The sequence below is a fragment of the Flavobacterium wongokense genome (genome assembly GCF_021608265.1).
GTDB lineage: Bacteria > Bacteroidota > Bacteroidia > Flavobacteriales > Flavobacteriaceae > Flavobacterium > Flavobacterium wongokense.
Map to the genome: position 1 here is coordinate 57,672 of NZ_JAKIHP010000007.1, position 57,671 is coordinate 115,342.

Sequence of the window (57,671 nt, forward strand, 5' to 3'; positions counted from 1 at the left end):
TAAACTACATTTTTCATCATAGGGCTAAATTAAGCTAAACCAAATTAATTTCCATAAATCCCACAAAGATATTTTAACAAAAGATTGGTAACAGATATCAATATTGTTCGTCATATTTGTTCTTCAAAAATCACTAAAGCAATGAGGAATTTACTTTATACTTCACTTTTTTTATTGGCATTTATCACTTCAAATGCCCAAAAGGATTTCCAGGGAATGGCAGTTTATGAATCAAAAACCAGTACTTCGGATATGAAAACCGCATTCAGCGGCAACAAAAACATAACGCCCGAAATGCAGAAAATGATTGAAGAGCGTGTCAAAAAGGCATTGGAAAAAACGTACATCCTCAATTTTGATAAATCGGCTTCAATTTACAAAGAGGAAGAAAAACTCGATGCACCGGGTACCCAAGGTCAGGGCGGAGGAATGCGGATGATGTTTAATTCCTTCACCGGTGGTGGCGGGACTTATTATAAAAACATAAAAGACAAAAACTATGTTTCGGCAAAAGAGTTTATGGGCAAGGAATTCCTAGTTAAGGATTCGCTGCCAAAGCTCAATTGGAAAATGGAATCAGAATCCAAAGTCATAGGCGGTTATACCTGCTACAAAGCCACAGCGGTTAAACCGGTAAACACTTCAGATTTTAGGAATTTCAGGAAAAAGGCCGAAGACAAAAAGGAAGATGCAGCCAAAAATGAGGATAAGGAAAAGACGACCAATTTTATGGAAGGATTTGAAATGCCAAAGGAAATAAACATCACAGCCTGGTATGCACCCGAAATCCCTGTGAGTACCGGACCTGATACTTATTTTGGACTTCCGGGTTTAATCCTTGAAGTCAATGATGGGAAAACGATAATCCTTTGCTCGAAAGTAGTTTTGAATGCCAAAGAAAAAGTCGAAATAAAAGCCCCAACCAACGGTAAGGAAGTAACCCAAAAGGAATACGACGAGACAGTAATCAAGAAAATGAAGGAAATGGAAGAAATGAATCCGGGAAGAGGAGGAATGCAAATCAGAATGGGACATTAACCTTATGAAAAAACTCTATTTTCTTTTCTTCTTAGCCTCTGTTGCATCCTTTTCCCAAAACATCCGGTTTGAGGGAATCGTGCAGGACAGCAATAAGGCGCCACTCGAAATGGCAAATGTCATGGCAATGAATCAAGGCACCAAAGCCATGGATGCTTACGCCATTACCAACGATAAGGGAAAATTTTCACTGAATCTCAAACCCAATTCCATGTATTCCATCAAGCTGAGTTACCTCGGAATGCAGAACAAGGAAATCACCGTTACCACCGAAACACAGAATATTACCCAAAACATTACGATGGAAAGTGGCGGAATTGAACTCGATGGTGTTGAAATCGTTAGGGAAATGCCGGTTTCGATAAAAGGGGATACCATTGTTTACAATGCCGATTCGTTCAAAAGCGGAACGGAACGAAAACTCGAAGATGTGTTGAAAAAATTACCCGGAGTTGAAGTAAACGCTGATGGCGAAGTGGAAGTTGAAGGCAAAAAAGTCTCGAAACTGATGGTCGAAGGCAAGGATTTTTTTGATGGCGATACCAAACTCGGCGTAAAGAACATTCCGGCTGATGCGATAGATAAAGTACAGGTTCTTCGAAATTATAATGAAAATTCCATTTTAAAAGGAGTAGAAAACAACCAGGATAATGTGGCAATGAACATCAAGCTGAAGGAAGGCAAAAAGAACTTCTGGTTTGGCGATGTCACGGCAGGAATTGGCGTCGGGCACGAAGAAAAACGCTATAATGTCAACCCGAAATTGTTTTATTACAATCCAAAATACAGCATCAACCTGATTACGAATTTCAATAATATTGGCGAACTCCCACTGACGTTCCAGGATTACTTCAAATTTACCGGAGGTTTTAAAAACATGATGTCCAAAGGCGGTTCAACGTTCAATGTTTCGTCCAACGATTTGGGGATTTCGCTGTTGCGGAATGACCGGGCCAAGGAAATTGAAACCAATTTTGGCGCGACCAATTTTTCGTACAACCCAACAAAAGCCTGGTCTTTAAGTGGCTTTGCAATCCTATCTTCCTCAACAACCGAATTGGAAACCGCTTCCAAAACCGATTATTTGGTTCCGAATTCATCTGCAGTTGCCACGACAGAAAACCGCACGGATATTTCACAACAAAAGAACAATTTGGGGTTATTCAAACTCAGTTCTTCCTATAAGCCCAATGTCAATTTCCAATTCGATTATGATATCCTGTCCAAGCTTTCCAAGCAGGATGAAATCAGCAATTTGTTTAGGGAAACCATTGACAATACAGGAACGTCCAATGAAAATATCGATACCAACAAAAAACAGACTCCGGTTTCTATAAATCAGAATCTGGGAATGTATTACACGCTGAATGATAAAAATGTTTTTGCCTTTGAAGCCCAGCATCTGTTCCAGGATGAGGATCCGTTTTATAATGCCAACCTGCAATCGCAGCCCTTTAATCTGGTTGGATATGAACCGTTGCAAAACCGCAACGACATTACCCAAAAGCGTTTTGTAAAAACCAATAAGCTCGACGCCAAACTCGATTACTATTATATGTTGACACCAAAAAGCAACATCAATGTTACCCTTGGGAATACACATTCCTTCCAGAGTTTTGATTCGTCTATCTACCAAATTTTGGATAATGGAACCGTTAATAATCTCGATGATGTTACCAACACGAATAATGTAAATTACAATTTCAACGACGCTTTTGTTGGGCTGCATTACAAAATCCTGCACGGGAAATTTACGTTCACTCCGGGCCTAAGTGCGCATTCGTACACAATGGCCAATAATCAGTTGGGAAGCAAATACAAACAAAGCTTCGGAAGGATTTTGCCCGATTTATATGTGTTGTACCAAATCAAGAAAGCCGAAACCCTGACGTATAATTTTTCGGTTACCAATAATTTTACCGACATCAACAAACTCGCCGAAGGTTATGTTTTGAACAGTTACAGCAGCCTTTCAAGCGGAAACCGAACACTCGAAAACTCCACTTCACAAAGCCATTCGATTCGTTATTTCAAATACAATATGTTCAATTTTGAGAATATTTTTGCGGCCGCAACCTATTCCAGGACCATTGATGCGGTGAAATCACGTTTTGTTTTCGACGGTGTGAACCAGACTTCGTCACCTATAAATTCTGCTTTTGCTGACGAATCGTTCATGGCAATCGGGAATTACGGAAGGTCTTTCCTCAAATATTACAAAGCCTCAGCAAGTGTAAACCTGAACTGGTCAAAATTCAATAATATCCAATATGTTCCGGCAACCAATTCAGATGTGGCGATAACCAATGAGAGTTTTACACAGAGCTATACGTTGAAAGCATCTACGAATTATAAGAACCTGCCCAACCTCGAATTGGGTTACAATTTTGTCATCAATGACTATCAGGGTGATACTTTTTATACCGACAAACCTTTTGCGAGGCTTGATTATTTTTTCCTGAAAAGCTTCTCCTTTGTTTCGGAATATGAATTTTACCATTACCGCAGCAAAGACCGCACAACCCAAAACGAATACGATTTTCTTTCGGCAAGCCTGATTTACCAAAAGACAAAAGACAGCCATTGGGAATACAAAATCTCGGGAACAAACCTTTTAAACACAAAATCCCTGAATGACGACAGCTTCAACCAGACGATTGTCCGCACTTCGCAATACCGCGTCCAGCCACGTTATATTATTTTTAGTTTGAAATATAATTTGTAGGAGCTTTTCCCGCTTTCCGTTGCAATCTTTTTGTTATTCAACAAAAAGGATTTCCACTACAATCGGGGCTATTCTTCTTTTGTCTTGAAACAAAAGAAGCAAAAATTCAAGGCTGGGAATCTTCAGCGGTCAATTTCTAAATATATTTCCGAATGTCCACTGGACATTCTCCTCTTAATATCAAATGTTTTCTTTGGACAAGCAAAGAAAATGAACAGAAGGATAGAAATAAAAATCCCGCCTTTTGAGCGGGATTCATTTATAATAAGAGTATCAAATATTACAATTTGAAAGCTGCTTTTACTTTATCTACATAATCCAATTTCTCCCAGGTAAACAACTCAACGTTTACAGTTTTTGGAGCGCCATTTGGCAATTGGAAGGTTTTGGTAACCGTTTCAGGTTTTCTTCCCATGTGTCCGTAAGCAGCAGTTTCGCTATAAATAGGATTTCTCAATTTCAAACGTTGCTCGATGAAATAAGGCCTCATATCAAATACGTTCTCAACCACTTTACTGATTTCTCCGTCAGTCAGGTTTACTTTTGAAGTTCCGTAAGTTACTACGTTGATAGAAGTTGGTTTTGCCACTCCAATCGCATAAGAAACCTGTACCAAAACTTCGTCACACAATCCGGCAGCAACTAAGTTTTTAGCAATGTGACGTGTTGCATAAGCAGCAGAACGGTCTACTTTTGACGGGTCTTTCCCAGAGAAAGCTCCTCCACCGTGAGCACCTTTTCCACCGTAAGTATCCACGATGATTTTTCTACCTGTAAGTCCAGTGTCACCGTGAGGTCCTCCAATTACGAATTTCCCTGTTGGGTTAATGTGGTAGGTGATATCATCATTGAATAAATGAGCGTATTGTGGGTATTTTGCCTTAATTCTTGGAATCAAAATCGAAATCAGATCACTTTTGATTTTTGCCAACATTTCAGCTTCCGGAGCGAAATCATCGTGCTGCGTAGAAATAACGATAGCGTCAATTCTTTGTGGTTTGTTATCGTCAGAATACTCTAAAGTCACCTGAGATTTTGCATCAGGACGCAAGTATTTGATTTCGTTGTTTTCTCTTCTGATATTAGCCAATTCAATCAACAAAGCGTGAGATAGATCTAAAGCCAAAGGCATGTAGTTTTCAGTTTCATTTGTTGCGTAACCAAACATCATTCCCTGGTCACCAGCACCTTGCTCTTCTTTGCTTGCTCGGTCAACACCTTGGTTGATGTCGGCAGATTGTTCGTGGATTGCAGATAAAACACCGCAGGAATCAGCATCAAACATATACTCACTTTTAGTATATCCAATTTTTTTGATTACTTCCCTTGCAATAGACTGCACATCAAGATAAGTGTTCGATTTTACTTCTCCGGCAAGGATTACCTGACCTGTTGTTACCAAAGTTTCGCAGGCAACTTTTGAATCAGCATCAAATGCCAAAAAGTTATCAATTAACGCATCAGAAATTTGGTCTGCAACTTTGTCTGGATGTCCTTCACTCACTGACTCCGACGTAAATAAATAAGCCATAACTATATTTTAGTTTAATATTTAATATCTAAAAAGGAAAAAGGAAGACTGCGGTAAAAAACTAAAGAAGGAATGCTGCTTTAGCATTTTTTAACGAGGTTGCAATCAGTTCAAATTTCTCCTCCTATTTTTTCGAGTGCAAATGTATAAAATCAAATTGAATTTCAAATAATTCTAAACTTTTTTTTAAAAAATTGCGATAACGATTTCGTTTTTTATTTTTCAAAACCCTTGCAAATAACAATTCTATGCCGTTACTTTGCAGCGTTCATAAACATAATGTTTGTTATCACGAAAGCTCGAGGGAATAGACCCAATGACAGCTTAGCAACCCTTTGCCAAAAGAAGGTGCTACATTCTAACCCGATTTATCGGGAAAAGATAACCAAGAGATTCTTCGATAACTTATATATGATTTTGTACGCACTTCTGAAATTTTCAGGAGCCATTTCCCGCTGTCCGCGCTACATGGTAGCTCGCTGCCATCGGGGCTAGGGCACTGTAGTTCAGTACAACAATTTAGTAAAAGAAGAAAATGTCAAAAATTCAGGAAGCAATCCAAAACAGGATTCTCGTGCTCGACGGAGCAATGGGAACCATGCTGCAGCGCAATAATTTCTCCGAAGCCGATTTCCGCGGGGAACGATTCAAGGATTTTCCACATCCGTTGAAAGGAAACAACGATTTACTTTCAATTACCCAACCCGAAGCCGTGAAAGAGGTACACCGCTTGTATTTTCAGGCTGGTGCCGATATTGTCGAAACCAATACCTTTTCAGGAACAACCATCGGAATGGCGGATTATCATTTAGAGGATTTGGTTTACGAACTCAATTATGAATCAGCCAAAATTGCCCGCGAAGTTGCCGATGAATTCACCGACAGGCCACGTTTTGTTGCAGGTTCCATTGGGCCAACAAACAGAACAGCATCCATGTCGCCAGACGTTAACGATCCTGGTTTCCGGGCCGTAACTTTTGACGATTTGCGCATCGCCTACAAACAGCAGGTAGAAGCGTTAATCGACGGAGGCTGCGATGTGCTTTTGGTGGAAACCATTTTTGATACACTTAACGCAAAAGCCGCACTTTTCGCCATTGAAGAAGTAAAGGAAGAACGCAATCTTGATATTCCGGTCATGGTTTCAGGAACGATTACCGATGCTTCGGGAAGAACGCTTTCAGGGCAAACGGTTGAAGCATTTTTAATCTCAATTGAACACATAGAATTATTAAGCATCGGATTCAATTGTGCATTGGGTGCCGACCAATTGAAACCGTATCTGAAACGTTTGGCTCACAATACACAATTGAATGTTTCAGCGCATCCAAATGCAGGATTGCCTAATGCTTTCGGGCAATACGACCAAACTCCCGAAGAAATGCAGGCGTTAATCAGGGAATATTTACAGGATAATTTAATCAACATCATTGGTGGATGCTGTGGCACAACTCCGGAGCACATCAAAGCGATTGCCGATGTTGCAGCCGAATTCAAACCAAGACAAATTTTAGAAACGATATAATGGCGGAAGCACAAAAATATTTAAAACTATCAGGCTTGGAACCTTTGATAGTTACTCCGGAATCAAATTTCATTAACGTAGGAGAACGAACGAACGTAACAGGTTCGCGTAAGTTTTTGCGTTTAATAAAGGAAGAAAAATACGAGGAAGCACTCGACATTGCCCGAAACCAGGTTGAAGGCGGAGCCCAAATCATCGACATCAATATGGATGAAGGAATGTTGGATGGTGTATACGCCATGACCAAATTCCTAAATCTGATTGCGGCCGAACCTGATATTGCCCGCGTTCCGGTGATGGTCGACAGCTCTAAATGGGAAATCATCGAAGCCGGACTTAAGGTAATCCAGGGAAAAGGCGTCGTAAATTCGATTTCACTAAAAGAAGGGAAAGAAGCTTTCATCCATCATGCCAAATTAATCAAACGCTACGGAGCTGCAGTTATCGTAATGGCTTTTGATGAAGTGGGACAGGCGGATAATTATGAAAGACGCATCGAAATCTGTAAAAGAAGTTATGATATTTTGGTGGATGAAGTACATTTTCCACCGGAAGATATCATTTTCGACCCGAATATTTTCCCGGTTGCAACCGGAATGGACGAACACAAATTAAATGCACTGGATTTCTTCAGGGCAACCAAATGGATTCGTGAAAATCTTCCTTATGCCGGAATTTCTGGTGGTGTGAGTAATGTTTCGTTCTCTTTCCGTGGCAATGACAAAGTGCGTGAAGCCATGCATTCGGCGTTCCTGTATCATGCGATTAAAAACGGAATGACCATGGGAATCGTAAATCCGGAAATGCTTGAGATTTATGACGAAATCGATCCAATTTTATTGGAACACGTTGAAGATGTTTTGTTGAACAGAAGGGAAGATGCGACCGAAAGATTACTGGATTTGGCGGAAACCTTTAAAGGCGATGTAAAAACCAACGAAAAGGAAATAGCCGAATGGAGGAACGGAACGGTTCAGGAACGATTGACGCATTCTTTGGTAAAAGGAATTGACGAATTCATCGAAATTGATGTTGAAGAAGCAAGGCTTTCTGCAGATAAGGCAATCGAAGTTATCGAAGTGAATCTGATGGCAGGAATGAATGTTGTTGGCGATTTATTCGGAAGCGGAAAAATGTTTTTGCCTCAGGTTGTAAAATCGGCGCGTGTGATGAAAAAAGCCGTGGCGTATTTACTGCCGTTTATCGAAGCACAAAAAGACGGAAAATCATCTTCAGCCGGAAAAGTACTTATGGCAACGGTGAAAGGCGATGTACACGACATTGGCAAAAATATCGTAGCGGTAGTTTTGGGCTGCAATAATTTCGAAATCATCGATTTGGGAGTTATGGTTCCGCCGGAAAAAATCATTGAAGCTGCGGTTCGCGAAAACGTAGATATCATTGGTTTGAGCGGATTGATTACACCATCGCTTGACGAAATGGTGTATCTCGCCAAGGAAATGGACAAACTCAATATCAAAATTCCGATCATGATTGGTGGAGCAACAACTTCGCGTGCACACACTGCTGTGAAAATTGCACCCGAATACAAGGAAACTGTTGTCCACGTAAACGATGCTTCGCGTGCAGTTACGGTCGCCAGCAATTTGCTGCAAACGGAAACCAAAGTAGACTATGCTAAAACGGTTCGTGCCGAATACGACAAATTAAGAGACGGCTATCTGAACAGAAGCCGTGATAAAAATTACCTGTCTATTGAAGACGCACGTAAAAACAAACTGCAGTTGGATTGGGATAATTTCACTCCGGTTACACCAAATTTCATCGGAACAAAAACTGTTGAAGTCGAACTTTCGGAATTGGTTGATTTTATCGACTGGACTCCGTTTTTCAGTTCGTGGGAACTGTATGGAAAATATCCGGCAATCCTGACCGATGAGGTAGTGGGTGAACAGGCCACCGTTTTATTTGCCGATGCACAGAAAATGCTCAACCAGATTGTTTCCGAAAAATGGCTGACGGCAAAAGGAATCCTTGGAATTTTTCCAGCAAATACCATCAATGACGACGATATAGAAATTCAAAATTCAGAATTCAAAATTCAAAATAAATTCCTGACCTTACGCCAGCAATCCCAAAAAACGGCGGGAGCTCCAAACATTGCGTTAGCCGATTTTGTGGCTCCAAAAGATAGCGGAAAACAAGACTATATTGGCTGTTTTTGTGTGACTACAGGTTTTGGCGTGGATGAAAAAGCAGCCGAATTTGAAAAGCAATTGGACGATTACAATTCGATTTTAGTTAAAGCGCTTGGCGATAGATTAGCCGAAGCTTTCGCCGAATATCTGCACCTAAAAGTGAGGAAAGAAATCTGGGGTTATGCTTCGGAGGAAAACCTTTCAAATCAGGATCTGATTGATGAGGAATACAAAGGAATCCGTCCTGCGCCAGGTTATCCGGCTTGTCCAGATCATTTGGAAAAACCAACGATTTGGAAACTGCTCAATGTGGAAAACGAAATCGGTGTAAAGCTTACCGAAAGCATGGCAATGTGGCCGGCATCATCGGTTTCGGGTTATTATTTTGCCAATCCGGAAAGCAAGTATTTCGGACTCGGAAAAATAAAGGAAGACCAGGTTGTTGATTACGCTAAACGCCGTGGAATATCAACAGACCAGGCATCAAAATGGCTTTCGCCGAATATTGCAGATTAAATTGAGTTCAACTCATAACTCATAATTTATAACTCATAACTAAATGAAAGTAACCCAACATATAGAAAACGCCAACGGAAAACCATTATTTTCGTTTGAAATATTACCGCCGTTAAAAGGACAAAACATCCAATCCATTTTTGACAGCATTGATCCGTTGATGGAATTCAACCCGCCATTCATTGATGTCACGTATCACCGTGAGGAATACGAATTCAAGGAATTGCCAAGCGGTTTGTTGCAAAAGAAAATCGTAAAAAAACGACCGGGAACGGTAGGAATCTGCGCCGGAATCCAGAATAAATACAACGTAGATGCGATTCCGCATATTTTGTGTGGAGGTTTTACTAAAGAAGATACCGAAAACCTTTTGATAGATTTGGATTTCCTTGGAATTGACAATGTCGTGGCACTTCGAGGCGATGCGTTAAAAAACGAAACCTATTTCAAACCTGAAAAGGAAGGTAATGAGTATGCAACCGATTTGGTGTTGCAGATCAGCAACCTGAACAATGGGATTTACCTAGATGAGGATTTGAAAAATTCGGCTACGACCAACTTCTGCATTGGGGTTGCGGGTTATCCCGAAAAGCACATGGAAGCTCCGAGTTTGGACAGCGATATTTATTTCCTGAAACAAAAAATCAAAAACGGCGCTGATTATATCATTACGCAGATGTTTTTTGACAATAAGAAATTCTTTGATTTTGTTGCCAAATGCCGTGCATCGGGGATTACCATTCCGATTATCCCGGGATTGAAACCCATTGCGACAAAGAAACAACTAAACTTAATTCCACACCGATTCAGCATTGAACTTCCTGATGATTTGATCATGGCCGTGGTAAAAGCGAAAGACAACGACGCGGTAAAGCAAATCGGGATTGAATGGTGCACACAGCAAAGCAAGGAATTGGTCGCAGCCGGAATTCCGGTTTTGCACTATTATTCAATGGGTAAAGCCGAAAATATCAAGGCGATTGCGAAGGAGATTTTTTAAATAGCGGAATATTAGGATGCTGGATATATTCAATTATATTTGTGCGTTTTAAATTTCAGGATGAGAAAAATTTACTCTCTTTTTTTATTGTTTTCCCTTACCGTTGTTGGCCAGAAGAATAATCCTTTTTCGGTTGAAGCTTCCTTTCTAAGAGGGAATGTACTGCCACATACCGAAGACATGTATCATTTGGTAAACGGTCATCCAGAGGCTTTTTTGCTGACAGTTGTCAAAAAAACAGATGGTTCAAGGGAATGGCATAAAGCTTACAATTATCCCGATTACGGAGCGTATTTTTTATACCAGGATTTTAAAAGCCAGCCTTTGGGGCAAAACTATTCTGTTGGGGCATTGTATAATTTTTATTTCTTCAACAGGCATCTGCAGTTTAAGCTTGCCCAGGGAATTGCCTACACCACCAATCCGTATGATAAGGTAACCAACAGCAGGAACAAGGCATTTGGAACCCAAATCATGGCGAATACCAATATTGGCCTGGCGTATGATAACCAAAAGATTTTCAGGAGTTTTGGTGTCCATGCCGGAATTTTATTCACGCATTATTCCAACGGAAGGTTCAAATCGCCCAACAGCGGTATCAATACCTATTTACTGAATCTTGGAGTCAGCCACAATCTTTCTGAAGATTTCAAACGCCTTCCCGACACTGCCTTGGTAAAAAAATCATACCGCGAACCCATTCATTATAATTTTGTATTCCGAAGCGGAGTCAATGAAAATCCAATTATAGGCAGTGGCCAATATCCTTTTTACCATATTGGTTTTTATGCGGATAAACGTTTGAACCGAAAGTCGGCATTGCAATTGGGAACCGAAATCTTCCTGACAAAATCCATTGAGGAATACATTCGCTATTATTCGGTGGCGTACCCTGAAGAAAACATCAGCCCAAATACCGATTACAAAAGAGTCGGAGTCTTTGTGGGCCACGAATTGCTGATTAACCGGTTTTCGCTCGAAGCACAATTGGGTTATTATGCCTACCAGAAATTTAACAAGGATACCGGAATCTATGACAGGGTTGGGTTAAAATATTATATGACCAAAAATATTTTTGGCGGATTTACCATTAAAACCCATTTGTTCCTTGCTGAAGCTTTGGAATTTGGAATTGGATACAGAATTTAAAATGACAGTCATGAAGAAATTTTCGCTATTACTGGTTTTGTTTTGGATGCTGAATGCTTGTGAAAAACCAAGTGACTGCATCGAAAGCACGGGCACCATTATTACAAAGGAAGTAACAGTGCAGCCTTTTAAAAAGCTTAAAGTATACCGTGGCATTGAAGTCATCATCACGCAAGGTGCCGAATCGAAAGTGGTGATTGAAGCCGGTGAAAATTTCATAGACAATGTTGAGGTTCATCAAAACGGCGACCAGCTTATTTTTAAGGATGAAACCAGCTGCAACTGGGTTCGTGCTTATGGCAAAGTCAAAATCCATGTAACGACGCCCACTTTGGAGGAAGTGTATTCCAAAACCGACAGGAATATAAGTTCCAATGGGGTACTGACTTTTCCGTACTTGAGTTTTGTTGCAATGGACAAAGACGGTGATGGCGAAGCCGGAGCCGGAACAGGCGATTTTATCCTGAATATTGATAACGATTACCTGAATATCGGAAACAATAATGTATCGAGGTTTTATATTTCAGGCCATACCAATACCGCTAATCTGAATTTTTATTTTGGAGACGGCAGGATTGAAGCCCAGGATTTAATTGCCCAAAACATTCAAATATTCCATCGCGGGTCTAATGATATGATTATCCACCCTGTGGTAAACCTGAGTGGTGATTTGTATAGCACCGGAAATATTATTGCCAAAACCCATCCTGCAAATCCTGATACTGTAGTGCGTCATTATCAGGGACGGCTTATCTACGAATAATTATTTTTTCTTGGTTTTTTCCCTAAAAATCTGTTCGAGGTTTTTGCTTTTCAGGCTGATTTGAAGTGTTTTCAATCCGTTGTCATGCGCAAAGTCAAATAATTTTGGGCGCATGTCCTCGTCGGTATTGAAAGTCAGTGTCCAAAGATTGTCACCGCTATTTTTGTAGGCTTTGAGGTTTGGTAATTTTGCCAAAATGGTTTCATCAATGGCTTTGTCAAATTCCACTTCGATAATCTGCTCTTTTTCTTCCGAAACCAGTTTGTCCAGTTTTTTATCAGTTACAATTTTTCCGTGGTCAATGATGATGACACGGTCGCAAATGGCTTCCACTTCCTGCATGATATGCGTTGAAAGGAAAACCGTTTTGTCCTTCCCAACATTCTTGATCACATTCCTGATTTCAACCAACTGATTTGGGTCTAGTCCTGTTGTGGGTTCATCCAAAATCAAAACATCAGGATTGTGAAGCAAAGCCGTAGCCAATCCAACACGCTGGCGATACCCTTTTGACAATTGCCCAATTTTTTTATGGCTTTCAGGACTCAGTCCGGTCAATTGGATTACTTCCTCAATACGTTCTTTCGAAACTTTATACACATCGGCATTGAAGGCCAAATATTCACGAACGTACAAATCAAGATACAACGGATTGTGTTCCGGAAGATAACCCACAGAAAGCTGGACTGCTTTTTGGTTCTCAGCCACATCGCTTCCATTTACCGAAGCTGAGCCTTCGTCAGCATTGATAAAGGTCGTCAAAATTTTCATCAGTGTCGATTTTCCGGCGCCATTCGGACCAAGGAAACCAACAATTTCTCCTTTTTTTACCGAAAAGGAAACCTTATCCAATGCCTTTTGGGCACCATAACTCTTCGAAATATTTTGAACTTCTATTGACATACCAAAGGATTTTGAGCAAATGTAATAATTAATATAGGGATAACGAAAAAATCACGGTTTTATGATTTTTACGAAAACGTTTCCGCAACTTTTTTTGCAATGCCTTGTAAAACCTACACTTTAATTGGTTACATTAGCAAAACAGAACACACAAAATGAAAACATTCAATACTTATTATAACTATTTCTTTTATTTCTTCTTCGGACAGAAAAAGGGAATGGTATTGTGTTATGTGAAAAAGTAAAAATTAAAACTAACTATATATAAATCCCGATGCAAATCGGGATTTTTTTTTGCTCTATGGAAACAAAAATTGCAATACAGGGAATCAAAGGTTCGTTCCACCATCAGGTTGCCCAGGAATATTTCAACCAGGAATATGATATGGATGAATGCATGTCGTTTGATGATGTGGTCAAAAGTTTATTAGAAAGCAAGGCACAGAAAGGTGTAATGGCGTTGGAGAATTCCATTGCGGGTTCGATAATTCCGAATTATGCCTTAATTGACCGCAACAACCTGCATATCATTGGCGAACATTATTTGGACATCCACATGAACTTAATGGTGCTCAAAGGCCAGAAAATTGAGGACATCACTGAGGTTCATTCGCATCCGATTGCTTTGCTGCAATGTGCGGTTTTCTTTAGCCAGTATCCACATATCAAATTGGTGGAAAGTGGCGACACGGCTGAAACAGCAAGACGAATCCAGGAACAGCAATTGAAAGGAATTGGTGCTGTTGCCGCTCCAATTGCCGCCAAATTATACGACCTCGAAATCCTCGCAGCCGGAATCCATACGATTCAAAGTAACAAAACAAGGTTTGTGATTGTAAAAACGCAGAATAAAGAGTTGCCGAAGGAAGAGATTAACAAAGCATCCATAAAATTTGAACTGGACGACACCGCGGGAAGCCTTGCCACGGTTTTAAATGTAATGAACAATTGCAAACTCAGCCTGACCAAAATCCAGTCAATGCCGATTATTGAACAGCCTTTTCAATATTCCTTTTTTGTAGATGTGATTTTTGAGAAGTACAAGCATTACGAGAAGGCAAAAAACATTTTGGCTTTAATGACGACCCACTTCAAAGTGTTGGGTGAATATAAAAACGGACGCTTATGATAACAACTGCCAAAAGACTGAATACCGTTGAGGAATACTATTTTTCAAGGAAACTCCGCGAAGTACGCCAATTGATTTTGGAAGGTAACCCAATCATCAATATGGGAATCGGAAGCCCCGATTTGGTTCCGGACAAATCGGTAATTGAAGCCATTCAAAAAGCGATGTTTGACGACAAAGCCCACGAATATCAAAGTTATCAGGGCTTGCCTGAGCTTAGGAAAGGGATGTCCGATTTTTATCAAAAGCAATTTGGTGTTGCATTGGATTTCAATTCGGAAGTATTGCCGCTTATGGGTTCCAAAGAAGGAATCATGCACATTTCGCTGGCTTTTTTAAATGAGGGAGATGAAGTCCTGATTCCGAATCCCGGTTATCCAACCTATGCTTCGGTAACCGAATTGGTACAGGCAAAAGCGGTTTATTATGACTTGTCGGATGCAACCAATTGGCAGCCCGATTTTGAAGCGTTGGAAAGAATGGATTTGTCAAAAGTCAAACTGATGTGGGTTTCGTATCCACACATGCCAACAGGGAAAAATGGCAATTTGGAATTATTCGAAAAGCTGATTGCATTTGGAAAAAAACACAGTATTTTAATTGTAAACGACAATCCGTACAGTTTCGTCTTGAATGAGCATCCGATTTCGATTTTGCAGGTTGATGGTGCGAAAGAGATTGCGTTGGAACTGAATTCCCTTTCCAAAACCTACAATATGGCAGGTTGGCGTGTTGGAATGGTGTTGGGAAACCCAACTTTGATTGATGCAGTTTTGAAAGTAAAAAGCAATATGGACAGCGGTATGTTTTACGGAATCCAGAAAGGAGCCATTGAAGCATTAAAACTTGGAACCGATTGGTTTGAACAGCAAAACCAAATTTATACCAAACGCCGCAACCTGATTTTTCAATTGGCTGAAAAACTCAACTGTACTTTCGACGGCGACAGTGTTGGATTGTTTGTATGGGCAAAACTGCCTGAAGGAATTCAGTCTTCGGAAGCATTTATAGACGGACTGCTTTTGGAAAAACATTTATTCATAACTCCGGGAACGATTTTCGGGAGCAACGGCGAAGGGTATATTCGGTTTTCGCTTTGCGTTACTGAAGAAAAAATACAGCAGGCAATCAACAGATTTTAAACAAAAGAAATTAATTTTACACAAGATAAAAAGCTATGGACATTACAGCAGAAAACAGAAAATGGTTGGATGATTTAAATTTGAGTCATCCTTTGGTAATAGCCGGACCATGCAGTGCAGAAACAGAAGAACAGGTATTAAGGATTGCACACGAACTGAAAAATTCTGATGTGAGCATTTTCCGCGCCGGAATCTGGAAACCAAGAACGCGTCCCGGAGGATTTGAAGGCGTTGGGGCCATTGGGTTGAATTGGCTGCAAAAAGCCAAAGCCGAAACAGGATTGCTGATGGCCGTTGAGGTTGCGAATGCAACCCATGTTAAATTAGCTTTGGAGCACGATATTGATGTGCTTTGGATTGGTGCCCGAACCACCGTCAATCCGTTTGCGGTTCAGGAAATCGCAGATGCTTTGGCTGGCACAGATAAAATTGTTTTGGTAAAAAATCCGGTGAATCCTGATTTGGCTTTGTGGATTGGTGGCGTTGAACGTTTGTATAATGCCGGAATCAAAAACCTGGGCGTTATCCACAGAGGATTTTCAACGTATGAAAAAACCAAATACCGAAACATCCCGGAATGGCAATTGCCAATTGAGCTGCAAAGCCGTTTCCCCGATTTGGTACTGATTTGCGACCCATCACATATTACCGGCCAGCGAAATATGATTCAGGAAGTCTCACAACAGGCATTGGACCTGAATTATGACGGACTAATCATAGAAACGCATATTGATCCCGATAATGCCTGGAGCGACGCGGCACAACAGGTAACGCCAACGGTTCTGAAACAGATTTTTGAAGACCTGAAGGTAAGGAAAACAGCGACTGAAGATGATGATTTCAATACCAAAATGATAAAGCTGCGATCGAGCATTGACATAGCTGATACCAAGTTGTTGGAAATTTTAGGAAGCAGGATGAAAGTCGCAGAGCAGATCGGAGCCTTGAAAAAGGAAAAAAACATCGCGGTTCTGCAAAACAAACGTTGGAATGAAATCCTTGGGAAAATGATATTGGAAGGTGAAGATAAAGGACTTAGTGAAGAATTTATCCTTCGGATTTTCAAGGCAATACACCAGGAAAGCATCGCACATCAGGAAAAAATCATAAATCGTTGATTTTTTTTCCAAATTAAATCCAAACCTATGATTTGTCATAGGTTTTTTTGTATCATTGCGCCAACAATAAAAACAGTATAAATTTAAAAACTACCAAAATGAAAAAAACCTTTTTGTTTTTTATTCTTTTTGTTTGTTGCGGTATAAGCCTGAATGCGCAGAACAAAATTGATAAAATCAACATGACTTACGGTGAGGAATTACCGGAAGACAAACAAAAAATTGTAAAAATTATCGGGGAAGCAAGCAACAAGATTTATGCTCTTGGACTTAACAAGGATGATTATTTCATTAAGATTTTCGAATCAAAGTCGATGAAATTGCTTTCTTCAAATCCTATTGTTATCCCTCAAATCAGTGATAAGGAAGTTGATTTCGAAGATATCTTTTTATTAAATGGAAAGCTTTATGCTATTGGAAGTGTTTTCAATAAGAAAGAGAAAATCTTTAATTTAATTGGAACCGAAATTTCTGAAAAAGGGATTTTGAGTAAAAATACAATTCCATTATTCAGTTCAGAAGTTGCTAAAAAGTCGGAGCGCGGTGGATTTTACTTCAAGCAATCCCAGGATGAAGGCGCATTGCTGATCATGCATACTTCGCGTTTTCCAAAAGAGGATGCCATTAAATATGAAGTTAAACTATTTGATGACAAACTGGCAAGCCTTTTCAGCAGTGAAGAGAAAGTAAGCTTTGACGACAGTAAAAAAGATTATGAGTTTACGATTTCTGACTTTGAATTGAATTTCCAGGATGATGTCTTTTTGGTAATCAACGAAAGTTACAGGGATTCAAAAAAGAAGGAACAGATAGAGAAATTCCAGATTCACGCTTTCAAAAAAGCGAATAACTACAAAAAAGAAGTAGTTGACATCAATATCAAAGGCAAGGAAATCATCAACTGTAAAATGATGTCTACCAATAAAAATATGTTGGAATTGGTTGGATTTTACTCAAGCGTGCGCGACAACGGTAAAGCCAATAAAGAGTTGAAAGGTATTTACAACGCTACCATTAATTTGGCAACAAACACTAACGATAACCTGAAATTCAACGAGTTTGATTATGCTACCAAAGTGAAATTGTTGGGCGAAAGAAGAGCTAAAAAAGGGAAAGACGTTAAGCCTTTATACAGTATCACTACCTTAATTGAAAAAAATGACGGTGGTATTATCGTATTGTCAGAATTGCAGTTTGTGTATGTTGGTCAAAGTTCAGGAATTGGGCCATTGGCATTTACTCCGGTAACGTATACCAAAAACGAAATCATTGTTACTTCCCTTAAGCCTGACGGTTCATTGGAATGGAGCAATGTATTGCCAAAAGAGCAGTCTGCGGCTGTAACGACTATGTCATTTGCTTTTGGAGCAGTTGGTGGCAACGGGAACTTCAACGTTGGTGTTGCCATGTCTATTCCATTGGCTCAAATGGGGAAAGGACCAGAATATTTAGGAGCGATTCCTATTTATAAAAATGGTGTTTTGAACATCCTTTTCAACGACAACGTAAAAAACAAAGGAGTTACCGATATCGAGGAAATCAAATCATTAGGAAACTACAATAATGCGGTTCCGGCACTTTTCATCTTTGATGCAAATGGCCAGATTACCAGAAAAGACCCTGAAGAGGCAATCAAGAATGAACTAGTGATCCGTCCGGGTGTTTACTACAGGAAAACACCTAACGAATACATTATTTATTCATCGAGAAAGAAACTGGATAAGCTGGGACGTATGTTCCTTGAAGATTAAAAACCAAAAAAAGCTGTGAAAATTTTCACAGCTTTTTATTTGAACCAAACTTAAACCATATACGGTTTGGTTTTTTTACCTTTGCCTAAATCCTAAATTCAAAAGATGACCGGACTCGTTTATAAATCTACCGGAAGCTGGTACACGGTTAAGACCGAAGACCATCAGGTTTTTGAATGCCGCATCAAAGGAAAGTTCCGCATGCAGGGCATCAAAAGCACCAATCCGATTGCGGTTGGCGATGTAGTAGATTTTGAATTGGATGATACTTCAGACGACATTACAGGAACCATTCACAACATTCACGACCGAAAGAATTACATTGTCAGGAAATCGGTGAACCTGTCCAAACAAACCCATATCATTGCTTCCAACATTGATGTTGTTTTTTTATTGATTACCATCAACAATCCTCCTACGACAACCAGTTTTATCGATAGGTTTTTGGTTACCGCTGAAGCCTATGATATTGAAACCGTTTTGGTTTTCAATAAAGTCGATACTTACGATGAAGCGATGCAGGATGAGCAATTATACCTTCAGTACATCTATTCTGATATTGGATACAAATGCCTTAAGGTTTCGGCAATTGAAAAGAAAGGTTTGGAAGAATTAAAGCAAATGATGATTGGGAAAGTCAGCATGTTTTCGGGACATTCGGGAGTAGGAAAATCGACTTTGGTCAACGCATTGGAACCCGAACTAAACCTAAAAACCAAAAACATTTCAGAACAGAGTAAGCAAGGACAGCATACTACGACCTTTGCCGAAATGTATGATTTGTCCTTTGATGCCAAAATAATCGATACACCGGGAATCAAGGGATTCGGAGTTGTAGATATGGAGCCTTATGAGGTTAGCGATTATTTCCCTGAGTTTTTTAAGCTAAAAGACCAATGCAAATTCAATAACTGCCTGCATAAGGAAGAGCCGCATTGCGCTGTTAAAAAAGCTTTGGAAGAAAATAAGATTGCGTGGTCACGCTACAATAGTTACCTCAAAATCCTCGAAGGCGATGATGAACATTACAGGCAGGATGTTTACAATGACGACCGGATTGCCAGTGACGAAACCCGAAAATCCTAACAGATGAAAGCCGTTATCCAGCGTGTTTCCGAAGCTTCAGTCACCATTGAAGGCATTAAGGCTGCCGATATCCAAAAGGGATTGTTGGTGCTTGCCGGTTTTGAAGAATCCGATACCAATGATGATTTGGATTGGATGACTTCCAAAATTGCCAACCTCCGAATTTTTGATGATGAAAACCACGTGATGAATTTATCGTTGAAAGATGTAAAAGGCGGCATCATCATCGTAAGCCAGTTTACGTTGCAGGCATCGACAAAAAAAGGCAATCGGCCTTCGTATTTAAAGGCAGCAAAACCAGAGATTTCGATTCCACTATACGAGTCTTTCATCCTGAAAATGGAAACCGGATTGGGTAAAAAAGTCCAGACCGGAACCTTTGGTGCCGATATGAAAGTAGCACTTTTAAATGATGGTCCCGTGACAATAATCATCGACACAAAAAATAAAGAGTAAAATGTTAAAGAGAAGTTAATTTTTTTATATTTGGAGAAACTTAGTCCAAATGAAATTAACCTTTTTACACTTTCTATTACTTTTATTCCCCGTTTTAATTTTTGGACAAAAAGTAGACTACTCTGTGGCTGCCATTCCCGACAGTTTAAAGCAAAATGCCAATGTAGTCATTCGCCTTAGTAAAACCAGCATCGATATTTCTTCTCAGAAATCAATGACGGTTAAATCACTGACAGTTACAACGGTTTTAAATGAATTGGGCTTAAGGAACCTTGACTTGTCTGAGAGCTATGACAAGAACAGAAAAATAACACAAATTGAGGCAGATATTTATGATGCTCTTGGCAAGCCTATAAAAACCTATAAAAAAAAGGATTTTACAGATGCCAGTGTAGCAGATGGCGTTTCTGTGTTTAACGACAATAGGACTTTATATCTGGATTATACGCCCATCAGTTATCCATTCACTGTAGCTTTTGAAACTGAAATACAAACTTCCAATACTGCTTTTATAGCTCCGTGGATTCCGGTTGATAATTTTTTGGTGAGTACCGAAAATACTTCCCTGAGCATTACTTTTAAACCCGAATTAAACCTGAAAAAGAAAGAGGCAAATTTTTCTGCAAAGTACCTAATCGAAAAATCGGAAACATCATCATCGGTAAGTTATGCAGCAAAGAATCTAGTCGCTAAGAAAAGGGAAGAGCTCAGCCCAAGTTTCGTTGAGGTTTTTCCGATAGTGTATTTTTCACTTGAAAACTTCTCTCTTGAAAATGTAGAAGGCAAAGCTACCAATTGGGCCGAATTTGGCAAATGGTATTACAATTCGCTGTTGGCAGATACCGAGGAGATTCCGGAAGAAACGCAGCTCAAGATTAAGCAATTGATTGGAAACGAAAAGCGTCCTGTTGAAATTGCAAAAATCATCTATAAATATGTCCAGGAGAAAACACGTTACGTGAGCGTTCAGGTTGGGATTGGCGGTTGGAAGCCAATGCTGGCAAAAGATGTTGACAAACTCGGCTACGGCGACTGCAAGGCACTGACCAATTATACCCGATGTTTATTAAAATCTGTAGGCGTTCCGTCCTATTATACTGTTGTTTATGCAGGGCATGATGAAACAAAAGACCTGCAAAACGATTTTGCTTCGGTTCAGGGAAACCATGTGATTTTGACATTGCCTGTTGATAAGGATTTGGTTTGGCTGGAATGTACAAGTCAAATCCATCCGTTTGGATTCCAGGGTGATTTTACCGATGACAGGAATGTACTATTGGTAAAACCGGAAGGTGGAGAAATAATAAAAACAAAGCTTTTTACTGAGGCCGACAATCTTAAGACCACTAAAGGCTCGTATCAAATTATGGAAAACGGCAACCTTATCGGTAAGGTCAAAATGGTTTCAAAAGGATTGAAGTACAACAATGAATTCAGAAAAGAACGACTGAGCAGGGAAAATCAACTCAAGGATTATAAGGAGGAATTTGATAATATGAACAATCTTTCAATAAAGAAAATCAACCTGAGCAATGATTCTAAAACTATCGAATTTACAGAAGATTTGGAATTGGAAGCCGAAGGTTATGCCCAAAATTCGGGAGGAAAACTATTATTCGCACTTAATGCTTTCGACCAAAATTCTTATGTTCCAAAAAAATACAGGACACGGGAGTATCCATTCGAAATGGAAAGAGGCTTTACCAATGAAGAAGAAATTGAGATTACCATTCCGGATGGTTTCATTGTTGAGGCAAAACCAAATGGATTGGAGCAGGACACCGAATTTGGCTATTATAAAATTGAATTCAGCACTGTCAGCCCAACCAAAATAATGTGTAAAAGAAAATTAGTAATCAAAAAAGGATTCTATGATAAATCCAAATACGAAAACTACAGGAAATTCAGAGAAACCATAGCCAAAACCGATAGCTCAAGAATAGTTATTGCAAAGACCTAAAACCATGAAATCAAAAACAAGTAAATTACACCCGGCAATTGTTATCGCAGCATTATTTTTAAGCGTGTCGGCTTTCGCACAAAAAAAAGAACTCGGAAAAGTAACCCTTGAGGAATTGAATGAGAAAGTATGTCCAACCGATACTTCTGCAGCTGCAGCAGTGCTTTTCAAAAAAAGCCAGATAACATTTGACAGCACTATTGGCCAGGCATTCGTTGAAACAGAAGTCAAAATAAAAATCTATAAAAAGGAAGCGTATGATTATGCGAATGTCAGTGAAGCTTATTATACCGGAAATAATGAAAAACTTAACTTTTCAAACGTGGCAACCTACAATGTTGTAAACGGCCAGATTGTCAAAACAAAACTCAAAAAAGAGGGCGACTTTAAGGAAGAAATGACCAAGGACCTCAATGTAAAAAAGATTGTGCTTTCAGACGTCAAGGAAGGTTCAATCATTGAATATAAAATAACCCGTTACACCAATAATGTATACAGGCTTGTCAATTTCTATTTCCAGGAAGGAATACCTGTAAATGATGTTGAACTTAAGGTTGAATATTCAGACTTGTATTTTTACAACAAATCATTAACCGGGTTTTTGGTTCCGGAAATCAAGGAGGAGATATTTAACCTTCCTAATCTCAAGTCATACCAGCATAGGATCATTTATAAATTAAAAAATGTTCCTGCAATGAAGGATGAAGACTATGTCAACAATATCAATAATTACAGGGCGAGGATTCGTTATGAACTGGCATCGGTGAAAAATAGTTATGGCATAAGTGAAAATCTGGCTACCGATTGGGAATCTGTTGTAAAAAGGGTATATGATAGCGAGTATTTTGGCACCGAGCTAAAGAAAACAGGCTATTTTGAAAAAGATGTGGACGCTCTTTTAACCGGCCTGACCACACAACAGGAAAAAATAAATGCAATTTTCAATTATGTAAAGTCAAAAGTTACCTGGGACGAATATTATGGATTTGCCTGTAATGATGGTGTAAAAAAAGCATATCAGGAAAAAAAAGGAAATACTGCCGAAATCAATTTGATGCTAACTGCAATGTTGCGGTATGCAGGAATAGATGCAAATCCAATCTTACTCAGCACACGTGCAAACGGGCTTTCTGTATTGCCGTCGATAACAGCCTTTAATTATGTGATTTGCGGAATAGAATTAACCAATCAGGTTATTTTGCTGGATGCAACCAACAAATATGCGATGCCGGATATACTTCCCATAAGGGATTTGAATTGGTTTGGCAGGATTATTAGGAAAAACGGCAGTTCCGCCGATATTGATTTGATGCCCAAATTAAATTCAAAGGACATCATAAATATATTGGCAAAAATTGAAGGCAATGGTGAAATAAAAGGCAAAATCAGGGAACAGTATTTTGACTATAATGCCCTGGCATTCAGGCAGGCCAACAATGCAACATCCAAGGACGCTTACCTTGAGAAGCTTGAAAAAGACCACCAAGGATTGGAAATAGGAGAGTATAATATCGTAAACAAAGAAGATTTGACTTTGCCGGTAATCGAAAATTATGATTTTACCGCAACCAATTCTGTCGAAATCATTGGAGATAAAATGTACCTGTCACCATTCCTGTTTTTTGCCAAAACCGAAAATCCATTCAAACAGGAAATCAGGGAATATCCGGTAGATTTTGTGTTTCCCAACCAGGACAAATTCAACATCAGCCTTACCATTCCTGAAGGATATGCTGTAGAGCTATTACCCACGGCAAAAGCGGTTAGCATGATTGATGACCTTGCAAACTTCAAATACAATATCTCAACCAATGGAAGCCAGATACAGATATTGTACACATATGATATCAACCAGGCAATCATCGGTTCCGAACATTACGAAACCTTGAAGAATTTTTATAAGGAAATGATCAATAAGCAAACAGAGAAAATTGTCCTTAAAAAAGTATAACCATGAATAAATCAAATTTGCTGCTTTTTCTTTTGATTTGTTGTTTGTCCAATGCTGTTGGGCAAAAATTAATCCTTGGCAAAGTCACTAAAGCGGAATTGCTGGAAAAGCAACATAAGACAGATACTTCTGCCGCTGCAGCCATAATCTTTAAAAAGGCAAGGACCGAATTCACTTATACGGAACAAAAGGGATTTACATCGGTTACCTACTTTCAGGTTAAGCTCAAAATCTATAAAAATGAAGGATTGAAATGGGCAAATTTCAAAATCCCGTATTACGTTGGTTACGAAAATCTTGAAGACGAATATGTCAGCATTGAAAGTGGTTTTACCTACAACCTCGAAAATGACAAAATTGTCAAAACCAAAGTGACTGGGGAAAGCAAATTCAAAGAGCAGATAAATGAAAACTGGGAAGTAAAGGCGGTTGCTTTTCCCAATGTAAAGCCTGGCTCTATCATTGAATTGGAATACAGGTTTAAATCCGAAAATATATCGGTGCTTCCGGAATTCCAATACCAATATGACATTCCGGTAGATTATGCAGAATACAAAACCAACATACCCGAGTTTTATATTTATAATGCCATTAAAAAAGGCTATATCAAACTCAATATGGATCAAAAGTTGGAATCAACATATCAATCCTATCAAAGCGAAGCACATTTAGCGAAAGTTAGCCGTACATTGGAATACAACCAAATTGTGACGGTTTACAATGCTTCGAATATTCCCGCATTGATAGAAGAAGATTATGTCAATAATATGGATAATTATTACGGACAACTCGAACATGAACTTCAGATGATACGTTATCCCAACGAAAAACCGAAGCAGATAGGTACAACTTGGGAAGCTGTAGCCAAATCAATCTTTGATGATAAGGATTTTAATGAAGCCATCACCAGCTCCGATTATTTTATCGAAGAAGTCAAGCCACTGATACATGAAATTACATCGCCTCAGGAACGAGCCAAAAAGATTTTCAATTATGTAAAAAACAGGATGAATTGGGACAACAGGACAAGCTATTATCCCAAACGCAAAATGAATGTAGCTTTTACCGAGAAGGTTGGAAATGTTGCCGAAATTAACCTGATGCTGGTTGCAATGTTAAGATATGCCGGCATTAACGCCAATCCTGTAATCATGAGTACCAGGGAAAACGGATTTGCAACCTTTCCCAACAGGACACTTTTCAATTATGTAATCGCCGCAGCGGAAATAGACGGAAAGACCATTTTGATGGATGCGACCGAAAAAATTTCAGATTTGAACAGTCTTCCCATACGCGCATTGAACTGGCAGGGACGATTGATTAGGAAGGACGGAACTTCAACAGAAATCGATTTGATGCCCAAATCAAATTCGAGAAAAATTGTCAACCTGATGATTGATGTCAATGCGTCCGGAGATGTATCGGGAAAGATAAAAAATCAATACTTTGATTATAATGCACGTGAATTCCGGAATAAAAACAATGCCATCTCCAAGGAAAGTTATGTCGAAAAACTTGAAAAGGAAAATCCGGGGCTTGAAGTTGAGGATTACGGAGTACATAACAGCCTTGACATCGATTTGCCAATAATTGAAAATTACAATTTTGCAACAAACAACGGAGCCGAAATTATTGGAGGCAAAATTTATATGAGCCCTTTTCTATTTTTCGCGACAACACAAAATCCATTCAAACAGGAATACCGCGATTATCCAATCGATTTTGTATTTCCACAACAACTCAAATACAATATCAGTCTAACCATTCCACAGGGATATGCTGTTGAAACATTGCCCGAACCAAAAAATGTTGCGTTACCTTCAGGCCTTGGAAGCTTTAAATATGAAATTTCCAATGTAGGAAAGCAGATCCAGTTACTTTATACCCAAGAAATCAACCAATCTGTAATTGATGCCGGATATTATGAAGTCCTAAAGATTTTTTTCAAGGAAATGATCGATAAACAGACCGAGAAAATTGTACTTAAAAAAGTATAGTGTTTTATTTTTGTTTGAGTTGTATCTTTGAATTATAAAAGCAACTCAAAAATGGATTTAAAAAATTCCCAACTGGAAGTAGACAATTGGATTAAAAACCACGGAGTCCGTTATTTCAACGAGCTAACCAATATGGCACAGCTTACCGAAGAAGTGGGTGAAGTAGCCCGAATCATAGCGCGCCGTTACGGGGAACAATCCGAAAAGGAAAGCGATAAAAACAAAGACCTGGGCGAAGAACTTGCCGATGTGGTTTTTGTGGTTTTATGCCTGGCGAACCAAACCGGGATTGACCTTCAGGCAGCCTTTGACAGAAAGATGGATTTGAAAACCAACCGCGACCACGACCGCCATCACAGCAACGATAAACTGAAATAGTTTTGGATTTACTTCTAAAAGCATCAATTATAAACAGTCAAAATGCCATCAAGGTTTCCGGAAGCAAATCCGAAACCAACAGGCTGTTATTGCTTCAGGCATTGTATCCCGATCTGGTTTTGGAAAATACTTCCAATTCTGATGACTCTGAAGTAATGGTAAAAGCATTGCAAGGCATTGAAAGTAGTATCGACATTCATCATGCCGGAACCGCCATGCGTTTTCTGACTGCTTATTTTGCCATTCAGGAAGGAAGGGAAGTAGTGCTTACAGGTTCTTCCCGAATGAAGGAACGTCCGGTCAAAATCCTGGTTGATGCTTTAAGGCAGCTCGGAGCTGAAATTACGTATCAGGAAAATGAAGGCTTTCCACCAATAAAAATCAAAGGGAAAAAACTTTTGCAAAATCAGGTTTCCCTCGCTGCCAATGTAAGCAGCCAATATATTTCGGCACTTTTGCTCATTGGGCCAAAACTCGAAAAGGGTTTGGAATTGAAATTAGGCGGCGAAATAACCTCGGTTCCTTACATAAAAATGACGCTGGCTTTACTCAGAGAAATCGGAGTTGAAACTTCTTTTACTGGGAATAAAATAATTGTAAACCCAAAATCTGAAATCAAAACATCCAAACCTATAATTGTAGAATCCGACTGGAGTTCAGCATCTTATTTCTATTCGATAATTGCCTTGTCTAAAATTGGCACCAGCATTACTCTTTCAAGTTATAAAAAAGACAGTTTCCAGGGCGATTCGGTGTTGGCAGAAATCTATAGTGAATTTGGTGTTGAAACCACTTTTCAAAATAATTCCATTCATTTAAAAAAAACCAATAATTCAAAATTCAAAATTCAAAATTTAGAATTAAACAATGCTCCCGACATCGCCCAAACGATAGCCGTAACCTGTTTCGGACTGGGAATCGGTTGCCATTTAACAGGTTTGCACACACTCAAAATCAAGGAAACCGACCGATTGCTGGCACTCAAAAACGAACTCGGGAAATTGGGTGCCAACGTTTCGATTTCCGATGAAAGCCTGACTTTAGAGCCGTCAGTGAAAATCAATCCCGGCATCAAAATCAAAACCTATCAGGACCACCGAATGGCAATGGCTTTTGCCCCATTGGCAATCAAAATGGATATTGTCATTGAACAAGCCGAAGTGGTTTCAAAATCCTATCCGGCTTTTTGGGAAGATTTAAAAAGTATTGGAGTTCAAATAGAAGTGGCAGAGTAGGAAAGTAGCAGAGAGGCAAAGTTTTTTACAACTTTCAAAAAATAAACACCTTTTTACTTGACAACGCCTAGTTGACAATAGTATATTTGCACACGTTAGAAAATTATGACACAACTAGCTTCGCTCAGTTCGCCAAAGGCTCGGGTCATAACTCATAACTTATAACCCATAACTCTTTTAGATGAAATTATCTCATTTCCAGTTCAATCTGCCAAACGAACTTTTGGCGGAATTCCCAGCAGAAAACAGAGACGAAGCCAGATTAATGGTTGTCAACAGAAAAACAAAAACCATAGAGCATAAAACATTCAAGGACATTATCGATTATTTTGATGATGGCGATGTGATGATTTTGAATAATACCAAAGTTTTCCCTGCACGTATGTATGGAAACAAGGAAAAAACCGGAGCGAGGATTGAAGTCTTTTTGTTGCGCGAATTAAACGCCGAACAACGCCTTTGGGACGTTTTGGTTGATCCTGCGCGTAAAATCAGAATCGGAAACAAATTATACTTTGGCGATGACGATTCGTTGGTCGCTGAGGTAATCGACAACACTACTTCACGTGGAAGGACTCTGCGTTTCCTTTACGACGGTTCGTATGAGGAGTTCAGAAGAAAATTAACGGAACTTGGAGAAACTCCAATCCCAAAATACATCAACCGTGACGTAACCGAAGAAGATGCTGAACGTTACCAAACGATTTATGCCAAGGAAGAAGGAGCTGTAGCGGCACCAACTGCTGGTTTACACTTCTCAAAACACCTTTTGAAAAGATTGGAAATCAAAGGAATCAACTTTGCTGAGGTTACGCTTCACGTAGGTTTGGGAACCTTCAACCCAGTTGAGGTAGAAGATTTGTCAAAACACAAAATGGATTCGGAAGAGTTAATCATCACTCAGGAAGCCTGTGATGTTGTAAACGAAGCCAAAGCCAAAAAGAAAAAAATCTGTTGCATCGGAACCACTTCAATGCGTGCCATTGAAAGTTCGGTTTCTTCAGCACGTACTTTGAATCCGTATGTAGGCTGGACGAACAAATTCATTTTCCCACCTTACGATTTCAGCATTGCTGATTGCATGGTGACCAATTTCCACACACCAAAATCAACCTTATTAATGATGATTTCGGCATTCTGCGGACACGATTTAATGAAAAAAGCATACGAAGAAGCCATCAAGGAAAAATACCGTTTCTATTCTTATGGAGACGCGATGTTAATATTATAAATAAGAAATCCCAACAGCAATGTTGGGATTTTCTTTTTTTTTGGGCGTGCCCCTTCGGGTCAGGCTGTACGCGCTACACGGTAGCTGGCTCCCATCCTTCACGCATATTATTGTTTAACTAACTTCTTGGTAAACTCACCGTCAGCTGTTTTTACAACAACCAGGTAAATTCCCGCTGTCAAATCGGCAACCGAAAAACTTTTTGCAAAACCTTCTTTCACCAAAGCTCCGGTCAAACTGTAAATTTTTACCTGTTCTATCTCGAGTCTGCTTTCCAAAGAAACAGCATCAGAAGCAGGATTAGGATGCAGCAAAACAGCATTGCTTTCAAGTGTTCCGTCTTCGATTCCAAGAGGGACAAGGCTTCCTACTTTCATTCCGTTTCCAAAACTCGTCACCCAAAGCTCATTGGCATTATACGGATTGAAAAACACACGCTCCGGTTGCTGGAACGGATACGAATTTACCATCGTAAAGCTTGGCGTACCCGAATTGATATTCGAACACATCCACAAACCCTGGCCTTCAGTCGTAAGGTAAATTTGGTTGGCGTTCGTTGGGTTAAAAGTAATGGAAGTCACACGGTCTATTGTCGTTCCGGTTAATTTGGTCCAGCTGGTACCTCGATTCGTGGTTTTATACAATCCGCCTAAACCATTTGGGGCACCACCCCAACCACTAAATACACAGGCATACCAGGTGTTTTGCGTGGCGTCATTGGGGTCAATGATGACGTCTTTGGTCCAATACTGCATTCCTGCATGTGAAACATCGGTCCAGCTGTTCCCTGCAGGATTATAAACAAACACACCTGAACTTGGCTGGAATCCGTCATCGGTACGACGCCCCGAATAGGAGCAGACCACTTTTCCGTCATTTAAAACATTAATGCACGCTGGGTGCTTTTCGGTTCGTGGCGGGTTTGGCAATAAGGTCCATGTCGACGAAGCCAAAAGGTTCAAATTCGTAGTTTTATAAATGCCGCCAACACCAGCACCACCGTTATAATGAATCACGCTGGCATAAGCTGTATTCGGATTATTTGGGTCAATTGCAATCCAAAAAACAGGATGATTGAAAACATGCAGGTTTTGCCAGGTCTGGCCTTCATTGGTTGAATAAACAATTTTTCCATTGGCGTCATCAGCATCCAGCGTTTCATCAAACAAGCGTGTACTTTGATACATGTCATGGATGTCTGAAGTCGCCATAAATAAGGTTCCGTTGGTAGGATGTGCCGCAATCCTGTAACTGGTATTGGCATTGTGCCCGGTATAATTGAATGACCACGAAGCTCCCGAATCGGTACTTTTAATCCCTTTAATATCTGAAAAACACGACCATACTTTGCTGGCGCTAATCCAATGCATCTGCCAGCTGGTTGTGTTTTCAAGCCCGTTACTTTGATAGGAATGGAACTGTGGTGTGGCAGCGTTGGCAGGATTTTGGGTTGCAGCAGTTACATAAGCCTGTTGCCAGGAAGTTCCGCCATTGGAAGTTTTGTGTACAAAGCCATAATCCCCAAAAATAACCTTGCTGGAATTATTCGGCGAAACCGCCATTCCAAAAGGACATTCTCCATAACTCCAGCCTCTGTCGCCACCTTGCCCGCTCCAGCCTGTAATAATGTTTTGATTATTGGTTGTGAGGAAAGTGTTGCTCCAGTTGGTTCCGGCATTTGTCGTTTTCAAAACAATAGGCCTCGAACTGGTGTTGCTTCCGCACAAATAAACGGTGTTGATGTCATTTTTTGCCATTCCCACAAACATCGGGAAATCCACTCCTGATGTAATTCCGCCCATTCTTGAAACCCAGTTTCCTGAGCCATAGTCAACCGAATATACGCCTTTTGGGAAACCCCAATAATCAGAGCCGGGCATTCCGGCATAAATGGCCGTATTCAGTGCCGTAATGCAAAAGAATCGGGTCACGCCACCGACTTTGGCACCTGCAAAAGACCAGATCCGGTCGGTCGCAGGAATACCGGTCAAGGCAGCCATCGACCAACTGGTTCCTCCATTGGTTGAAACCAAAACACCATTATTGGTTCCGATATAAATATTGTTTCCGTCAAAGAAAACCCCACCTACAACAATCCCATTACCGGTTGTGGCAGTATGGATGTTCGTAAAAGTAGTGCCTCCATTACCCGAAAAATAAATACGATTGTATTGTGAAATCAGGATTCGGCTTGGGTTGTCATAATCGGCATTAATGCTGTATAATTCTTCCCCATTATTAGGATTACCGGTAAGAGCCGTCCAGGTTACTCCGTTATCGATGCTTTTCATAGGACGCTGCATGTCGTTGGCATAGCTAATAGTGTAAAGCAGACCGGGAGTAGAAGTATAACAGACTTTGGAATCGTGTCCGCCCCAAACCTGGCGATGGTCGACCTGCGAATAGTTCTGGCCAAAATCAGTAGTATGGAATAATTCGCCCATATCGCAGGAAGCGTAATATTCATTGTCATTGGCAGGATTGAAAGCCATTGAAAACATGGCTCCGCCACCACCCACGCCACGCGCGGAAAATGAATTGGGTTGTGAAAAAAGAGATTGAAAACATAATGCGCCCAGAAATAAAACGGCGGCTTTAAAGGCTTGATGTTTCATAACATAAAGATTTGGTTAAGTTTATATACTGATTCAATCTGCTCAAAAGTTGGGGTCTTTCGTACAGCAAATGATTTTTGGGCATGATAAAGTTAGAAAGTTTTTTTTAACCTCAAAAATTTTAACAGAATGTCCCTGCAAACTTTGCCACTTTGTTGCTTTGAAACTTTGCCACTTTTCAATACTTTTACGCCACAAAAACAACAACAATGACATTTCAAAATACACGCGAATTTGCTCAGCAACTCGATGCACAGGACGAATTGAAAAACTACAGGAATGAATTTATCTTTCCACAGCACAATGGAAAAGATGTAATTTATTTTACTGGGAATTCGTTGGGATTACAGCCAAAAATCACCAAAAAATATGTTGATGAAGTAATGAATGATTGGGCGAATCTTGCGGTTGAAGGTCATTTTTATGCCGAAAAACCATGGTGGGATTACCACGAGCGTTTTGCCAACCCGTTGAGTAAGGTAGTTGGTGCAAAACCTTCAGAAATTACGGTAATGAATACGCTGACTGTTAATTTACACCTGCTGATGGTTTCATTTTACAAACCCACAAAAACACGTTACAAAATCATTTGCGAGGAAAAGGCATTCCCTTCCGATCAATATATGTTTCAGACGCAGGTCCACTTTCGCGGATACAAAGCAGAAGATGCCATTGTTGAAATCAAAAGAAGGGAAGGCGAACACAACATACGCCTTGAAGATGTGTTAGCCAAAATCAATGAAGTTGGAGATGAGCTGGCTTTAGTCTTGATTGGCGGGGTAAATTATTATACAGGACAGGTTTTTGATATGAAAGCCATTACCGAAGCCGGGCATAAAGCCGGAGCCATGGTTGGTTTCGACTTAGCACATGCTGCGGGAAACATCAAATTGGAACTACACGACTGGAATGTCGATTTTGCCGCGTGGTGCTCTTATAAATACATGAATTCAGGACCGGGAAATGCTTCTGGCTGTTTTATCCATGAAAGACATCATGCCAATAAAGACCTTGCGCGTTTTGGAGGTTGGTGGGGACAAAATAAGCAACGTCGTTTTTTAATGGAACCCACTTTTGATCCGATAGCCAGCGCAGATGGTTGGCAGGTGAGCAATCTTCCGGTTTTATCCTTGGCGCCGTATTTGGCCTCAGTAGAAATGTTTGCCGAAGTTGGAATGGAAAAGCTTATCAAAAAAAGAGATCAGATTACGGCTTACCTGGAATTCATTTTGCATGAAATCGACGAACAAATTGAAGGAACCGAATTCGAAATCATTACTCCATCGAACCAGTTGGAAAGAGCCTGCCAGCTTTCCGTTTTTTTACACGGACAGGGAAGAAGCCTTTTTGACTATTTAATGAAAAATGGCGTAATTACCGATTGGCGCGAACCAAATGTCATCAGGCTTGCGCCAGTGCCATTTTATTGCTCCTATGAAGCAATGTACGATTTCGGCCAAATACTGAAACAAGGAATTTTGTCGCTGAAATAATTTGATTTTTGAAAAACAATTCGTTGATTTGTAACTAATTATTAATCCAAATAACTACATAATGAAATTAAAACTACACTTCGCAGTTGTAGCATTGATTGCATTTTCATTTACAAGTAATGCCCAAGTTTCTGAAAACGAAGGTGCTGCAAGACAATGGATTTCAGCACATGCTACCGATTTAAAAATCAAACCTACAGATACTTTTAGACTATCATTCGTTTATAAGGGAGAAGCTGGAGAAACGCTTCGTTTTCAACAAATGATGAATGAAGTGCCTGTTTATCAGTCAGAAATTGTAGTAAATTTCAATCCAAGCAATGAACTTGCCTATACTTCGGATTCGTATGATGCTGCTATACAAAATGTTGCTACAACGCCAAGCCTTTCTAAGCAGGCTGCTTTGGATGCATCAAGAGAGAGTTTAAAATTAACCTGTGAATATACAGTTGCAGAAAATAATTTATTTGTAACCAAAGTCAATGACGAAACGAAACTCGTTTACAGAGTCGTGACTAATCCTGCTTCGGGAAACGGAAGCTGGGAAGTATTGGTTGATGCACAAAACGGAAGCATTTTAAGCACAAAAGACGTAGCGTTATACCACCACAACAAACCAACGGTAAATTTGTTTAAATCAACAAATCCAACCATACCAATGGCTCCATTAGGTTTTGTTTCGGGAACTGCTATGGTTTTCATGTCTGATCCATTATCTTTTGCACACGTCGCTTACGGTACAACCGGTTATGTGGATGGAAATGATGCCAACACGACACAATTGGCTGCAGCCAGAGCTTCAGTAACGTTGCCAGAAATTGATTTAACCGGAACTGTGTACAAATTAAAAAGTTCTTATGTTGAAATTGTAGACATTGAAGCGCCAACAACTGGTTTGTTTACACAGGCAACGAGTGCCTTCAATTTTACAAGGGATAATAATGCTTTCGAAGCGGTAAACGTTTTTTATCATTTGGATAAAAGTTTAAGATACATCAACGAAACTTTAGGGATTAACTGCAGACCAGCTTTGAACAGTGGTGTTTTAAGATATGACCCTTCAGGATTAAGCGGAGCTGATAACTCACATTACCTGCCTTCAAGTGATTCATTGGCTTTTGGTGAAGGATGTGTGGATGATGCTGAAGATGCAGATGTTATCTGGCATGAATTAGGTCACGGATTGCACGACTGGATGACTAATGGAAATACTTCAAGCCAAATCGGAGAAGGAAATGGAGATTATTGGGCTCAGTCTTATAGCAGAAGTTTAGGGCAGTGGACAGCAGCAGATCCTGCATTCCAGTATATGTTTAGCTGGGATGGACACAATGTTTGCTGGGATGGAAGAACAACCGATTACTTCGGCATCTATCCTGGTGACTTAACCGGATTCATACACGATGACGGACAAATTTGGGCAACCGGATTAATGCAGATCTGGGATGAAATTGGAAGAACAAAAACAGACAAAGCCTTTTTAAATGGTTTAGCGTTAACAAATAGTTCAACCAACCAACAGAATGCAGCTATAGCTGTTAGACAGGCTGCAATTAACATGAACTATCCTTGTGCTGATATCGCCATAATGACAGAAAAATTCTCAGGAAGAGGTTACACTATGCCTGTTTTAGGATTGACAATGGCTGCTATTGCGAACCAAGTCGTTACAGCAGGGCCATCAAATACATACACTTTGCCAAGTTATGCTACATTGGCTAACCCAATTACAGCAAACTGTAATGCAACCTTAACTCAAAGTCCGGTTGTAGGAACTGTTTTAATTCCTGGAGTTTATACTATCACAATGCAGGCTGTTAGTGGTACTACTGTAACCAGAACATTCCAGCTTACTGTAAATCCATTCCTTGGAATTGAAGATGTTGTTAAGAATAATTTTGTATTGTATCCAAATCCAGCTGCAAATGTGTTGAACATTAAAGGTGATTTTGATGCTAATGAAAAAGTTACCATCTACAATATGTTAGGACAAACGATTATGACTAAGGCAGTGACTTCAAACGAACAAAGCATTGATGTTTCTTCTTTGGCAAAAGGTATTTACAATGTATACTTTAATACTGCAAAAGCAACTTACAAATTTGTAAAAGAGTAACACTCACTAAATAATTTAACAAAGCCATTTCAGTAAAACGAGATGGCTTTTTTTATTCCTATGCCTGAAAAATACTTTGTAACTTTGCTCCTTCAACTTTAAAAAGCATGACAAAACAACAAATCATAGACACTTTTGACCCTAGCCAGCCGGGCTTAGCGGATGCAACCATTTTCGGATTGCCATTTTCATCAGAGCAATCAGAAATCATCATTATTCCGGTTCCATGGGAGGTAACCGTTAGTTATGGTTCAGGAGCTTCAGATGGCCCCGAAGCTGTATTGGATGCTTCTTTCCAAGTGGATTTGAATCATCAGGATTTTCCCGAATTATGGAAATTGGGAATGTATTATGACGAAGCACCGGAACATTGGAAAATCAACTCAAACAGCTACAAGGCATTGGCACAACCGATAATCCAGGCACTTGAAAATGGTGAGGACTTAAACAATCATCCAAGTTTGATGGATGATTTGGCAAAAATCAATAAGGCCTGCCGCGATTTGCATTCCGAAGTAAAAGAAAAAGTTCTTTTTTGGATGAAGCAAGGCAAAAAAGTGGCTCTTCTTGGAGGAGACCATTCAACACCGCTGGGTTATTATGAAGCTTTGGCTTCCATACATGATGATTTTGGGATTTTACATCTCGATGCTCATATGGATTTACGCATTGCCTACGAAGGATTTACCTATTCACATGCTTCGATAATGTATAATGCCCTGCAGATTCCACAGATTTCAAAAATTGTTCAGGTAGGAATCCGCGATTTTTGTGAACAGGAAGTAACCGTTGTCCAGCAGTCAGAAGGCAGGGTTTTGGTAAATACCGATTCTGATTTAAAAACGGAAACTTTTGAAGGGAAAACCTGGGCTGAGCAATGCGATGCAATTATTGCTGGTTTGCCACAAAAGATAGCAATCAGTTTTGATATAGACGGAATGTATCCTTGGTACTGCCCAAATACAGGTACGCCGGTTCCGGGTGGATTTTCATTCGAGCAGGCTGCCTATTTATTTAATAAATTGGCTGCAAGCGGAAAGGATATCATTGGCTTTGATTTGGTTGAAGTTGCACCAGGCGAAACCGACTGGGATGGAAATGTTGGAGCACGAATGCTCTTCCATATGTGTGGTGTTTTAGCAAAAAGCAACGGATTGCATGTGGGTGAAACAATTAGGTTTAATCGTTAGTGGCACCAAAATTGTATAAGCATTAATCTAAATTTTATAAATGGTATGAAGGCATTATACTGTTACTTTGTACCGTAACCTTTAAATTTTTGTATTATGAAAAATATTGTAATGACTTTAGCAGTTGCAGGAGTTTTAAGTTTAAGCTCGTGCAAAAACACAGATAAGCAGGGAGCAATAGTTGACGATACACGTCAGGCGACTATTGACTCGATGCAACAGGTAGCAGAAAAACAACGTATCATCGATTCAATGAAAATTGAAAGTGATAAAGCGATAAGAGAAAAAGAGAAACAAGTTGTTGTTGTTCACGATCAGGCACCAGCAGCAGCAGCGCCACAAAGAAAAAAATGGAGTGGAGCAGCTAAAGGAGCAGTAATTGGAGCCGGAGTAGGAGCCGTTACCGGAGCCATTATCAGTAAGAAAAAAGGTGAAGGTGCCATAATTGGTGGTTTAGCCGGAGCCGGAGTTGGTGCAGGTACAGGTGCCATTATCGATGACAGCAAAAAGAAAAAAGAATAAAGTAATATTGTACTGTTTTTTATACATTGTAAAAACCCAGTTTATGCTGGGTTTTTGTTTTTCTATTGATTTGGATATCGTGTAAGTGTATCTTTAATCGAAGCTTTCGTAATGTCTTCCAAAACGGCCAAATTGATATCATCGAGTTTCTTCACGTAAACACAGCCTTTGCTCGATTTGTGTTTGCCTAGTTTCTCCAGCAGCCATTCACGGTTTTCAAATTCCGGAGAAAAATAAAATACAATGGAATCCTTTCGTGGAGAAAAAGCAGCAATAGGCATATCGCCCTCATGTCCGCTGGCATATTTATAATGGTATTGCCCAAAGCCAATAATTGTTGGTCCCCACATTTTTGGTTCACTTCCTGTTATCGATTTGAAAAAATCTACCAATACAAAGCTATCCTTCCTTTTTATTTCATTTTCTACTTTTAGGATAAATCCTTCAACGCTAACTTCTGTTGCCTTGGTTTTATTTTCTGCCATAAGTTCCCTTTTTTCTGTAGCTAAGATAGAAAATTATATACATCCTAAAAAACTATATTTTTTAAATGTCTTATTTTTTAATAAAAATTTATTGTTTATCAATAAAAATTTATTAATATTGCATCGTAATCTTAAAACAAATATTATGTCTAAAACAAACAACTTCGTATTTTGGGGCTTATATATTGTGGCTTGGCTCATTTTTGTCGGTTTATCAATTGAAGCTGGAGGCTTGCTGGTAAATTTCTTTTTCACTTTATACAACCCCGAATTTGTGCAAAATCTTTATCAAAAGTTGGACTTAATTGAAATGTATAAAGACAGCAAATTGGCGTTTTTCGGTGTCTATAGCTTTATCCTGATCATTTCAATTTTGAAAGCCTGCCTATTTTACACGGTCATCAGGTTAATGCATAAAATGGATTTGTCAAAACCGTTCAACACTTTTGTGGCGGGACAAATTTCAAATATTAGTTATTACACCCTTTCAATTGGATTGTTGAGCTACATTGCCAGGCAATTGGTTAAAAATCTAATGCATCACGGTTTTGTTCCCGACAACTTAAACCAATTTTGGGCCGACAGCCAGGCATTTATTTTAATGGGAGCTGTGATTTATATTATTGCGACTATTTTCAAAAAAGGAGTGGATATTCAAAACGAAAATGAACTAACCATATAGTTATGGCAATAATTGTAAATTTAGATGTGATGATGGCAAAGCGTAAGATGTCATTGAACGAGCTTTCAGAGAAAGTCGATTTGACACTTTCCAATCTTTCGATACTAAAGACAGGAAAGGCAAAAGCGATTCGTTTCAACACTCTCGAAGCGATATGCAAAGCTCTCGATTGCCAGCCTGGAGATATATTGGAGTATGTTGGGAAATAAATTATTGCAGCAGTTTTTTCAATAAAACAATTTGCCCCAAATGATAGTAACTATGCTCAATCATCGCATCAATGTTCCTGCGATAGCTACCGTATTTTGCATCCACAAAAACCGATTCTAATTTTCCATCAGGCATTTGCTCAATGAAAGAAGCAAATTCTTCGGAATCATTCCAAAATCGGGTGAGGAAATTTTCCCAGTCATCTTGCGAATTAATGGCTGGGAAATCAAAACTGTATTTGTCCCTTATGTCCAAAGTCCCGCCTCTGAAAACATTATTTATTCCATTGATGTAGTAATGAATGTGCTGTGCCAAAACCGCAATAGTGTTTAAGCTGCCTGCTTTTTTTGTTGCGGTTTCCCAATCTAAATCTGCCAATTGGTGTTTGTAATTGGTATTGGCAACCCAGGTTCCGTCAAAGATAATTTCCCGAAAACGGCCTGCGATTTCTGCTGTGTTTTTCATTTTGCAATGCGTTATTTTAGCTAAGATAAAAATTCTGAGCCAAAATTTTAGCGCAATAACCGTTGGGTTATAGAATATACTAATTTGTTATATTTGTTTAACCAACACCAATATCATGAAACGCCTCAAGAAATTCCTGTTACTCTTATTGATTCTAGTAATTGTCATTTTCATTGCGGTTGTAGGTTATCTTCAACACACCAAACCGCAATACGAGGGCGAAACAAACCTCGCGAATATCTCCAAACAAACGACTGTCTATTTTGATGAATATGGTGTGCCGCATATTTATGCCAAAACCCAAAAAGATGCGATGACAACATTAGGCTATGTCCATGCACAGGACAGATTGTGGCAGATGGAACTGATGCGGCGCATTGCACCGGGAAGGCTTTCGGAAATGTTTGGTACTCCGGTTTTAAAAACGGATAAATTCTTTGCCGGTATTGGAATCGATGAAAACTCGAAACAGGCTGTTGCCAATTTGGATAAGGATTCCCAAACCTATATTTTGGCAAATGCTTATCTGGACGGTATCAATCAGTATATCGAGCAAGGCACGACTCCGGTTGAATTAAGATTATTGGGAATCCATCAGGAAAAATTCACGTTGAAGGATGTGTATAATATTTTCGGGTTCATGTCTTTCAGTTTTGCAATGGCACAAAAGACAGATCCATTGCTGACTGACATCCGTGACCGTTTTGGAATGGGTTATTTAAAGGATTTTGGCATCAATGGCGAATTGGGAACCAAACAATTAAAATCCTATAAAGGCAATTATAAGGAATATGCCGAGATATCAAAATCGGTTGCCGGTTTACTGGAATCATCACCGATTCCGGCTTTTATCGGAAGCAATAGCTGGGTTATTGGCGGTGCTAAAACCCAAAGCGGCAAGGTAATTTTGGCAAATGATCCGCACATCATGTATTCCCAACCTGGAACCTGGTACGAAGCACATATTTCCTGCCCCGATTATGAAATGTACGGATACTACATTGCAGGCACGCCATTTCCGCTTTTGGGCCACAATCACAATTACGCTTACGGATTGACGATGTTTGAAAATGACGATGTAGATTTCTTTAAAGAGGAAAATAATCCGAACAATGACAAACAATATAAAACTGTTGACGGCTATAAAAATTACACCTACCAACAAAAAACCATCAAGGTAAAAGACAGCAGCGATGTTAAACTCAATGTAAAAATGTCGCAACACGGACCTATTATCAATGGGCTGCTTGACGGATTGAAATCGAAAAAGCCTGTGGCAATGTCATGGATTTATACTGAACAAAAAAACGAAATCCTCGAAGCAGTTTATCAACTATCACATGCTAAGGATTTGGAGGGTTTCCATAAAAGCATCGAATTGATAAAAGCACCAGGATTGAATATCACGTACGGCGACGCCAAAGGGAATATTGCCTGGATAACTTCGGGGAAACTTTATAAAGTGGATCAAAGCGTCAATACCAATTTCATTTTAAATGGCGCCAACGGCATTGATGACAAAAAGGAATGGCTACCATTTGCAAAAAATCCTTCCGCCATAAATCCGCCATGGAATTACGTTTACAGTGCCAACAATCAGCCCGAACCTATTGACGGTTATTTGTATCCGGGTTATTATCTTCCAAAAGACCGGGCAACGCGCATTGACGGATTATTAAATCCAAAAAATAATTGGACCAAAGAAGATGTTTCCAAAATGATAACCGACAATACTTCGGTTACAGCCCCGGCAATTTTAGCGAAAATGTTGACAGCCCTTGATACTACGCAATTAAAGAAATATGGTTTCTATGCTGTAGAAGAAGAAGCGTTGGAACACCTTAAGAAATGGAAAGGCACCCACAACATTAAGGAATATGCGCCATCTATTTATAACAACTGGATTTACTTTTACTTAAAAAATACTTTTGAGGATGAATTAGGAAAAGAATATTTTGAGATGCTGCTGAGTACACACATTATCAAACAAACTATCGAAAATCAAAGCCAAAATCCCAATTCACCTTGGTGGGACAATATTAGAACCAAAAGTAAAAAGGAAACCCAGAAAGAGATACTGACAAAATCATTTCACGAGGCGTATCTTTCATTGTATAAAAAAGCAGGCAGGATTGATTACAAATGGAAATGGGAACGCTTCCACAGGGTAGAATTCCAGCATCCAATAGGAAAGGTAAAATTGTTTAGCAGCTTTTTTAATGTTGGCCCTTTTTCAATTGCAGGCACAAACGAAGTCATCAACAACCAACTTTTTACACTGAATGAAGTGACTGATATAGCCGTTAAAGGCGGTCCATCGACAAGACGTATCATCGATTTTTCGGATATTGAAAACAGTTGGAGTGTTCTGCCAACAGGCCAATCGGGTAATCCAATGAGCAGGCATTATGATGATCAGACGGAATTGTTTGTCAAAGGAAAATTCAGGAAAATGAAACTCAATAAAAAAGAAATAGAAGCCACATCGACAAAATTAATTTTTAAACCCAAAAAGAAATAAAAATAAGCATGGAAGAATTTGTTTTACCAGATAATTACACCTTTAACGAGGAGCAGAAAAGATTAGAACCCACTGAAAAAAAATGCAGTTTTTGCAACAAAGCAGAAATGGAAAATATCAGGGATTGTTATTTTGCTCCCGTTTTCATGACCAAAGACCGAACATATCTTGTGGTTTATGCCTCAGTTAAATATGCCAAAATCCTAATCGGGATTCCGCGTTGTAAATCCTGTCGGAAAATCCATGAAAGCTCAAAAGTCAAAGCAACGCTTCTCGCAATAATAGTTGGAATTCTGATCATTGTTTTAAGCGCCATGACCCAAATTGTGCCTTTTGTTGTGGTTGGTTTCTTTGGTGGTATTTTTACCGCTGTATTTGGTTCAATGTACGGAAAAGACTGGTTTGCTTCGCATAAAGGAATTAAGACGCTTAAAGGAGCAGCTGAGAAAAACGGGTTGGTGCAGAAGTTCCTGGCTTCGGGCTGGTCGCTCAAACAACCGGAAGCGATGTAATAAATTATTCCCAAACTAAATGCAACTATTCCGGGCAAAAAAGTAAATTTGCACTCGAGGCCGTAAGGCCGAACAGTATGACCTGAGCCATTGAGGTGGCGAACGGAACGAAGTTAAATAAAAACCGTTTAATAAAATTAAATGCAAACTCCTCAAAAAATTGCTATCGTTGGTTCAGGCCTTGTCGGGACTCTGTTGGCAATTTATCTCAAGAAACTCGGTCACACGGTTCATGTTTATGACAGGAGTCCGGATATTCGAACTGTTGAATTCTCGGGACGTTCCATTAATTTAGTCATGTCTACCCGTGGCTGGAAAGCCATGGAAGATGTTGGGCTTGATGATGAAATCCGCAAAATCGGAATTCCTGTCGATAAAAGGGCAATACATTTAAAAGATGGGAAACTCAATTACCAGTATTATGGCAAGGATGGAGAAGCCATTTTCTCCTTGTCAAGAGGCGTTTTAAACCGAAGGATGATTGATTTGGCGGAAGCTGAAGGCGTAGAATTCTTCTTTGAGCATAAAATCTGGGACATTACTTTAGCAACTTCAACACTTCATATGGGTGATACCGAAAGAGGTGAGTGGACCGATTTAAAATACGATAAATGTTTTGGTGCTGATGGCGCTTTCTCAAGGATCCGCCACCGAATGCAGCGTCAGAGCATGTTTGATTATTCGCAGGAGTTTATGAAAATTGGCTACAAGGAATTGCACATCCCGGCAAATCCCGACGGCACGCATAAGGTTGATAAAAATTCACTGCACATTTGGCCCAGAGGAAATTTCATGTTGATGGCTTTGCCCAATCTGGATGGAACTTTTACCTGTACGCTGTTCATGCCTTTTGAAGGTGAGAATTCGTTCGAACAATTAAAGGATGAAAAAACGTTGGTACATTTCTTTGCCGAATTTTTCCCCGATACCAAAGAAGTGATTCCCGACTTGGTCGAAGATTTCTTCAAAAACCCAACAAGTTACCTGGTCATGATGAAATGTTTCCCTTGGACGCATGGCGATAATGTTGCCTTGATTGGTGATTCGGCGCATGCCATTGTTCCTTTTTACGGACAGGGAATGAATGCAGGTTTTGAGGATATTACGATTTTGAATGAAATGATTTCAAAATACGGAGACGATTGGGAAACCATTTTTAAGGAATATGAAACTTCAAGAAAGCCCAATGCCGATGCCATTGCGGAACTTTCGTTGCGGAATTTCATTGAAATGAGTACCAAAACTGCCGATGAAAATTTCCTATTGCAGAAAAAAATCGAAAAGTGGTTTTCAGACAAACATCCCGATAAATGGCTGCCATTGTACAGCCGTGTGACCTTCAGCCTTCACCCTTATTCAGAAGCCTTGGCGCTTGGCGATTTGCAGAACAAAATCATGGAAGAAGTGATGCAGATGGACAACATCGGGGAAAAATGGAATAGCGAAGAAGTGGAACAGAAAATTATAGGCTTATTAAAATAAGAAATCCCGATGATTCGGAATTTTTTTATTCTTCTCTGTGTACTTTATTAAAATCAAAAGCAGGTTTGCAAATCGCAATGTATTCGCATGGTTCGTCAAACGGATTGGAATATTGAACACGGGTATTCTTTTCAATTTTGATGGATTGACCAGTTTCCAGGATTACAGTTTCACCTTCAATAATGAATTGCTTTTTTCCCGAAATGATATAAGTGTATTCCTCAAACTCCGGAGTCTGGAAGGGTTCGCTCCATTTTGGCGGAGCAATCATGTGCGCAATCGAGATTTCATGGTTACCCGTTGTTTGGATTCCGTGGTGTTCTTCGATTATTTTTCCATCCGTGGTTGGCACTACAAATGGAGTTTTTTGTATTAGATATTTTTTGCTCATTTTTCAAGTATTAATCCCAAACAAATTTCCAGCTTCCGTCTTTCTGCCTTTTCCAAACGGTATGGAAACGGCCTTTAAAATCCTTTTTTACACCTAAGGAATCGGTTGTGGTCCAAACATATTTTCCATAAGTATATGCCAAAGTACCGTCATCTGAAACGCCTACAAATTCAGGTTTCCAGGTAACCGAGGCTTTCTTGAATTTTTCATCATTAAAAAATTCCCTAACTGCTTCTTTTCCTTTGATTAGCGAGTCGTTGTCCCGTTTCATAACGGCATTGCTGTCGGCAAATGTGTAAAAAGCTTCCTGTATTCCTTTGGTTTGGGCCATATTCTTGAAATCGTCTTCCGCTTTAAAAATCTCGGCTTTTAAGGCTTCGGGATTCACGGTTTCCACTTTTTTGGAACAGCTTACAACAGCGATGGTAAATAAAAAGAAGATTGATTTTTTCATACTTATTCCTTAATTATTTTTTGGATTTTCATTCCTTTTGAAGTGTAGACTTTTACCAAATAAACTCCTTTTGGTTCTCCGGTGAAATCAACAGTTGTCGACAAGTCATCTGCAGTTTTTATTTGTAAAAGACGGCCTTGGATGTCAAATATTTCAACAGAGCTGATGCTTTCCAAAGCTCTAATCTGAAGAATGTCTTTTACAGGTATAGGGTTTATTGCTACACCATTTGCCTCAGTTTCATTAACATTCAAAAGTGCTACAGTAGTCGAAGCAGTATTGGTTACAATTGGCGCGTTGAAATCAAAATAGATGTCAGCGGTATTCTGGACCTGGTTGCCCAATACCAAATTGCTTTTGGTTTTGATCTTGAACGCAACAAAACCATGGCTTCCCGGTTCGTTGTCCATTTCGGCAGGAAGGTTGATGTTTTCAAAAATAAATTCTACTTTATTGCCTGTAATCCTGGTCGTATGCGGATGTGAACTTGAAATTAACTGAAGTGAACTGATGTCAAACTTTGAGGTGTCGATTACATCTTTCACAACAACATTCTCAGCATAATAAGTTCCTGAATTTTGAAAACGGATTACATAGTTCAGGTAATCGCCCACCATGTCAGGCGTTATGGTAGTGCCTTCCAAACAGGTTTTGTCGTTAGGATCCATTGAACCCCTTACGGTTTGTGTCAGATGGAAAACATTGTCTTCAGGGGTTTCATCTCCGGGAATGGGATTGATAGTTGCGGTGAAATGTAAAACATCATCTAAATTTACTGCTGGGGTATCTGTTGGTCCGTTAAGATGTAATTTAAACTCAATTGTCCGGCTTTCAAATGGCATTAAATTAGAGTAAGTCCAATTCAAATTATTTGTTGACTGATTATTTAATGCTGGAGTTGCCGAGACAAAATCTAAAATAGCATCATCGAAACTAAGATTGATAGTTCCACTCATAGTCTGGTTACCTTTATTTTTATATACTAATTGGTAACGCGTATCAAAACCAGGTCGTGCATTTTGAATAGCAAGTATTACAATGTCTACATCGTTGTGGACACCATTGGGAGAGATGCAGAAATTTTGGATTTGACTGTTATTGTTGCTGTCTGGAAAACTAACAGAAGCGCTTGGCGGTGAAATTGTGAAATAAGGAATTGGCGTTGGAGTGATAGTAAAAGTTCCCTGTGTCGCAAAAAAAGAATAATCCCCATCAGTATTTGAATAAGTACCATTTAGTATAGGCCCCGATAATGTAATGAATAAGTTTTCAAAAGGAAAATCGAGATTGGTCGCAGTTTTGGTATCTTCAAAATCGCAGCCATTCCCATCAGCATCATAATTAAATGTTCCACTAATGGTGTTGTAATTGCCACCCGGAACGAAATCACAATAAGTGCCAATATTAGTACCGCTAAATATAGGGCTTTGAAGTTGATTGGCCACATAAGGTATGTTATAATCATCGGTGCAGATGTATTGAACTGGGTGTTCGATAATTATACTACCATCGGTAAAAGGATAACCGGTTTTTAAATTTATAAAGTTCAGCGCAGGATTTCCGTAAATGTATATTTGTGAAGTTCCACCATAAGGAACTAAAATCCTTGTATGGCTAAAATCTAAACTGGTTAATTGATTATAAGCACATTCAATAGTGTGCAAACCGGGAGCATCTATATTAACCAAATCGGTTAATTGATTGTAGCTGCAGTAAAGGTATTGGAGGAGATGGTTATTTGTTAAGTCAAGTGTCGTTAAATTGTTATTGTCAGCTCCTAAAAAATACAATTCTGTCAGATTGGAAAGATTGAGTTGCGATATCTGGTTATGGGAACAGGCAAGCATTTGCAAATGAGGATTATTGGATAAGTTCAGGCTTGATAAGGAATCGAACTCACAGTTTAAACGCTCAAGCTGTGTCAAAGTACTTAGATCCAATGAGGTGATACTTGACTGATCACATCTGAAATATATTAGATTGGTTAAGGGAAGCACATTTACATTTGCAAGCGCTAAATTACTTCGAAATTCCAAAATCATTAGGTTTGTTAAAGTAGGAAAGTTAAAATTGGTAATGGATAAGCCATCTATGTACAACATGGTAAGATTGGTAAACATCTCAAGCCCAGTTAAATTGGCGGTTTGGCTACTTATATTTGGTAGTCCATTATTGATGCCAAAAGCAGTAAGATGTAAATAGCTAACCTGTAAAGCCTCACTAACCTGTATTTCACCATCAGTGTTTGTGTCAATGCCAGGATAATTTAGTAACGCAGTTTTAAAGTTCGCATCAGGAATGTTGACAATCTGCGCATTGCTTAAGGAAAAAGAGAATAAGGCGAAAAGCAGAAAAATAGAATTTTTCATAAGCGTTTGATTTTGTTGGGTTAGATAACTACCAAATGTACAGATTAGTTTTTATTAATCAATTATTAATGAGTAAACTGTAGGTTTAAATTAGAATTCGATATCTATTTTTTGAAGATAAAATACACTGCTAAAATCAAAAAGCAAAAACCAACAGCGTGGTTCCAACGGAAACTTTCGTTCTTAAAGAAAAGCATCGAGAAAATGACAAAAACTACCAATGTTATTACTTCCTGGATGACTTTGAGCTGCATTAGGGAAAATGGCCCGCCATTGCCTTCGTAACCGATTTTATTGGCCGGAACCTGAAAGCAGTATTCAAACAAGGCCAATCCCCAACTGATTAATACAATCGTAATCAATCCGGCGTTTTCAAACCATTTGAGTTCCTTGAATTTCAAATGGCCGTACCAGGCCAAAGTCATGAATACATTGGATAAAACCAACAATGCAATGGTCAGATAACTTTTCATTATTTTCGGAATATTTTGCTCAGTACTCCAAAAACACCACGAATGAAAGTTGCACTGGTGACCACTTTCACCACCGATTTTCCAATAACTGAAGCGGTACTTGGCTCGCCGCTTTTTCTCTCTTCGGCTTTGGTTTCCTCTTCTGCCTGTGCTTCTGCCTGTTGATTGGCGTCATCGATTTTCTTCGTCAGCATTTCATAAGCGCTTTCGCGGTCAATTTCCTCAGCATATTTTTTGACCAATTTTGATTTGGCATTTATTTCGGCAATTTCCGAATCGGTCAAAACATCCATTCGGCTCATTGGCGCACGCATCATCGTTGCTGCCAGTGGCGTTGGAACTCCTTTTTCATTCAATGCCGTTACAAAGGCTTCTCCAATTCCGAGGCTGGTCAGTTCATCTTCGGTTTTATAATATTTTGAGGTTGGATAATTATCTGCGGTTTGTTTGATGGCTTGGCGGTCATTTGCCGTAAAAGCACGTAAGGCATGTTGGATTTTCAATCCCAATTGGGCCAAAACACTAGCCGGAACGTCCATTGGGTTTTGGGTTACAAAATAAACACCAATTCCTTTGGAACGGATTAGTTTAATAATGGTTTCAATCTGATCCAGCAACGCTTTGCTGGCTTCGTTGAAAATCAAATGCGCTTCGTCAATAAAAATGACCAATTCGGGTTGATCTGCATCTCCTTTTTCAGGCATCTGTTGATAGATTTCGGCCAACAGGCTCAGCATAAATGTCGAGAACAATTTTGGCTTATCCTGGATATCAGTCAGGCGGATGATGTTCACATAGCCTTTTCCGTTTTCATCAATACGCATCAAGTCATCAATTTCGAATGATTTTTCGCCAAAAAACAAATCGCCGCCCTGCTGTTCCAATTCGATGATTTTGCGAAGGATGATTCCTGTGGTTGAAGTAGAAATCTTGCCGTAATTCTCCTCGATTTCCTCTTTTCCTTCTTCGGTGATGTAATTCAGGACTTTTTTGATGTCCTTCAAATCCAGAAGCGGCATTTTACGGTCATCACAGTATTTGAAGATGACCGAAACTACGCCAGCCTGCGTATCATTTAAATCTAAAATCCTTGAAAATAAAACTGGTCCAAATTCAGAAACAGTGGCACGAAGCCGAACACCATTTTGCTGTGAAAGCGACATCAGCTCTACCGGAAATGCAGCGGTAGCATAAGGGATGTTGATTTTGGCATGACGCTCTGTGATAAAAGGTTTTTCCTCACCTTCCTTGGCAATGCCGGAGAAATCACCTTTGATATCCATCATCAAAACCGGAATCCCAAAGGAGGATAATTGCTCAGACAATACCTGAATGGTTTTTGTTTTCCCTGTTCCGGTCGCGCCAGCTATCAATCCGTGGCGGTTTAGTGTTTTTAGCGTAACTTTCACAAATGTATCGGCTATGGCTTCACCGTTTAAAATTGCTCCTCCAAGAACAATGCTTTCGCCTTTTGAAGCATAGCCTTCATTGATATAATTGCTAAAATCTGATGATGTTGACATTGATTATTTTATTTTAGATGATAAAGATATTGCAAAGTAATGCTTTTTTCAAAATCAAGGAAACGTTAATTGTTTTCCGTTAAGAGAATATTATCAATAATTTTAACCTTCCAAAAAAAAGTTTCAGTTGTAAATACATTTTCGCCCCTTTTTGCGTTATATACTTATTAATAATGCATTAGAATCTAAAAAAAGAACCAGGTTTTTATTTTATTTCTAACAAATGTTAAAATAGGCGGAAACGCTTGATTATCTAGAATTAAATCGATACCATATTAAAAGTAAAAAAAGTTTTTTTATTAAAACTAAAAAATTAAATTTGCTCCTAATCAAGTTTATTAACAACTAAAACTTATAATTATTTAAAACTATTAAAATTTAAAAAAATGGCAAACGTTAAAAAAGAAAGCGGTTCAAAAGGTGTTGGTATGATTTCAGGAATCATTATCGCAGCATGTATTTTTGTTGGATGGATTATTTGGAATTTCATCATGGGTAATGGTGCTAACTTTGAAGGTGGCGTAAACACTGGTCATCCACTTCCAGGAAATTATTTAGCAATGGTATATAAAGGAGGTCCAATTGTACCTGTTTTGATGGGATTATTATTGATGGTAATCGTATTTTCGTTTGAGCGTTATGCAGTTATTTCAAAAGCAGCAGGTAAAGGGAATTTAGATACTTTTATGAAAAATATAACTGCTGATATTAAAGGAGGAAAAATTGACGAGGCTATTGCTTTATGTGACAAACAACAAGGTTCGGTTGCAAATGCAGTAAAATCAGCATTAGTAAAATATCAGGAAGTAAAAGCAGAAGGCTTTAATAGTGAGGATGCTGCTGAAACGATCCGTGAGGAAATCGAAGAGGCTACAGCTCTTGAAATGCCAATGTTGGAGAAAAACTTAACAATCATCTCTACTTTGGTATCATTAGGAACACTTGCAGGGTTATTAGGAACGGTAACTGGTATGATTAAAGCGTTTGGAGCGTTAGCATCTACAGGTACTCCAGACCAGGCAGCTCTTGCAAACGGTATCTCTGAGGCACTTATCAATACTGCAACAGGTATCTCTACTTCTGCATTGGCAATCGTAACTTACAACTTCTTTACTTCTAAAATTGACACTTTGACTTATTCAATCGATGAGGCAGGTGCTACAATTGTGAACACTTACAGAAAATTTAGAGGAAGTTTAAAAAAATAATACAGTTATAGAGCAATCTATTAATTGTTTAAAACAAAAAAATAATGGGTAAAGTAAAAATGTCCAAAAAGTCTACATCCATCGACATGACGGCGATGTGTGACGTAGCGTTCCTTTTACTTACATTCTTTATCCTAACGGCAACGGCAAAAGTGCCAGAGCCATTACCCGTAGATACACCATCTTCAACAGTTCAGACTAAACTGCCTGAAACTGGATTGGTGACTATCACGGTAGGAAAAAGCAATGGTCAGGATAGAGTGTTTTTCGGAATGAAAGACAGGGCTATCCGTTCAGGAGCACTAGACTATATGGAACAGAAATATAAGGTGACTTTCACTGAGGAAGAAAAAACCAAATTCGCTCTTATTGACGAGTTCGGCGTGCCTATCCAAGGGTTAAGTCAGTTGCTGAAAATGAGTTCTACAGACAGAGCTAAAAAAGGTGTACAACAAGGAATCCCTTGCGATTCTATTGGTGATAACAATCAATTACAGGATTGGATACAAGGTGCTAGAAAAGCTAATATTGAAAACGGAGGAACAAAAGAACTTCAGTTTGCAATAAAAGGCGATGCTAAAGAAGAATATCCACAAATCAAAAGAGTGATGGATATTTTACAGGACCAAAAAATCAATAGCTTTAATTTAGTTACTGGTTTAAGAGGAAAAGACTATTAATATAACAACATTATAAAATGGCTGAATTAAATACCGGTGACTCCGGTAAAGGCAAAGGTGGCAAAGTAAGGAGTAAAAAATCCAACGCAAAGGTAGATTTAACTGCCATGGTGGATTTGGCTTTCTTATTGATTACCTTCTTTATGTTGACTACTTCCTTATCTAAACCACAATCCATGGATTTGGGATTGCCTGATAAAGAGGATGATCCAACTAAAAATAAAGATATAAAAGTTGACCAAAGAAGAACCATGACCATCCTTATGGGTGACAATGACAAAATAAAATGGTACCACGGACTTCTTGAAACACCTGAGCCAAACGGAAAACCAACAGACGCTGTATATGGCAGAAATGGCCTGAGAAAGGAAATTCTGAAAAGAGTTACATCTGTACCTCAGGTAACAGGAGATAAAGAAAAAGGATTGATTGTAATTATCAAGCCTAGTAAAAAATCAACTTATAGAAACTTGGTTGATGTATTGGACGAAATGGCAATCTGTAAAGTTCCGACTTATGCAATTGTAAACGACATTACACCTGAAGAGATGAAATTAGTTGATGAAATGAACAAATAATCCACAAAAATATAGTAAAAATGAAATTAGACTTATTTAAAAAACAGTGGATAGATATCGTTTTTGAAGGACGTAATAAAGCCTATGGTGCTTACCAATTGCGTCAGGATGATTCGAAAACTACGTTTCGCGCACTTATTATTGGAGCACTTGTTTTTGGATTGGCAGTAAGCGCACCGCTTATCATCAGCCTTATCCCAGACATGTCAAATAATGATGAAGCTTTGGATCAAAAAATTGTGACCATTAAGCTTCCACCAAAAGAAATACCTAAAGATCTTCCACCACCTCCACCACCACCTCCAAAAGTGGACCAGGTGAAATTTGTAAAGCCAGTTGTGGCCAAAACAGAGGAGATTGTTGAAGAACCACCTAAAGTGGAAGAAATCAAGGATAAAAAATTAGGAGACGAAACCATCAAAGGTGACCCTGATGCACCTTTAAGTGTGGAGCCAGTTGGAACAGGACCAAGCGTAGTAGAAGAGGATAACAATATCTATAATACTGCGGGTATCGAGGTGAAACCAGACTTCCCTGGAGGATTGGAGAAATTCTACAAATTCGTAGGTAAAAATTTCCAGGTTCCTGAAGAAGATGGTTTGAAAGGAAAAATATTTGTGACCTTCGTTGTTGAAAAGGATGGTTCACTTACAGATATTAAAGTACTTAGGGACATTGGTTACGGAACAGGAAAAGAAGCTATCAGAGTTTTAAAGTCTTGTCCTAAATGGAATCCTGGTGAGCAAAATGGTAAAAAGGTAAGGGTATTGTATTCTCTTCCAATTTCTATTCAATCAGCAGAATAAATGACTTCAAAAATCATAGAAAATTTCAAGAAGAAATCGCTTAAAGAGCGATTTCTTCTATTTATTAGCTTATTGAATTTTTTAGCGTTCTGTTTTTTGGGTTCGCTATTGCTGTTTTGGGATAAATTAAAATTAAATTTGCCAAATAATATGCAGCTTATTGTAGGCTGTCTAATAATATTGTTTGGTTTTTTGCGTTTTATAACCCAGATAAAACGTTTGAATAGTTTAGATGATGAATAAATTAACCAAGTCACTTGTTGGTTTTGCTTTACTAACACTGCTTTTTGTATTTTCCTGCCAAAAGAAGGAAAGTAATAATGCTGATAGCATACTTGAAGGAAAAGCATCGGTATATGTAGACGAATCAATACTTCCGATAATCGAAGATGAAACGGCAGTTTTTGAAACGGAGTATAAAGCCAAATTAAATTTGGTGCCAAAATCGGAAAATGAAATAGTGAATTCGTTATTAAACGATACAGCCAAAATCGCTATCCTGACAAGGGAACTTTCAGAGAAGGAGTTGAAAGCATTTAAATCAAAAAAGATAAATCCAAGAGTCACGCCATTTGCAACTGACGCTGTAGCCTTTATCAAAAATAAAACTGCCAACGATACTTTGGTTGCTTTGCAGGATGTCATCGATTTTATGAAAGGCAAAACCGTCCCTAACATTAAAGGGGTTGTTTTTGACAATGCCAATTCCAGCACAGTAAGATATATTTCTGAAGTTTCAGGAGTAACCGTGGCAAATCAGAAAAATATCTTTTCGATGAAGACCAATGAAGAGGTCATCAAATACGTGGCAGAAAACAATGGCATGGTTGGTGTCATAGGCATGAATTGGATTTTTCAGCCACCATTGAATTTGGAGGCAGACGTAGATAAAATCAATGTTCTTTCGGTTAAAGGGCTGAACAAAACGGAATACTTTTTTCCATCACAAGATAACCTTGCGACAGGTAAATATCCTTTGGCACGCCATTTGTATATTGTCAATTGTCAGGGTTATTCCGGACTTGGAATGGGATTCGGTTCCTTCCTTACAGGAGAAAGAGGTCAACGCATAATTCTAAAATCAGGTTTATATCCTGAGCGTACACCCAGTAGAAAAATCGTGATACGAAACACAATTACAAAAAATAAAAATTAAATAGAAGAAGATGAACAAGTTTAAAATTTTCAGCTTAGCGTTAGTAGCAACCACATTTGCGAAAGCACAAGATTTAGAGCCAGCGAAGAAAGCTATTGATGCTGAACAATTTGAGAAAGCAAAATCGTTATTAAAATCAGTTATACAGGCAAAGCCTACAAATGGTAAGGCAGCCTTTCTTTTAGGGAACATTTACCTAAAGCAAAACATTTCTGATTCGGCTTCAATCTATTTTCAAAAAGGGCTGTCAGCTAGTGATGGTGGAAGATTCAATAATATAGGTTTAGGTCAAATGGATTTGGATGCAAACAATAAAGCTGCAGCACAAGCCAAATTTGACATGGTCATGAAAGAATTGAAAAAGAAAGATACCGAAGAGTATGTGTACATTGCCCGTGCTTACATGAATGCTGACAAACCTGATTACAAAAGTGCTATCGCAGTTTTGACAAAAGCCGCAACAGCAAACCCAAATGATGCTCAGGTACAATTGGCTTTAGGAGATGCTTATTACGGGGATAAAAATCAGAATGATTCTTATATCGCTTACAGGAATGCTTACCAGTTTGACAGCAGTTTGATTAGAGCCAAAATGCAATTGGGAGTTTTGTTGAAGGGTGCCAAAGCTTATACTGAAGCAGTAAAGGCCTACAATGAAGTTATCGCAATCAACCCTAATTATGGGCCGGTTTATCGTGAACTAGCAGAAACCTATTATTTATGGGGAAACAATGTTCCGAAAACCTATGAGGAAAATATCAAAAAAGCATTAGGCTTTTATGAAAAATATATGAGCTTAACCGATTATTCTGTTAACTCCCGTATGCGTCATGCCGACTTTTTAATCTTAGCTAAAGATTACAAAGCTCTTGAAGACGAAGCCAACAAAATGAAACAATTGGATGGTGTTAACCCAAGAATCATGCGTTATTTAGGATACTCGGCTTATGAAAACGGAAACGTTGACGTGGCTTTGAGTTCACTGCAGAATTATACAGCCAACCCAAATAATAAAATTATCCCTCGTGATTATTTGTATTTAGGACAAGCCAAAATTAAAAAAGGTATCGCTGCAGATGGTAAAGTAATCGATCCAGCTCAATTAACTGCAGGAATTGCTGACCTTAAAAAAGCAGTGGAAATGGAGCCTTTAGCAGCGAATGAATTGAACGACATTGGGAAAAAATTATACGACCAAAAAGCTTTCGGTGCCGCTTCAGCAGTTTTTGAACTTGCAGTTAGTAATCCAAATTCTAAAAATTATTTAATTGACAATTTCTATTTAGGAAACTCAATCTATTACGATAACACAAGAAAAGATGTTGTAAAACCAGATCCGGTTGCATTGCAAAAAGCAGATGTAGCTTTCGGAAATGTAATTACAGCTTCACCAACAACTCAGGATGCTTACATATTCAGGGCAAGAACAAATAAGTTGCTTGACAATGATGCAATGATTTCAAAATATTATGAAGACTACATCAGGGTTGTAACCGAAAAAGGCGCTGAGGAAGTAACCAAAAACAAAGTTAAATTTGTTGAAGCTTACAATAATATCGGAGCAGTATATGCGAATACTGATAAAGCAAAAGCCATAGAATACTTCAATAAAGCGCTTGAGTTAGATGCAGCAAATGAATATGCAAAAAGCTCTATCGAACAACTTAAGAAAAAATAATTTTAAAACTCATATTTAAAAACCGTTCCAAATCTTGGAGCGGTTTTTTATTTAATAAGTATCTTTGCCGACTAGATTGAATAAAATGTTATCAAAAGAAACACAATTAGCCGTTGAAAAAGGAGAAATGCTTCCGCTTATGGAAGAGTTTTATACTATTCAGGGGGAAGGATTTCATACAGGAACTGCTGCTTATTTCATCCGAATAGGTGGTTGTGATGTAGGTTGTCACTGGTGTGATGTCAAGGAAAGCTGGAATGCCGAACTACATCCTCCAACGGCTACTGACTTGATTGTTGCCAATGCAAAAAAATACGCCGATACTGTTGTGGTAACTGGAGGCGAGCCATTGACCTGGGATATGACTGTGCTTACACAGAAATTAAAGGACAGCAAATTGAAGGTACATATAGAAACTTCCGGAGCGTATCCTGTTTCAGGAAGCTGGGATTGGTTTTGTCTTTCCCCTAAGAAAAATAAATTGCCCGTTGCCGATGCTTATGCCATTGCCAATGAGCTAAAAGTCATTGTTTATAATAAACATGATTTCATATTCGCTGAAGAACAAGCTGCCAAAGTAAATCCCAATGCTATTCTTTTCCTGCAGCCTGAATGGAGTAAAAAAGAAGAAATGACTCCTTTAATTGTAGACTACGTAATGAACAATCCAAAATGGAGAGTTTCCCTGCAAACCCATAAATATTTAAACATCCCTTAAACTCGCCATGAAATTAATTAAAATCTTATTGTTTGTTTTATTTCCTGTTATCGGATTTTCCCAAATCCAGGGAGAAGATGAAGTGTATTTAAGTGGTGATAGGATTGAAGCCAAATTCAATGGTGGAGGTTTGGAAAAGTTTGGCGAATATCTTCATAAGGAATTTGATTATTCCAAGGTTACAAAGCCAGGAAAGCTGGAAGCCGCTTTCACCATTGATGAAGAAGGAAATGTAACAAAAATACGGATTACACAGGTTCTGGATGTTGATTCGGCAACCGAGTTCATCAGGGTTTTGAAAAAGTGCCCTAAATGGGAACCAGCCCAACGGAACGGGAAGCCAATAAGCATTGAGATAAAATATCCAATGGTTTTCAGAAGTAAATCATAACACAATACCTCATTTATATTTTTAACCAATTTTAAAACAACATTAATGAAAAAATTAGTAATTACTGCAATGTTCGCATTTGTTTCGGTTGCAGGTATGGCTCAGGAAAAAGCAAGCCGTGAAGATGTATACAAAGTAATCGAAAATAGCGGAGCAGCAGGTCAGATGAGTGCCATTAAAAAGCAAATCCTGGGAATGATTCCTCAAGACAAACAAGCCGCTTTTTTAGTAGAGTTTGATGTCATCATCAAAAAGGCAAATGAAAAAACAGTAGACGTTTATTTGGAAGAATTTACCAAACAGGACATTAAGGCAATGCTTGATTTCTACAATTCGCCAACAGGAAAAAAAATGGCACAGAAATCAGAAGTAATTGCAACAAAATCACAAGAGGCTATGGCGGGATTGCAGTCTGAAATCCAGGCAATGGTAATGAAATACATGCAATAAGATACACCAATTATAATTTTAAAATCCCAAACATTTATTGTTTGGGATTTTTTATTTTTACCAAAAAAAACTATGAACCCAGAATTCCTTTTAGACCCTAACATTACGTTTTTAAACCACGGTTCGTTTGGCTCCTGTCCAAAACCAATTTTTGAAGAATTTCAACGTTTCCAACTCGAGCTTGAAACTGAGCCTGTTGAATTCATTACCAAAAAGCAACCCAAATATCTTAAAACTGCCCGTGAAAGTTTGGCCCAGTTTGTAGGCTGCCATGCAGAAGATTTGTTCTTCACTTCCAATCCGACTTTTGCGATTAATGTTATCATGCGTAGCATCAAACTGAATAAAGGTGATGAAATACTTTCCACGAATCACGAGTATGGTGCAATGGACAGGACGTGGAATTTTTATTGCAAAAAATCAGGAGCAAAATACATCCGTCAAAATATTTCTTTACCAATTGTTTCAAAAGAACAAATCATCGAAGAGTTCTGGAAAGGATACAACGAAAACACTAAAGTTGTTTTCCTCAACCAGATGTCGAGTGCAACCGCTTTGATTTTTCCGGTAAAGGAGATTTGTGACCGAGCCAAGGAATTGGGATTGATAACCATTGTTGACGGAGCGCATGTTCCGGCGCAACTCGATTTGGATATTTCCGAATTAAATCCCGATTACTACACCGGAACGCTGCACAAATGGATGCTGGCACCCAAAGGAAGTTCCTTTTTATATGTCAAACCTGAATTGCAAAACGACCTCGAACCTTTGATTGTAAGCTGGGGTTACGAAAGCGTTGCGCCAGGAGAAAGCCAGTTTTTGGATTATCATGAATTGCAGGGAACGAGAGATGTTTCAGCTTTTTTATGTACGCCAAAAGTGGTTGAGTTCCTGAACCGGAACAACTGGAAGGAAGTTTCAAAATCGTGCAAGCAGATTGTCTTAAACAATTATCAACGCTTTTGTGATTTATTGAATGCCAAACCACTCAGCCCACTTACAACCGAATTTTTAGGCCAGATGGCAAGTGTTCCTATCAATACCGATAAGCCTTCTGAGCTGAAGAATATGCTCTACGATAAATACAAAATCCAGGTTCCGGTAATGCCGTTGAATGGGAATTTTTACATTCGGTATTCCATCAATGCTTACAATTCTCAGCTGGATTTAGATAAATTGTACAATGCGTTGAAGGAAATCATTGAAACGACAGATTTGATTCAGGTGTAGTTTTTTTAGCCCCGATTGTAGTGAAAATCCTTTTTGCTTTAGCAAAAAGATTGTAGCGGAAAGCGGGAATAGCTCCTAAAACTAATTCCAGCCTTCTCTTTTCTTAAGCTCAGTAATGTGCGCCAAATGATGGTTGCAATGCCATTCGTAAAGGCAGATCATTTCGCGGAGTTCAAATTCCTTGTTGTGTTCCGGATGGATGTACGCCATTTCCAAATCGGTTTCGGATAGGCTTTTCATTATAAATGCCAGGCGAAAATGAAGCCCTTCCAAAAACAGCAGCGTTGGTTCAATAGGCATGGTTTTATTGTCAATGCCTTCGCCCCAAAGATTTTCGTAATAGAATTTGATGGTCGGATTGTTTTCAGTCATCGTCCATTTCAGGCGGATAAGGCAGTTCATATGGCTATCGGCGCAATGATGGATAACCTGTCGAACGGACCAGCCTTCAGGGCGATACGGAGTTTCGAGCTGGCTGTTTGACAAATGCGCCACTTCCGATTTTAGTTTATGCGGAAAGTCGGCTATCG

At 39.1% G+C, this 57,671-nt stretch carries 50 protein-coding genes and 1 riboswitch (2 of these 51 cut by a window edge); of the genes, 38 read left to right on the forward strand and 12 right to left on the reverse strand.

What is annotated here, in order from left to right:
* On the reverse strand, nt 1–20 hold the 5' portion of the coding sequence (locus L1S31_RS13510; protein WP_236465287.1) for a hypothetical protein. It extends 775 nt beyond the left edge of the window; only the first 20 of its 795 coding nucleotides appear in the window; the start codon lies at nt 18–20; its stop codon lies off the left edge, out of view.
* 121 nt (nt 21–141) lie between these two features.
* Here L1S31_RS13510 and L1S31_RS13515 point away from each other — a divergent pair, with 121 nt between their 5' ends.
* Nucleotides 142–1,038 (forward strand): GLPGLI family protein, encoded by an 897-nt coding sequence (locus tag L1S31_RS13515; RefSeq protein WP_236465288.1) that lies wholly within the window; start codon nt 142–144, stop codon nt 1,036–1,038.
* A 4-nt stretch (nt 1,039–1,042) separates the two neighbouring features.
* Nucleotides 1,043–3,763 carry a carboxypeptidase-like regulatory domain-containing protein gene (locus tag L1S31_RS13520; RefSeq protein ID WP_236465289.1) on the forward strand — a complete coding sequence of 907 codons (2,721 nt, stop codon included), beginning with the start codon at nt 1,043–1,045 and terminating at the stop codon, nt 3,761–3,763.
* 280 nt (nt 3,764–4,043) lie between these two features.
* Here L1S31_RS13520 and metK read toward each other — a convergent pair whose 3' ends face one another.
* On the reverse strand, nt 4,044–5,294 hold the full coding sequence (gene metK / locus L1S31_RS13525; RefSeq protein ID WP_236465290.1) for a methionine adenosyltransferase: 1,251 nt from the start codon (nt 5,292–5,294) through the stop codon (nt 4,044–4,046).
* 283 nt (nt 5,295–5,577) lie between these two features.
* A riboswitch (SAM riboswitch) is annotated at nt 5,578–5,682 on the forward strand.
* Between the two features lie 147 nt (nt 5,683–5,829).
* On the opposite strand from metK, the gene L1S31_RS13530 reads away from it, so the two are divergent.
* From L1S31_RS13530 to L1S31_RS13550, 5 genes are read left to right on the forward strand one after another with little or no spacing between them, the layout of a single operon-like run.
* Nucleotides 5,830–6,819, forward strand: coding sequence for a homocysteine S-methyltransferase family protein (locus L1S31_RS13530; protein WP_236465291.1), 990 nt, complete (start codon nt 5,830–5,832; stop codon nt 6,817–6,819).
* Nucleotides 6,819–9,494 carry a methionine synthase gene (gene metH, locus L1S31_RS13535; protein ID WP_236465292.1) on the forward strand — a complete coding sequence of 892 codons (2,676 nt, stop codon included), beginning with the start codon at nt 6,819–6,821 and terminating at the stop codon, nt 9,492–9,494. The genes L1S31_RS13530 and metH overlap by 1 nt, the downstream gene beginning before the upstream one ends.
* A 43-nt stretch (nt 9,495–9,537) precedes the next feature.
* Nucleotides 9,538–10,494 (forward strand): methylenetetrahydrofolate reductase [NAD(P)H], encoded by a 957-nt coding sequence (gene metF, locus L1S31_RS13540; protein WP_236465294.1) that lies wholly within the window; start codon nt 9,538–9,540, stop codon nt 10,492–10,494.
* A gap of 60 nt (nt 10,495–10,554) precedes the next feature.
* The gene (locus L1S31_RS13545; RefSeq protein WP_236465295.1) at nt 10,555–11,643 is read left to right on the forward strand and encodes an acyloxyacyl hydrolase; all 1,089 of its coding nucleotides are present in this window, start codon (nt 10,555–10,557) and stop codon (nt 11,641–11,643) included.
* Nucleotides 11,644–11,653: 10 nt separating this feature from the next.
* Entirely contained in the window at nt 11,654–12,406 is a 753-nt protein-coding gene (locus L1S31_RS13550; protein ID WP_236465296.1) for a head GIN domain-containing protein, read from the forward strand.
* On the opposite strand, the gene gldA is transcribed toward L1S31_RS13550, so the two are convergent.
* Entirely contained in the window at nt 12,407–13,309 is a 903-nt protein-coding gene (gene gldA / locus L1S31_RS13555; protein WP_236465298.1) for a gliding motility-associated ABC transporter ATP-binding subunit GldA, read from the reverse strand.
* 301 nt (nt 13,310–13,610) lie between these two features.
* Between gldA and L1S31_RS13560 the strand changes: the two genes are divergently transcribed.
* The 12 genes from L1S31_RS13560 (at nt 13,611) to queA (ending at nt 28,743) form a co-directional block, all read left to right on the forward strand.
* Nucleotides 13,611–14,438 carry a prephenate dehydratase gene (locus tag L1S31_RS13560; protein WP_236465299.1) on the forward strand — a complete coding sequence of 276 codons (828 nt, stop codon included), beginning with the start codon at nt 13,611–13,613 and terminating at the stop codon, nt 14,436–14,438.
* Nucleotides 14,435–15,580 carry a pyridoxal phosphate-dependent aminotransferase gene (locus tag L1S31_RS13565; protein WP_236465300.1) on the forward strand — a complete coding sequence of 382 codons (1,146 nt, stop codon included), beginning with the start codon at nt 14,435–14,437 and terminating at the stop codon, nt 15,578–15,580. Before L1S31_RS13560 ends, L1S31_RS13565 begins: the two co-directional genes overlap by 4 nt.
* A 35-nt stretch (nt 15,581–15,615) precedes the next feature.
* Entirely contained in the window at nt 15,616–16,698 is a 1,083-nt protein-coding gene (locus L1S31_RS13570; protein ID WP_236465301.1) for a bifunctional 3-deoxy-7-phosphoheptulonate synthase/chorismate mutase type II, read from the forward strand.
* A gap of 98 nt (nt 16,699–16,796) precedes the next feature.
* Complete coding sequence (locus L1S31_RS13575) at nt 16,797–18,449, forward strand: hypothetical protein (protein WP_236465302.1); 1,653 nt, start codon at nt 16,797–16,799, stop codon at nt 18,447–18,449.
* A gap of 105 nt (nt 18,450–18,554) precedes the next feature.
* Nucleotides 18,555–19,535 (forward strand): ribosome small subunit-dependent GTPase A, encoded by a 981-nt coding sequence (gene rsgA / locus L1S31_RS13580; protein ID WP_236465303.1) that lies wholly within the window; start codon nt 18,555–18,557, stop codon nt 19,533–19,535.
* Between the two features lie 3 nt (nt 19,536–19,538).
* Complete coding sequence (gene dtd, locus L1S31_RS13585) at nt 19,539–19,991, forward strand: D-aminoacyl-tRNA deacylase (RefSeq protein ID WP_236465304.1); 453 nt, start codon at nt 19,539–19,541, stop codon at nt 19,989–19,991.
* A gap of 49 nt (nt 19,992–20,040) precedes the next feature.
* Entirely contained in the window at nt 20,041–21,951 is a 1,911-nt protein-coding gene (locus L1S31_RS13590; protein WP_236465305.1) for a DUF3858 domain-containing protein, read from the forward strand.
* Between the two features lie 4 nt (nt 21,952–21,955).
* The gene (locus L1S31_RS13595) at nt 21,956–23,902 is read left to right on the forward strand and encodes a transglutaminase family protein (protein ID WP_236465306.1); all 1,947 of its coding nucleotides are present in this window, start codon (nt 21,956–21,958) and stop codon (nt 23,900–23,902) included.
* 2 nt (nt 23,903–23,904) lie between these two features.
* Nucleotides 23,905–25,899, forward strand: a complete 1,995-nt coding sequence (locus L1S31_RS13600) for a transglutaminase family protein (RefSeq protein ID WP_236465308.1) — start codon at nt 23,905–23,907, stop codon at nt 25,897–25,899.
* A gap of 51 nt (nt 25,900–25,950) precedes the next feature.
* On the forward strand, nt 25,951–26,277 hold the full coding sequence (locus L1S31_RS13605) for a nucleotide pyrophosphohydrolase (protein WP_236465309.1): 327 nt from the start codon (nt 25,951–25,953) through the stop codon (nt 26,275–26,277).
* A 2-nt stretch (nt 26,278–26,279) separates the two neighbouring features.
* The gene (locus tag L1S31_RS13610) at nt 26,280–27,512 is read left to right on the forward strand and encodes a 3-phosphoshikimate 1-carboxyvinyltransferase (RefSeq protein ID WP_236465310.1); all 1,233 of its coding nucleotides are present in this window, start codon (nt 26,280–26,282) and stop codon (nt 27,510–27,512) included.
* Nucleotides 27,513–27,693: 181 nt separating this feature from the next.
* Entirely contained in the window at nt 27,694–28,743 is a 1,050-nt protein-coding gene (queA, locus tag L1S31_RS13615) for a tRNA preQ1(34) S-adenosylmethionine ribosyltransferase-isomerase QueA (protein WP_236465312.1), read from the forward strand.
* A 107-nt stretch (nt 28,744–28,850) separates the two neighbouring features.
* Here queA and L1S31_RS13620 read toward each other — a convergent pair whose 3' ends face one another.
* Nucleotides 28,851–31,358 (reverse strand): T9SS type A sorting domain-containing protein, encoded by a 2,508-nt coding sequence (locus tag L1S31_RS13620; RefSeq protein ID WP_236465314.1) that lies wholly within the window; start codon nt 31,356–31,358, stop codon nt 28,851–28,853.
* Nucleotides 31,359–31,567: 209 nt separating this feature from the next.
* On the opposite strand from L1S31_RS13620, the gene kynU reads away from it, so the two are divergent.
* The 4 genes from kynU (at nt 31,568) to L1S31_RS13640 (ending at nt 36,679) form a co-directional block, all read left to right on the forward strand.
* Nucleotides 31,568–32,851 carry a kynureninase gene (gene kynU / locus L1S31_RS13625; RefSeq protein WP_236465315.1) on the forward strand — a complete coding sequence of 428 codons (1,284 nt, stop codon included), beginning with the start codon at nt 31,568–31,570 and terminating at the stop codon, nt 32,849–32,851.
* A 61-nt stretch (nt 32,852–32,912) separates the two neighbouring features.
* Entirely contained in the window at nt 32,913–34,967 is a 2,055-nt protein-coding gene (locus L1S31_RS13630; protein ID WP_236465316.1) for a T9SS type A sorting domain-containing protein, read from the forward strand.
* A 107-nt stretch (nt 34,968–35,074) separates the two neighbouring features.
* Entirely contained in the window at nt 35,075–36,157 is a 1,083-nt protein-coding gene (locus L1S31_RS13635) for an agmatinase family protein (protein ID WP_236465317.1), read from the forward strand.
* Between the two features lie 96 nt (nt 36,158–36,253).
* On the forward strand, nt 36,254–36,679 hold the full coding sequence (locus L1S31_RS13640) for a glycine zipper family protein (protein WP_236465318.1): 426 nt from the start codon (nt 36,254–36,256) through the stop codon (nt 36,677–36,679).
* 62 nt (nt 36,680–36,741) lie between these two features.
* Here the strand turns inward: L1S31_RS13640 and L1S31_RS13645 are convergent, their stop codons facing one another.
* On the reverse strand, nt 36,742–37,164 hold the full coding sequence (locus tag L1S31_RS13645) for a DUF1801 domain-containing protein (RefSeq protein ID WP_236465319.1): 423 nt from the start codon (nt 37,162–37,164) through the stop codon (nt 36,742–36,744).
* On the opposite strand from L1S31_RS13645, the gene L1S31_RS13650 reads away from it, so the two are divergent.
* A complete protein-coding gene (locus tag L1S31_RS13650) occupies nt 37,145–37,846 on the forward strand; it encodes a DUF2975 domain-containing protein (protein ID WP_236465320.1) in 702 nt (233 codons plus the stop codon). The two genes, L1S31_RS13645 and L1S31_RS13650, sit on opposite strands and share 20 nt — an antisense overlap.
* 2 nt (nt 37,847–37,848) lie before the next feature.
* Nucleotides 37,849–38,055 carry a helix-turn-helix domain-containing protein gene (locus tag L1S31_RS13655; protein WP_236465321.1) on the forward strand — a complete coding sequence of 69 codons (207 nt, stop codon included), beginning with the start codon at nt 37,849–37,851 and terminating at the stop codon, nt 38,053–38,055.
* Nucleotide 38,056: 1 nt separating this feature from the next.
* Here the strand turns inward: L1S31_RS13655 and L1S31_RS13660 are convergent, their stop codons facing one another.
* Complete coding sequence (locus tag L1S31_RS13660) at nt 38,057–38,521, reverse strand: DinB family protein (protein WP_236465323.1); 465 nt, start codon at nt 38,519–38,521, stop codon at nt 38,057–38,059.
* A 115-nt stretch (nt 38,522–38,636) separates the two neighbouring features.
* Between L1S31_RS13660 and L1S31_RS13665 the strand changes: the two genes are divergently transcribed.
* The 3 genes from L1S31_RS13665 (at nt 38,637) to L1S31_RS13675 (ending at nt 43,036) form a co-directional block, all read left to right on the forward strand.
* The gene (locus L1S31_RS13665) at nt 38,637–41,042 is read left to right on the forward strand and encodes a penicillin acylase family protein (RefSeq protein WP_236465325.1); all 2,406 of its coding nucleotides are present in this window, start codon (nt 38,637–38,639) and stop codon (nt 41,040–41,042) included.
* An 8-nt stretch (nt 41,043–41,050) separates the two neighbouring features.
* The gene (locus tag L1S31_RS13670) at nt 41,051–41,554 is read left to right on the forward strand and encodes a hypothetical protein (protein WP_236465326.1); all 504 of its coding nucleotides are present in this window, start codon (nt 41,051–41,053) and stop codon (nt 41,552–41,554) included.
* A 141-nt stretch (nt 41,555–41,695) separates the two neighbouring features.
* The gene (locus L1S31_RS13675) at nt 41,696–43,036 is read left to right on the forward strand and encodes an FAD-dependent oxidoreductase (RefSeq protein WP_236465327.1); all 1,341 of its coding nucleotides are present in this window, start codon (nt 41,696–41,698) and stop codon (nt 43,034–43,036) included.
* Between the two features lie 25 nt (nt 43,037–43,061).
* On the opposite strand, the gene L1S31_RS13680 is transcribed toward L1S31_RS13675, so the two are convergent.
* The 5 genes from L1S31_RS13680 to L1S31_RS13700 form a co-directional block, all read right to left on the reverse strand.
* Nucleotides 43,062–43,427, reverse strand: coding sequence for a cupin domain-containing protein (locus L1S31_RS13680; protein WP_236465328.1), 366 nt, complete (start codon nt 43,425–43,427; stop codon nt 43,062–43,064).
* Between the two features lie 10 nt (nt 43,428–43,437).
* Complete coding sequence (locus L1S31_RS13685; protein WP_236465329.1) at nt 43,438–43,881, reverse strand: YybH family protein; 444 nt, start codon at nt 43,879–43,881, stop codon at nt 43,438–43,440.
* A 2-nt stretch (nt 43,882–43,883) separates the two neighbouring features.
* Complete coding sequence (locus L1S31_RS13690) at nt 43,884–46,250, reverse strand: DUF7619 domain-containing protein (protein WP_236465330.1); 2,367 nt, start codon at nt 46,248–46,250, stop codon at nt 43,884–43,886.
* 104 nt (nt 46,251–46,354) lie between these two features.
* The gene (locus tag L1S31_RS13695) at nt 46,355–46,723 is read right to left on the reverse strand and encodes a DMT family protein (RefSeq protein WP_236465331.1); all 369 of its coding nucleotides are present in this window, start codon (nt 46,721–46,723) and stop codon (nt 46,355–46,357) included.
* Nucleotides 46,723–48,246, reverse strand: coding sequence for a helicase HerA-like domain-containing protein (locus L1S31_RS13700; RefSeq protein ID WP_236465332.1), 1,524 nt, complete (start codon nt 48,244–48,246; stop codon nt 46,723–46,725). Before L1S31_RS13700 ends, L1S31_RS13695 begins: the two co-directional genes overlap by 1 nt.
* Nucleotides 48,247–48,632: 386 nt before the next feature.
* Between L1S31_RS13700 and L1S31_RS13705 the strand changes: the two genes are divergently transcribed.
* The 10 genes from L1S31_RS13705 (at nt 48,633) to L1S31_RS13750 (ending at nt 57,141) form a co-directional block, all read left to right on the forward strand.
* Entirely contained in the window at nt 48,633–49,454 is an 822-nt protein-coding gene (locus L1S31_RS13705) for a MotA/TolQ/ExbB proton channel family protein (protein WP_236465333.1), read from the forward strand.
* Between the two features lie 44 nt (nt 49,455–49,498).
* Nucleotides 49,499–50,134, forward strand: a complete 636-nt coding sequence (locus tag L1S31_RS13710) for an ExbD/TolR family protein (protein WP_236465335.1) — start codon at nt 49,499–49,501, stop codon at nt 50,132–50,134.
* A 17-nt stretch (nt 50,135–50,151) separates the two neighbouring features.
* A complete protein-coding gene (locus L1S31_RS13715) occupies nt 50,152–50,712 on the forward strand; it encodes an ExbD/TolR family protein (protein ID WP_236465336.1) in 561 nt (186 codons plus the stop codon).
* 20 nt (nt 50,713–50,732) lie between these two features.
* Complete coding sequence (locus L1S31_RS13720) at nt 50,733–51,518, forward strand: energy transducer TonB (protein ID WP_236465337.1); 786 nt, start codon at nt 50,733–50,735, stop codon at nt 51,516–51,518.
* Nucleotides 51,519–51,750: 232 nt separating this feature from the next.
* A complete protein-coding gene (locus L1S31_RS13725) occupies nt 51,751–52,674 on the forward strand; it encodes a PstS family phosphate ABC transporter substrate-binding protein (protein ID WP_370637879.1) in 924 nt (307 codons plus the stop codon).
* A 10-nt stretch (nt 52,675–52,684) separates the two neighbouring features.
* Complete coding sequence (locus tag L1S31_RS13730; RefSeq protein WP_236465338.1) at nt 52,685–54,352, forward strand: tetratricopeptide repeat protein; 1,668 nt, start codon at nt 52,685–52,687, stop codon at nt 54,350–54,352.
* Between the two features lie 85 nt (nt 54,353–54,437).
* On the forward strand, nt 54,438–55,070 hold the full coding sequence (locus L1S31_RS13735) for a 7-carboxy-7-deazaguanine synthase QueE (protein ID WP_236465339.1): 633 nt from the start codon (nt 54,438–54,440) through the stop codon (nt 55,068–55,070).
* A 7-nt stretch (nt 55,071–55,077) separates the two neighbouring features.
* Nucleotides 55,078–55,461: an energy transducer TonB gene (locus tag L1S31_RS13740; RefSeq protein ID WP_236465340.1), complete on the forward strand. Its 384-nt coding sequence runs from the start codon at nt 55,078–55,080 to the stop codon at nt 55,459–55,461.
* Between the two features lie 45 nt (nt 55,462–55,506).
* A complete protein-coding gene (locus L1S31_RS13745) occupies nt 55,507–55,911 on the forward strand; it encodes a DUF2059 domain-containing protein (RefSeq protein ID WP_236465341.1) in 405 nt (134 codons plus the stop codon).
* Nucleotides 55,912–55,983: 72 nt separating this feature from the next.
* On the forward strand, nt 55,984–57,141 hold the full coding sequence (locus L1S31_RS13750; protein ID WP_236465342.1) for an aminotransferase class V-fold PLP-dependent enzyme: 1,158 nt from the start codon (nt 55,984–55,986) through the stop codon (nt 57,139–57,141).
* An 81-nt stretch (nt 57,142–57,222) separates the two neighbouring features.
* Here the strand turns inward: L1S31_RS13750 and L1S31_RS13755 are convergent, their stop codons facing one another.
* A protein-coding gene (locus L1S31_RS13755; protein ID WP_236465344.1) for a YfiT family bacillithiol transferase crosses the window boundary here: on the reverse strand, nt 57,223–57,671 show its 3' portion. 97 nt of this gene lie beyond the right edge of the window; only the last 449 of its 546 coding nucleotides appear in the window; the start codon falls outside the window, past its right edge; it ends in the stop codon at nt 57,223–57,225.

Coding starts and splice junctions, on each gene's coding strand:
- L1S31_RS13635 (WP_236465317.1), top strand. CDS start 35,075: ATGACAAAACAACAAATCATAGACACTTTTGACCCTAGCCAGCCGGGC.
- L1S31_RS13530 (WP_236465291.1), top strand. CDS start 5,830: ATGTCAAAAATTCAGGAAGCAATCCAAAACAGGATTCTCGTGCTCGAC.
- queA (WP_236465312.1), top strand. CDS start 27,694: ATGAAATTATCTCATTTCCAGTTCAATCTGCCAAACGAACTTTTGGCG.
- L1S31_RS13725 (WP_370637879.1), top strand. CDS start 51,751: ATGATGAATAAATTAACCAAGTCACTTGTTGGTTTTGCTTTACTAACA.
- L1S31_RS13560 (WP_236465299.1), top strand. CDS start 13,611: ATGGAAACAAAAATTGCAATACAGGGAATCAAAGGTTCGTTCCACCAT.
- L1S31_RS13715 (WP_236465336.1), top strand. CDS start 50,152: ATGGCTGAATTAAATACCGGTGACTCCGGTAAAGGCAAAGGTGGCAAA.
- L1S31_RS13710 (WP_236465335.1), top strand. CDS start 49,499: ATGGGTAAAGTAAAAATGTCCAAAAAGTCTACATCCATCGACATGACG.
- gldA (WP_236465298.1), bottom strand. CDS start 13,309: ATGTCAATAGAAGTTCAAAATATTTCGAAGAGTTATGGTGCCCAAAAG.
- L1S31_RS13675 (WP_236465327.1), top strand. CDS start 41,696: ATGCAAACTCCTCAAAAAATTGCTATCGTTGGTTCAGGCCTTGTCGGG.
- L1S31_RS13545 (WP_236465295.1), top strand. CDS start 10,555: ATGAGAAAAATTTACTCTCTTTTTTTATTGTTTTCCCTTACCGTTGTT.
- L1S31_RS13590 (WP_236465305.1), top strand. CDS start 20,041: ATGAAATTAACCTTTTTACACTTTCTATTACTTTTATTCCCCGTTTTA.
- L1S31_RS13645 (WP_236465319.1), bottom strand. CDS start 37,164: ATGGCAGAAAATAAAACCAAGGCAACAGAAGTTAGCGTTGAAGGATTT.
- L1S31_RS13685 (WP_236465329.1), bottom strand. CDS start 43,881: ATGAAAAAATCAATCTTCTTTTTATTTACCATCGCTGTTGTAAGCTGT.
- metH (WP_236465292.1), top strand. CDS start 6,819: ATGGCGGAAGCACAAAAATATTTAAAACTATCAGGCTTGGAACCTTTG.
- kynU (WP_236465315.1), top strand. CDS start 31,568: ATGACATTTCAAAATACACGCGAATTTGCTCAGCAACTCGATGCACAG.
- L1S31_RS13575 (WP_236465302.1), top strand. CDS start 16,797: ATGAAAAAAACCTTTTTGTTTTTTATTCTTTTTGTTTGTTGCGGTATA.
- L1S31_RS13620 (WP_236465314.1), bottom strand. CDS start 31,358: ATGAAACATCAAGCCTTTAAAGCCGCCGTTTTATTTCTGGGCGCATTA.
- L1S31_RS13695 (WP_236465331.1), bottom strand. CDS start 46,723: ATGAAAAGTTATCTGACCATTGCATTGTTGGTTTTATCCAATGTATTC.
- metF (WP_236465294.1), top strand. CDS start 9,538: ATGAAAGTAACCCAACATATAGAAAACGCCAACGGAAAACCATTATTT.
- L1S31_RS13660 (WP_236465323.1), bottom strand. CDS start 38,521: ATGAAAAACACAGCAGAAATCGCAGGCCGTTTTCGGGAAATTATCTTT.
- L1S31_RS13670 (WP_236465326.1), top strand. CDS start 41,051: ATGGAAGAATTTGTTTTACCAGATAATTACACCTTTAACGAGGAGCAG.
- L1S31_RS13605 (WP_236465309.1), top strand. CDS start 25,951: ATGGATTTAAAAAATTCCCAACTGGAAGTAGACAATTGGATTAAAAAC.
- L1S31_RS13515 (WP_236465288.1), top strand. CDS start 142: ATGAGGAATTTACTTTATACTTCACTTTTTTTATTGGCATTTATCACT.
- L1S31_RS13745 (WP_236465341.1), top strand. CDS start 55,507: ATGAAAAAATTAGTAATTACTGCAATGTTCGCATTTGTTTCGGTTGCA.
- L1S31_RS13720 (WP_236465337.1), top strand. CDS start 50,733: ATGAAATTAGACTTATTTAAAAAACAGTGGATAGATATCGTTTTTGAA.
- L1S31_RS13750 (WP_236465342.1), top strand. CDS start 55,984: ATGAACCCAGAATTCCTTTTAGACCCTAACATTACGTTTTTAAACCAC.
- L1S31_RS13735 (WP_236465339.1), top strand. CDS start 54,438: ATGTTATCAAAAGAAACACAATTAGCCGTTGAAAAAGGAGAAATGCTT.
- L1S31_RS13600 (WP_236465308.1), top strand. CDS start 23,905: ATGAATAAATCAAATTTGCTGCTTTTTCTTTTGATTTGTTGTTTGTCC.
- L1S31_RS13640 (WP_236465318.1), top strand. CDS start 36,254: ATGAAAAATATTGTAATGACTTTAGCAGTTGCAGGAGTTTTAAGTTTA.
- L1S31_RS13655 (WP_236465321.1), top strand. CDS start 37,849: ATGGCAATAATTGTAAATTTAGATGTGATGATGGCAAAGCGTAAGATG.
- L1S31_RS13690 (WP_236465330.1), bottom strand. CDS start 46,250: ATGAAAAATTCTATTTTTCTGCTTTTCGCCTTATTCTCTTTTTCCTTA.
- L1S31_RS13565 (WP_236465300.1), top strand. CDS start 14,435: ATGATAACAACTGCCAAAAGACTGAATACCGTTGAGGAATACTATTTT.
- L1S31_RS13520 (WP_236465289.1), top strand. CDS start 1,043: ATGAAAAAACTCTATTTTCTTTTCTTCTTAGCCTCTGTTGCATCCTTT.
- L1S31_RS13705 (WP_236465333.1), top strand. CDS start 48,633: ATGGCAAACGTTAAAAAAGAAAGCGGTTCAAAAGGTGTTGGTATGATT.
- L1S31_RS13730 (WP_236465338.1), top strand. CDS start 52,685: ATGAACAAGTTTAAAATTTTCAGCTTAGCGTTAGTAGCAACCACATTT.
- L1S31_RS13740 (WP_236465340.1), top strand. CDS start 55,078: ATGAAATTAATTAAAATCTTATTGTTTGTTTTATTTCCTGTTATCGGA.
- L1S31_RS13700 (WP_236465332.1), bottom strand. CDS start 48,246: ATGTCAACATCATCAGATTTTAGCAATTATATCAATGAAGGCTATGCT.
- L1S31_RS13570 (WP_236465301.1), top strand. CDS start 15,616: ATGGACATTACAGCAGAAAACAGAAAATGGTTGGATGATTTAAATTTG.
- L1S31_RS13550 (WP_236465296.1), top strand. CDS start 11,654: ATGAAGAAATTTTCGCTATTACTGGTTTTGTTTTGGATGCTGAATGCT.
- L1S31_RS13665 (WP_236465325.1), top strand. CDS start 38,637: ATGAAACGCCTCAAGAAATTCCTGTTACTCTTATTGATTCTAGTAATT.
- rsgA (WP_236465303.1), top strand. CDS start 18,555: ATGACCGGACTCGTTTATAAATCTACCGGAAGCTGGTACACGGTTAAG.
- L1S31_RS13630 (WP_236465316.1), top strand. CDS start 32,913: ATGAAATTAAAACTACACTTCGCAGTTGTAGCATTGATTGCATTTTCA.
- metK (WP_236465290.1), bottom strand. CDS start 5,294: ATGGCTTATTTATTTACGTCGGAGTCAGTGAGTGAAGGACATCCAGAC.
- L1S31_RS13595 (WP_236465306.1), top strand. CDS start 21,956: ATGAAATCAAAAACAAGTAAATTACACCCGGCAATTGTTATCGCAGCA.
- dtd (WP_236465304.1), top strand. CDS start 19,539: ATGAAAGCCGTTATCCAGCGTGTTTCCGAAGCTTCAGTCACCATTGAA.
- L1S31_RS13680 (WP_236465328.1), bottom strand. CDS start 43,427: ATGAGCAAAAAATATCTAATACAAAAAACTCCATTTGTAGTGCCAACC.